The organism is Streptococcus sp. NPS 308 (assembly GCF_002355895.1).
Classification (GTDB): domain Bacteria; phylum Bacillota; class Bacilli; order Lactobacillales; family Streptococcaceae; genus Streptococcus.
Genome location: NZ_AP017652.1, coordinates 405001 through 461016 on the forward strand (window position 1 = coordinate 405001; position 56016 = coordinate 461016).

Annotated in this window: 54 protein-coding genes, 19 tRNA genes, 2 rRNA genes, 1 pseudogene, 1 riboswitch and 2 other annotated features (2 of these 79 cut by a window edge); of the genes and pseudogenes, 55 read left to right on the forward strand and 21 right to left on the reverse strand. The window is 42.2% G+C overall.

Annotated features, from left to right (window positions below):
• The 19 genes from SNAG_RS02210 to SNAG_RS02300 all read left to right on the forward strand — a co-directional run.
• Positions 1–1941, forward strand: a 23S ribosomal RNA gene (locus SNAG_RS02210); it begins 962 nt to the left of the window's first position.
• A 76-nt stretch (positions 1942–2017) separates the two neighbouring features.
• Positions 2018–2133, forward strand: a 5S ribosomal RNA gene (rrf, locus tag SNAG_RS02215).
• A 5-nt stretch (positions 2134–2138) separates the two neighbouring features.
• Positions 2139–2211: transfer RNA gene (locus tag SNAG_RS02220), tRNA-Val, on the forward strand.
• 2 nt (positions 2212–2213) lie between these two features.
• A tRNA-Asp gene (locus SNAG_RS02225) sits at positions 2214–2286 on the forward strand.
• A 24-nt stretch (positions 2287–2310) separates the two neighbouring features.
• A tRNA-Lys gene (locus SNAG_RS02230) sits at positions 2311–2383 on the forward strand.
• A 5-nt stretch (positions 2384–2388) separates the two neighbouring features.
• Positions 2389–2470 (forward strand) — tRNA-Leu (locus SNAG_RS02235).
• Positions 2471–2482: 12 nt separating this feature from the next.
• A tRNA-Thr gene (locus SNAG_RS02240) sits at positions 2483–2555 on the forward strand.
• A gap of 22 nt (positions 2556–2577) precedes the next feature.
• Positions 2578–2649 (forward strand) — tRNA-Gly (locus SNAG_RS02245).
• A 7-nt stretch (positions 2650–2656) separates the two neighbouring features.
• Positions 2657–2742 (forward strand) — tRNA-Leu (locus SNAG_RS02250).
• 11 nt (positions 2743–2753) lie between these two features.
• Positions 2754–2827: transfer RNA gene (locus SNAG_RS02255), tRNA-Arg, on the forward strand.
• A gap of 16 nt (positions 2828–2843) precedes the next feature.
• Positions 2844–2917 (forward strand) — tRNA-Pro (locus SNAG_RS02260).
• Positions 2918–2922: 5 nt separating this feature from the next.
• Positions 2923–2996, forward strand: a tRNA-Met gene (locus tag SNAG_RS02265).
• Positions 2997–3009: 13 nt separating this feature from the next.
• Positions 3010–3083, forward strand: a tRNA-Ile gene (locus SNAG_RS02270).
• Between the two features lie 10 nt (positions 3084–3093).
• Positions 3094–3183 (forward strand) — tRNA-Ser (locus tag SNAG_RS02275).
• 10 nt (positions 3184–3193) lie between these two features.
• Positions 3194–3267: transfer RNA gene (locus SNAG_RS02280), tRNA-Met, on the forward strand.
• Positions 3268–3271: 4 nt separating this feature from the next.
• Positions 3272–3344, forward strand: a tRNA-Phe gene (locus SNAG_RS02285).
• Positions 3345–3359: 15 nt separating this feature from the next.
• Positions 3360–3430: transfer RNA gene (locus tag SNAG_RS02290), tRNA-Gly, on the forward strand.
• 33 nt (positions 3431–3463) lie between these two features.
• Positions 3464–3537: transfer RNA gene (locus SNAG_RS02295), tRNA-Ile, on the forward strand.
• A 6-nt stretch (positions 3538–3543) separates the two neighbouring features.
• A tRNA-Ser gene (locus SNAG_RS02300) sits at positions 3544–3631 on the forward strand.
• Between the two features lie 82 nt (positions 3632–3713).
• On the opposite strand, the gene birA is transcribed toward SNAG_RS02300, so the two are convergent.
• On the reverse strand, positions 3714–4649 hold the full coding sequence (gene birA / locus SNAG_RS02305) for a bifunctional biotin--[acetyl-CoA-carboxylase] ligase/biotin operon repressor BirA (protein WP_096406150.1): 936 nt from the start codon (positions 4647–4649) through the stop codon (positions 3714–3716).
• Positions 4650–4926: 277 nt separating this feature from the next.
• Here birA and SNAG_RS02310 point away from each other — a divergent pair, with 277 nt between their 5' ends.
• The 4 genes from SNAG_RS02310 (at position 4927) to SNAG_RS02325 (ending at position 9021) form a co-directional block, all read left to right on the forward strand.
• On the forward strand, positions 4927–6120 hold the full coding sequence (locus SNAG_RS02310; protein WP_096408808.1) for an O-antigen ligase family protein: 1194 nt from the start codon (positions 4927–4929) through the stop codon (positions 6118–6120).
• Positions 6121–6263: 143 nt separating this feature from the next.
• On the forward strand, positions 6264–6707 hold the full coding sequence (locus SNAG_RS02315) for a MarR family winged helix-turn-helix transcriptional regulator (protein WP_096406153.1): 444 nt from the start codon (positions 6264–6266) through the stop codon (positions 6705–6707).
• 72 nt (positions 6708–6779) lie between these two features.
• Positions 6780–7508, forward strand: a complete 729-nt coding sequence (locus SNAG_RS02320; RefSeq protein ID WP_096406155.1) for an ATP-binding cassette domain-containing protein — start codon at positions 6780–6782, stop codon at positions 7506–7508.
• Positions 7501–9021 (forward strand): ABC transporter permease/substrate-binding protein, encoded by a 1521-nt coding sequence (locus tag SNAG_RS02325; protein WP_096406158.1) that lies wholly within the window; start codon positions 7501–7503, stop codon positions 9019–9021. The genes SNAG_RS02320 and SNAG_RS02325 overlap by 8 nt, the downstream gene beginning before the upstream one ends.
• Positions 9022–9106: 85 nt before the next feature.
• On the opposite strand, the gene SNAG_RS02330 is transcribed toward SNAG_RS02325, so the two are convergent.
• Together SNAG_RS02330 and SNAG_RS02335 are read right to left on the reverse strand one after the other, a co-directional pair.
• Positions 9107–9439 (reverse strand): glucuronide permease, encoded by a 333-nt coding sequence (locus SNAG_RS02330; protein WP_096406161.1) that lies wholly within the window; start codon positions 9437–9439, stop codon positions 9107–9109.
• Between the two features lie 26 nt (positions 9440–9465).
• The gene (locus SNAG_RS02335; RefSeq protein WP_096408811.1) at positions 9466–10020 is read right to left on the reverse strand and encodes a TetR/AcrR family transcriptional regulator; all 555 of its coding nucleotides are present in this window, start codon (positions 10018–10020) and stop codon (positions 9466–9468) included.
• 130 nt (positions 10021–10150) lie between these two features.
• Between SNAG_RS02335 and SNAG_RS02340 the strand changes: the two genes are divergently transcribed.
• Positions 10151–11041, forward strand: coding sequence for a cation diffusion facilitator family transporter (locus SNAG_RS02340; protein WP_096406163.1), 891 nt, complete (start codon positions 10151–10153; stop codon positions 11039–11041).
• Positions 11042–11076: 35 nt separating this feature from the next.
• On the opposite strand, the gene galR is transcribed toward SNAG_RS02340, so the two are convergent.
• Positions 11077–12081, reverse strand: a complete 1005-nt coding sequence (gene galR / locus SNAG_RS02345) for a DNA-binding transcriptional regulator GalR (protein ID WP_096406166.1) — start codon at positions 12079–12081, stop codon at positions 11077–11079.
• A gap of 164 nt (positions 12082–12245) precedes the next feature.
• Between galR and SNAG_RS02350 the strand changes: the two genes are divergently transcribed.
• The 3 genes from SNAG_RS02350 (at position 12246) to SNAG_RS02360 (ending at position 15398) form a co-directional block, all read left to right on the forward strand.
• Positions 12246–13424, forward strand: coding sequence for a galactokinase (locus tag SNAG_RS02350; protein ID WP_096406169.1), 1179 nt, complete (start codon positions 12246–12248; stop codon positions 13422–13424).
• 18 nt (positions 13425–13442) lie between these two features.
• Complete coding sequence (locus tag SNAG_RS02355; protein ID WP_096406171.1) at positions 13443–14924, forward strand: UDP-glucose--hexose-1-phosphate uridylyltransferase; 1482 nt, start codon at positions 13443–13445, stop codon at positions 14922–14924.
• 69 nt (positions 14925–14993) lie between these two features.
• On the forward strand, positions 14994–15398 hold the full coding sequence (locus SNAG_RS02360) for a PaaI family thioesterase (protein WP_096406174.1): 405 nt from the start codon (positions 14994–14996) through the stop codon (positions 15396–15398).
• Positions 15399–15423: 25 nt separating this feature from the next.
• Here the strand turns inward: SNAG_RS02360 and SNAG_RS02365 are convergent, their stop codons facing one another.
• The 4 genes from SNAG_RS02365 to SNAG_RS02380 form a co-directional block, all read right to left on the reverse strand.
• Positions 15424–16686, reverse strand: coding sequence for a nucleobase:cation symporter-2 family protein (locus SNAG_RS02365; RefSeq protein ID WP_096406177.1), 1263 nt, complete (start codon positions 16684–16686; stop codon positions 15424–15426).
• Positions 16686–17267 carry a xanthine phosphoribosyltransferase gene (locus tag SNAG_RS02370; RefSeq protein ID WP_000770432.1) on the reverse strand — a complete coding sequence of 194 codons (582 nt, stop codon included), beginning with the start codon at positions 17265–17267 and terminating at the stop codon, positions 16686–16688. The genes SNAG_RS02365 and SNAG_RS02370 overlap by 1 nt, the downstream gene beginning before the upstream one ends.
• A 124-nt stretch (positions 17268–17391) precedes the next feature.
• A riboswitch (purine riboswitch) is annotated at positions 17392–17487 on the reverse strand.
• Positions 17488–17620: 133 nt separating this feature from the next.
• Positions 17621–18007 (reverse strand): bleomycin resistance protein, encoded by a 387-nt coding sequence (locus SNAG_RS02375; RefSeq protein ID WP_096406179.1) that lies wholly within the window; start codon positions 18005–18007, stop codon positions 17621–17623.
• Between the two features lie 11 nt (positions 18008–18018).
• Positions 18019–18846: an exodeoxyribonuclease III gene (locus SNAG_RS02380; protein WP_096406182.1), complete on the reverse strand. Its 828-nt coding sequence runs from the start codon at positions 18844–18846 to the stop codon at positions 18019–18021.
• Positions 18847–18979: 133 nt separating this feature from the next.
• On the opposite strand from SNAG_RS02380, the gene SNAG_RS02385 reads away from it, so the two are divergent.
• The 14 genes from SNAG_RS02385 (at position 18980) to trpA (ending at position 33827) form a co-directional block, all read left to right on the forward strand.
• A complete protein-coding gene (locus SNAG_RS02385) occupies positions 18980–19435 on the forward strand; it encodes a DUF3290 family protein (RefSeq protein ID WP_096406184.1) in 456 nt (151 codons plus the stop codon).
• Positions 19432–20067 (forward strand): DUF421 domain-containing protein, encoded by a 636-nt coding sequence (locus tag SNAG_RS02390; protein ID WP_096406186.1) that lies wholly within the window; start codon positions 19432–19434, stop codon positions 20065–20067. Before SNAG_RS02385 ends, SNAG_RS02390 begins: the two co-directional genes overlap by 4 nt.
• Before the next feature lie 54 nt (positions 20068–20121).
• Complete coding sequence (locus tag SNAG_RS02395) at positions 20122–21867, forward strand: ABC transporter ATP-binding protein (protein WP_096406189.1); 1746 nt, start codon at positions 20122–20124, stop codon at positions 21865–21867.
• Positions 21857–23599, forward strand: coding sequence for an ABC transporter ATP-binding protein (locus SNAG_RS02400; protein WP_096406192.1), 1743 nt, complete (start codon positions 21857–21859; stop codon positions 23597–23599). Before SNAG_RS02395 ends, SNAG_RS02400 begins: the two co-directional genes overlap by 11 nt.
• A 104-nt stretch (positions 23600–23703) precedes the next feature.
• Complete coding sequence (locus tag SNAG_RS02405; protein WP_096406194.1) at positions 23704–24396, forward strand: sugar transferase; 693 nt, start codon at positions 23704–23706, stop codon at positions 24394–24396.
• A gap of 42 nt (positions 24397–24438) precedes the next feature.
• Positions 24439–25665, forward strand: a complete 1227-nt coding sequence (locus SNAG_RS02410) for a DegT/DnrJ/EryC1/StrS family aminotransferase (RefSeq protein WP_172842378.1) — start codon at positions 24439–24441, stop codon at positions 25663–25665.
• A 42-nt stretch (positions 25666–25707) separates the two neighbouring features.
• Positions 25708–25933 (forward strand) — a binding site (T-box leader).
• A gap of 162 nt (positions 25934–26095) precedes the next feature.
• Positions 26096–27274: a tryptophan synthase subunit beta gene (trpB, locus tag SNAG_RS02415; protein ID WP_096406200.1), complete on the forward strand. Its 1179-nt coding sequence runs from the start codon at positions 26096–26098 to the stop codon at positions 27272–27274.
• Positions 27271–27496: a binding site (T-box leader), on the forward strand. It overlaps the preceding gene by 4 nt.
• A gap of 71 nt (positions 27497–27567) precedes the next feature.
• Complete coding sequence (trpE, locus tag SNAG_RS02420) at positions 27568–28929, forward strand: anthranilate synthase component I (protein WP_096406202.1); 1362 nt, start codon at positions 27568–27570, stop codon at positions 28927–28929.
• Positions 28926–29492, forward strand: a complete 567-nt coding sequence (locus SNAG_RS02425) for an aminodeoxychorismate/anthranilate synthase component II (RefSeq protein ID WP_096406205.1) — start codon at positions 28926–28928, stop codon at positions 29490–29492. The genes trpE and SNAG_RS02425 overlap by 4 nt, the downstream gene beginning before the upstream one ends.
• 10 nt (positions 29493–29502) lie before the next feature.
• Positions 29503–30507, forward strand: coding sequence for an anthranilate phosphoribosyltransferase (gene trpD, locus SNAG_RS02430; protein WP_096406207.1), 1005 nt, complete (start codon positions 29503–29505; stop codon positions 30505–30507).
• Entirely contained in the window at positions 30504–31271 is a 768-nt protein-coding gene (trpC, locus tag SNAG_RS02435; protein WP_096406210.1) for an indole-3-glycerol phosphate synthase TrpC, read from the forward strand. Before trpD ends, trpC begins: the two co-directional genes overlap by 4 nt.
• Positions 31258–31857 (forward strand): phosphoribosylanthranilate isomerase, encoded by a 600-nt coding sequence (locus SNAG_RS02440; protein WP_172842379.1) that lies wholly within the window; start codon positions 31258–31260, stop codon positions 31855–31857. Before trpC ends, SNAG_RS02440 begins: the two co-directional genes overlap by 14 nt.
• Positions 31835–33058 (forward strand): tryptophan synthase subunit beta, encoded by a 1224-nt coding sequence (trpB, locus tag SNAG_RS02445; protein ID WP_096406215.1) that lies wholly within the window; start codon positions 31835–31837, stop codon positions 33056–33058. The genes SNAG_RS02440 and trpB (SNAG_RS02445) overlap by 23 nt, the downstream gene beginning before the upstream one ends.
• Entirely contained in the window at positions 33051–33827 is a 777-nt protein-coding gene (gene trpA / locus SNAG_RS02450; RefSeq protein WP_096406217.1) for a tryptophan synthase subunit alpha, read from the forward strand. The genes trpB (SNAG_RS02445) and trpA overlap by 8 nt, the downstream gene beginning before the upstream one ends.
• On the opposite strand, the gene SNAG_RS02455 is transcribed toward trpA, so the two are convergent.
• The gene (locus SNAG_RS02455; RefSeq protein WP_096406220.1) at positions 33799–34458 is read right to left on the reverse strand and encodes a prepilin peptidase; all 660 of its coding nucleotides are present in this window, start codon (positions 34456–34458) and stop codon (positions 33799–33801) included. The genes trpA and SNAG_RS02455 overlap by 29 nt on opposite strands.
• Positions 34459–34527: 69 nt before the next feature.
• Here SNAG_RS02455 and SNAG_RS02460 point away from each other — a divergent pair, with 69 nt between their 5' ends.
• From SNAG_RS02460 to SNAG_RS02475, 3 genes and pseudogenes are all read left to right on the forward strand, one after another.
• Entirely contained in the window at positions 34528–34983 is a 456-nt protein-coding gene (locus SNAG_RS02460; protein WP_096406222.1) for a GNAT family N-acetyltransferase, read from the forward strand.
• 102 nt (positions 34984–35085) lie between these two features.
• Positions 35086–35608 (forward strand): annotated as a pseudogene (locus SNAG_RS10000) (thiol-disulfide isomerase).
• Positions 35609–35804: 196 nt separating this feature from the next.
• Positions 35805–36200 carry a hypothetical protein gene (locus tag SNAG_RS02475; protein WP_231906652.1) on the forward strand — a complete coding sequence of 132 codons (396 nt, stop codon included), beginning with the start codon at positions 35805–35807 and terminating at the stop codon, positions 36198–36200.
• A 218-nt stretch (positions 36201–36418) separates the two neighbouring features.
• Here the strand turns inward: SNAG_RS02475 and SNAG_RS02480 are convergent, their stop codons facing one another.
• From SNAG_RS02480 to SNAG_RS02500, 5 genes are all read right to left on the reverse strand, one after another.
• Entirely contained in the window at positions 36419–36622 is a 204-nt protein-coding gene (locus tag SNAG_RS02480; protein WP_000102421.1) for a CsbD family protein, read from the reverse strand.
• Between the two features lie 41 nt (positions 36623–36663).
• Positions 36664–37248: an Asp23/Gls24 family envelope stress response protein gene (locus tag SNAG_RS02485; RefSeq protein ID WP_070696162.1), complete on the reverse strand. Its 585-nt coding sequence runs from the start codon at positions 37246–37248 to the stop codon at positions 36664–36666.
• 11 nt (positions 37249–37259) lie between these two features.
• Entirely contained in the window at positions 37260–37430 is a 171-nt protein-coding gene (locus SNAG_RS02490; protein ID WP_000454669.1) for a DUF2273 domain-containing protein, read from the reverse strand.
• Positions 37431–37440: 10 nt separating this feature from the next.
• The gene (gene amaP / locus SNAG_RS02495) at positions 37441–38004 is read right to left on the reverse strand and encodes an alkaline shock response membrane anchor protein AmaP (protein ID WP_025168468.1); all 564 of its coding nucleotides are present in this window, start codon (positions 38002–38004) and stop codon (positions 37441–37443) included.
• Between the two features lie 99 nt (positions 38005–38103).
• Positions 38104–38340: a GlsB/YeaQ/YmgE family stress response membrane protein gene (locus SNAG_RS02500; RefSeq protein ID WP_000964741.1), complete on the reverse strand. Its 237-nt coding sequence runs from the start codon at positions 38338–38340 to the stop codon at positions 38104–38106.
• Between the two features lie 296 nt (positions 38341–38636).
• On the opposite strand from SNAG_RS02500, the gene SNAG_RS02505 reads away from it, so the two are divergent.
• Entirely contained in the window at positions 38637–40115 is a 1479-nt protein-coding gene (locus SNAG_RS02505; protein ID WP_096406227.1) for a M protein trans-acting positive regulator PRD domain-containing protein, read from the forward strand.
• 233 nt (positions 40116–40348) lie between these two features.
• Here the strand turns inward: SNAG_RS02505 and SNAG_RS02510 are convergent, their stop codons facing one another.
• The 3 genes from SNAG_RS02510 to SNAG_RS02525 form a co-directional block, all read right to left on the reverse strand.
• Entirely contained in the window at positions 40349–40567 is a 219-nt protein-coding gene (locus SNAG_RS02510; RefSeq protein WP_096406230.1) for a hypothetical protein, read from the reverse strand.
• 54 nt (positions 40568–40621) lie between these two features.
• A complete protein-coding gene (locus SNAG_RS02520) occupies positions 40622–41626 on the reverse strand; it encodes an NADP-dependent oxidoreductase (RefSeq protein WP_024056548.1) in 1005 nt (334 codons plus the stop codon).
• Between the two features lie 90 nt (positions 41627–41716).
• A complete protein-coding gene (locus SNAG_RS02525; RefSeq protein ID WP_000379854.1) occupies positions 41717–42148 on the reverse strand; it encodes an Rrf2 family transcriptional regulator in 432 nt (143 codons plus the stop codon).
• A 980-nt stretch (positions 42149–43128) separates the two neighbouring features.
• On the opposite strand from SNAG_RS02525, the gene SNAG_RS02530 reads away from it, so the two are divergent.
• Entirely contained in the window at positions 43129–44418 is a 1290-nt protein-coding gene (locus SNAG_RS02530) for a hypothetical protein (RefSeq protein ID WP_096406232.1), read from the forward strand.
• A 9-nt stretch (positions 44419–44427) separates the two neighbouring features.
• Complete coding sequence (locus tag SNAG_RS02535; RefSeq protein ID WP_004256071.1) at positions 44428–45516, forward strand: AI-2E family transporter; 1089 nt, start codon at positions 44428–44430, stop codon at positions 45514–45516.
• Between the two features lie 140 nt (positions 45517–45656).
• Here the strand turns inward: SNAG_RS02535 and SNAG_RS02540 are convergent.
• From SNAG_RS02540 to SNAG_RS02555, 4 genes are all read right to left on the reverse strand, one after another.
• Positions 45657–45729: transfer RNA gene (locus tag SNAG_RS02540), tRNA-Lys, on the reverse strand.
• Positions 45730–45791: 62 nt separating this feature from the next.
• Entirely contained in the window at positions 45792–46307 is a 516-nt protein-coding gene (locus tag SNAG_RS02545) for a DUF308 domain-containing protein (protein WP_000672739.1), read from the reverse strand.
• 356 nt (positions 46308–46663) lie between these two features.
• Positions 46664–46736: transfer RNA gene (locus SNAG_RS02550), tRNA-Lys, on the reverse strand.
• A gap of 263 nt (positions 46737–46999) precedes the next feature.
• Positions 47000–48271 (reverse strand): replication-associated recombination protein A, encoded by a 1272-nt coding sequence (locus SNAG_RS02555; protein ID WP_096406235.1) that lies wholly within the window; start codon positions 48269–48271, stop codon positions 47000–47002.
• Positions 48272–48386: 115 nt separating this feature from the next.
• Here SNAG_RS02555 and SNAG_RS02560 point away from each other — a divergent pair, with 115 nt between their 5' ends.
• The 8 genes from SNAG_RS02560 to SNAG_RS09950 form a co-directional block, all read left to right on the forward strand.
• On the forward strand, positions 48387–48857 hold the full coding sequence (locus SNAG_RS02560) for a DUF3013 family protein (protein ID WP_096406238.1): 471 nt from the start codon (positions 48387–48389) through the stop codon (positions 48855–48857).
• 18 nt (positions 48858–48875) lie between these two features.
• The gene (locus SNAG_RS02565) at positions 48876–49943 is read left to right on the forward strand and encodes a M50 family metallopeptidase (protein ID WP_096406240.1); all 1068 of its coding nucleotides are present in this window, start codon (positions 48876–48878) and stop codon (positions 49941–49943) included.
• 1 nt (position 49944) lies between these two features.
• On the forward strand, positions 49945–50376 hold the full coding sequence (locus SNAG_RS02570; RefSeq protein WP_096406243.1) for an NUDIX hydrolase: 432 nt from the start codon (positions 49945–49947) through the stop codon (positions 50374–50376).
• Complete coding sequence (locus SNAG_RS02575; protein ID WP_096406245.1) at positions 50369–50842, forward strand: GNAT family N-acetyltransferase; 474 nt, start codon at positions 50369–50371, stop codon at positions 50840–50842. The genes SNAG_RS02570 and SNAG_RS02575 overlap by 8 nt, the downstream gene beginning before the upstream one ends.
• A 136-nt stretch (positions 50843–50978) precedes the next feature.
• Entirely contained in the window at positions 50979–51929 is a 951-nt protein-coding gene (gene prmA, locus SNAG_RS02580) for a 50S ribosomal protein L11 methyltransferase (RefSeq protein ID WP_096406248.1), read from the forward strand.
• A gap of 1 nt (position 51930) precedes the next feature.
• Complete coding sequence (locus SNAG_RS02585) at positions 51931–52674, forward strand: 16S rRNA (uracil(1498)-N(3))-methyltransferase (RefSeq protein WP_096406251.1); 744 nt, start codon at positions 51931–51933, stop codon at positions 52672–52674.
• Between the two features lie 10 nt (positions 52675–52684).
• Complete coding sequence (gene pepF / locus SNAG_RS02590) at positions 52685–54481, forward strand: oligoendopeptidase F (RefSeq protein ID WP_096406253.1); 1797 nt, start codon at positions 52685–52687, stop codon at positions 54479–54481.
• A gap of 333 nt (positions 54482–54814) precedes the next feature.
• A protein-coding gene (locus tag SNAG_RS09950; protein ID WP_269456850.1) for a hypothetical protein crosses the window boundary here: on the forward strand, positions 54815–56016 show its start. The gene runs 1357 nt beyond the window's last position; the window shows 1202 of its 2559 coding nt (coding positions 1–1202); the start codon lies at positions 54815–54817; its stop codon lies off the right edge, out of view.

Below are 56016 nucleotides of genomic sequence, written 5' to 3' on the forward strand. Positions count from 1 at the left end.
TATGGTCGGCAGTCAGACTGCGAGTGCTAAGATCCGTAGTCGAAAGGGAAACAGCCCAGACCACCAGCTAAGGTCCCAAAATAATTGTTAAGTGGAAAAGGATGTGGGGTTGCACAGACAACTAGGATGTTAGCTTAGAAGCAGCTATTCATTCAAAGAGTGCGTAATAGCTCACTAGTCGAGTGACCCTGCGCCGAAAATGTACCGGGGCTAAAACAATTTACCGAAGCTGTGGATACCTTTATAGGTATGGTAGGAGAGCGTTCTATGTGTGATGAAGGTATACCGTGAGGAGTGCTGGAACGCATAGAAGTGAGAATGCCGGTATGAGTAGCGAAAGACAGGTGAGAATCCTGTCCACCGTAAGACTAAGGTTTCCAGGGGAAGGCTCGTCCGCCCTGGGTTAGTCGGGACCTAAGGAGAGACCGAAAGGTGTATCCGATGGACAACAGGTTGATATTCCTGTACTAGAGTATGTAGTGATGGAGGGACGCAGTAGGCTAACTAAAGCAGACGAATGGAAGTGTCTGTCTAAGCAGTGAGGTGTGATATGAGTCAAATGCTTATATCTGTAACATTGAGCTGTGATGGGGAGCGAAGTTTAGTAGCGAAGTTAGTGACGTCACACTGCCAAGAAAAGCTTCTAGCGTTTAAACATACTCTACCCGTACCGCAAACCGACACAGGTAGTCGAGGCGAGTAGCCTCAGGTGAGCGAGAGAACTCTCGTTAAGGAACTCGGCAAAATGACCCCGTAACTTCGGGAGAAGGGGTGCTGACTTTATGTCAGCCGCAGTGAATAGGCCCAAGCAACTGTTTATCAAAAACACAGCTCTCTGCTAAATCGTAAGATGATGTATAGGGGGTGACGCCTGCCCGGTGCTGGAAGGTTAAGAGGAGTGCTTAGGAGTAATCCGAAGGTATGAATTGAAGCCCCAGTAAACGGCGGCCGTAACTATAACGGTCCTAAGGTAGCGAAATTCCTTGTCGGGTAAGTTCCGACCCGCACGAAAGGCGTAATGATTTGGGCACTGTCTCAACGAGAGACTCGGTGAAATTTTAGTACCTGTGAAGATGCAGGTTACCCGCGACAGGACGGAAAGACCCCATGGAGCTTTACTGCAGTTTGATATTGAGTGTCTGTACCACATGTACAGGATAGGTAGGAGTCTACGAGATCGGGACGCCAGTTTCGAAGGAGACGATGTTGGGATACTACCCTTGTGTTATGGCCACTCTAACCCGGATAGGTTATCCCTATCGGAGACAGTGTCTGACGGGCAGTTTGACTGGGGCGGTCGCCTCCTAAAAGGTAACGGAGGCGCCCAAAGGTTCCCTCAGAATGGTTGGAAATCATTCGCAGAGTGTAAAGGTATAAGGGAGCTTGACTGCGAGAGCTACAACTCGAGCAGGGACGAAAGTCGGGCTTAGTGATCCGGTGGTTCCGTATGGAAGGGCCATCGCTCAACGGATAAAAGCTACCCTGGGGATAACAGGCTTATCTCCCCCAAGAGTTCACATCGACGGGGAGGTTTGGCACCTCGATGTCGGCTCGTCGCATCCTGGGGCTGTAGTCGGTCCCAAGGGTTGGGCTGTTCGCCCATTAAAGCGGCACGCGAGCTGGGTTCAGAACGTCGTGAGACAGTTCGGTCCCTATCCGTCGCGGGCGTAGGAAATTTGAGAGGATCTGCTCCTAGTACGAGAGGACCAGAGTGGACTTACCGCTGGTGTACCAGTTGTCTTGCCAAAGGCATCGCTGGGTAGCTATGTAGGGACGGGATAAACGCTGAAAGCATCTAAGTGTGAAACCTACCTCAAGATGAGATTTCCCATGATTTTATATCAGTAAGAGCCCTGAGAGATGATCAGGTAGATAGGTTAGAAGTGGAAGTGTGGCGACACATGTAGCGGACTAATACTAATAGCTCGAGGACTTATCCAAAGTAACTGAGGATACGAAGCGCGAGGTTTACTTGTGATTTGATAGATATTCAATTTTGAGTAGGTATTACTCAGAGTTAAGTGACGATAGCCTAGGAGATACACCTGTACCCATGCCGAACACAGCAGTTAAGCCCTAGAACGCCGGAAGTAGTTGGGGGTTGCCCCCTGTGAGATATGGAAGTCGCTTAGCTCTTTGGGAGTTTAGCTCAGCTGGGAGAGCATCTGCCTTACAAGCAGAGGGTCAGCGGTTCGATCCCGTTAACTCCCATAGGTCCCGTAGTGTAGCGGTTATCACGTCGCCCTGTCACGGCGAAGATCGCGGGTTCGATTCCCGTCGGGACCGTTTAAGATAACGGAAGTTATTTTAGACTCGTTAGCTCAGTTGGTAGAGCAATTGACTTTTAATCAATGGGTCACTGGTTCGAGCCCAGTACGGGTCATCTTTGCGGGTTTGGCGGAATTGGCAGACGCACCAGATTTAGGATCTGGCGCTTAACGGCGTGGGGGTTCAAGTCCCTTAACCCGCATAATAGAAATCAGCCGGCTTAGCTCAGTTGGTAGAGCATCTGATTTGTAATCAGAGGGTCGCGTGTTCAAGTCATGTAGCCGGCATTTTTTTATATAAGAGGTCGATGCGAACGTAGTTCAGTGGTAGAACACCACCTTGCCAAGGTGGGGGTCGCGGGTTCGAATCCCGTCGTTCGCTTAGAGAGGCCGGGGTGGCGGAACTGGCAGACGCACAGGACTTAAAATCCTGCGATTGGTAACGATCGTACCGGTTCGATTCCGGTCCTCGGCATATATTGATGGGCACCCTTAGCTCAACTGGATAGAGTACCTGACTACGAATCAGGCGGTTAGAGGTTCGACTCCTCTAGGGTGCATTTTTTCTATTTAACTCGGGAAGTAGCTCAGCTTGGTAGAGTACTTGGTTTGGGACCAAGGTGTCGCAGGTTCGAATCCTGTCTTCCCGATTGATGGCGGTGTAGCTCAGCTGGCTAGAGCGTCCGGTTCATACCCGGGAGGTCGGGGGTTCGATCCCCTTCGCCGCTATAATGATCTTGTTGGACCTTTAGCTCAGCTGGTTAGAGCTCTCGGCTCATAACCGAGTGGTCGTAGGTTCAAGTCCTACAAGGTCCATTGAAAAAATGGAGGATTACCCAAGTCCGGCTGAAGGGAACGGTCTTGAAAACCGTCAGGCGTGTAAAAGCGTGCGTGGGTTCGAATCCCACATCCTCCTTTCATATTAACGCGGGATGGAGCAGCTCGGTAGCTCGTCGGGCTCATAACCCGAAGGTCGTAGGTTCAAATCCTGCTCCCGCAATTTTGGCTCGGTAGCTCAGTTGGTAGAGCAATGGATTGAAGCTCCATGTGTCGGCGGTTCGATTCCGTCTCGCGCCATATTTAATCTTCTATGCGGGTGTAGTTTAGTGGTAAAACTACAGCCTTCCAAGCTGTTGTCGCGAGTTCGATTCTCGTCACCCGCTTTGAACTTTGTTCAAATACCAAGTTTTTAACTTGGGCGCGTAGCTCAGGTGGTTAGAGCGCACGCCTGATAAGCGTGAGGTCGGTGGTTCGAGTCCACTCGTGCCCATTAATAGGAGAATTACTCAAGAGGCTGAAGAGGACGGTTTGCTAAATCGTTAGGTCGGGTAACTGGCGCGGGGGTTCGAATCCCCCATTCTCCGTAATTTAAGAGTGATAACTCTTTTTTTGTTGCCTTTGTAAGATAAATTATCCCCTCTTAGTTTATAAGAGGGGGATTTTTAATTACCAACTTGTTAGGGAAACCTCTCCACTATTTAGCCAAATGTTTTTTTTGTCTTCTAGTTCGACTTGAAGTTGACCGGTGTTTGAGATGTCTTTTGCAATTCCCTTTTCATTTTGTCCATTTCGCTGGAAGGTGATTTCCTTTCCCAGTACGATTGATCTCTCTTTATAGAAATAGAATAGCTCGTCTGGATCCGTATTGTAGAAACAATTCCATATTTCGCTGATGAGCTCATTACGACTAATTGGTGCAGGTGGCATAAATAGGCTACCTGCTTTTTCTTTTAGTTCTTCTGGAAAGTCTTCTATAGAAAAATTTATACCAAGTCCGATAATGACATCTGTAACTAAGCCTGTCTCAACTGATGTCATTGCTTCGGTAAGAATACCTGCCATTTTTTTATTTTTAAAGTAGATGTCATTTACCCATTTGATATATACTTCTATCATAGTTAGATTTTTAATGGCTTTGTAGACTGCAGCAGCTACAAGGAGGGTATAGGAAGGGAGTTTTTCATAGGGAAGATTGGGTTGAATATGCAGGGACATATAGATCCCCCCCTGAGATGGAGAATAGTAGGGACGCTGAAAGCGGCCACGACCTGCTGTTTGACAGGTTGAAAGATAGAGTGTATTTCCTTTGTTTCCAGCTTCAATCCCTTCTTTTGCATCTGTTTGTGTTGATTTGGTCTCAGGTTTGTAGCGAATGGTTAAGTTGCTTTTCTCCTGAATCAAATCAGGCAATATCAGATCGCCTTGAATAAGCTTGTATCCTCTATTTTTGATACTGTCAATTTCTAGCCCTTCTTGTTGGAGGCGTTGGATTGCTTTCCATATGGATGTCCGACTTAGATTCAGTTCTTCGCCAATTTTTTCTCCGCTGACATAGTCGTTTTCTCTGGTTAGTATTTGGTAGACTAGTTGGTGTGATTTCATAGATTTTTCCTTTTTAACTGTCGTTCATATAGTAGTTATTTTCAACTTTATTATATTCTACCATAGCTTTTCCTTTTTTAGAAGTTTCCTTCTTTTTCTCTAGCAACTACTGGACTGGAATGTCTTTGAATATAACAGAGTATACTTTGATACTTCCGTAAAAGTTTTTTCTTTTTGATAGCGTGTTCATTGTTCCCAAATGACGGAAAAAATGGTAGAATATAAAGATAGTTTAGCATTTATCTTCTGGAGAAATCCAGAACAGAAAGGATCCGTTTTGAAATCAATTGGATTACTGGATAAGATAAGAGGGCTTTCAAAAAAAGATTTCTTTTTGTATTTGATGATCATGAGTATCTTTTTACCTTTTTATTTGTTCTTAGCACTCTTTGCTTTATATTTGATAGGTTTACTTGTTACTGGGGAGATGAAGGGAATTATCAAAGGATTAGCCAAACATCCTGTACTTCTCTTTTTTATTGCCTACAGTAGTATCATTTCCATCGTCGCCAAGAACTGGCTTGGTCTAGCAGCATCTTTCCTGATGCTCCTATTTCTTATTTTCTTTAGTTTTTACCAGAAGCGTCTGACGCATGCTTTCTTTCGACTGATACTCCAGACGGTTTTGTTTGGTAGTGTTGTCTCTGCCGCTTTTGCTACTTTGGAGCATTTCCAAATTGTAAAGAAATTTAACTATGCCTTTCTTTCACCAAATATGCAAGTATGGCACCAAAACCGTGCAGAGGTGACCTTCTTCAATCCTAACTACTATGGGATTATCTGTTGCTTCTGTATCATGATAGCTTTTTACCTCTTTACGACGACAAAGCTAAGATGGTTAAAAATTTTTTGTGTGATAGCAGGTTTTGTAAATCTTTTTGGTTTAAATTTCACGCAAAATCGAACAGCCTTCCCTGCTATTATAGCGGGTGCCATCATTTATCTCTTTACAACCATTAAAAACTGGCGCGCCTTCTGGCTCAGTATTGGAGTTTTTGGGATTGGCCTTTGTTTCCTCTTCTCAAGCGATTTGGGTGTCCGTATGGGAACGCTAGATTCTTCAATGGAGGAGCGAGTTTCGATATGGAATGCGGGTATGGCTTTGTTTAAACAAAATCCGATTTGGGGTGAAGGTCCATTGACCTATATGAATTCTTATCCTAGAATCCATGCTCCTTATCACGAACACGCGCATAGTCTTTACATCGATACTATTTTAAGTTATGGATTGATTGGAACCATTCTCCTATCCATTTCTTCGGTTATCCCAGTTCACATGATGATGGATATGAGTCAGGAGTCTGGTAAACGACCAATTATCGGTCTTTATCTCTCCTTCCTGACAGTAGTCGCTGTACATGGGATTTTTGACTTGGCTCTCTTCTGGGTACAGTCAGGATTCATCTTCTTGTTGGTTATGTGCAGTCTACCACTGGAACATCGAACCTTGGTGTCCGAAATGACAGATTAAGTTACTCAAGAACGGAGATCTTCTACTCTAGGTAGGAGGTCTTTTTTGTTGACAAAAATTATTTCTAAGTCGAAATAGTTGACAGATAGAACAACAGGTGTTACAATAAAAACAATTCGATATAGAAATAAATTGGAGAAGTCATGAAAGATAGTCATTTGGTAGCCCATCATATTCGTTTGTTGAATGGGCGGATTTTTCAAAAGTTACTGAGTCAAGATCCTGAGGCTCTTTATCGGAGTGAACAGGGTAAGATTCTCACGGTGTTATGGAAGAGTGAAACGGGTTGCGCTACGGCGACAGATATTGCACTTGCGACAGGATTGACCAATAATACGCTGACAAGCATGATTAAGAAACTTGAGGAGCAAAATCTGGTCATCATTAGCCCATGTGGAATAGATAAGCGAAAGAAATATGTCAAGTTGACAGAGCAAGGTTGGTCCCAGAAAGAAGTTGGCCGTCGTGTCAGTAAAAAATTTGATGCTATTTTTTATAAAGGTTTCTCTGAGGAAGAAATTCGCCAGTTTGAAGTCTTTCAAGAAAGAATTTTGGCTAATCTGAAAGAGAAGGGAAATGAGGTTTAGAATGGGGTAAATTAGTTATTAAAAGTTTGGTAACTTGACAAACCGAGGAAAATTATAAATTGAGGACAAAGAATGATTGAATATAAAAATGTAGCGCTAGGCTACACAGAAAAAGATGTTTTGAGAGATGTCAATTTACGGATTGAGAATGGGGAGTTCATGGTTTTAGTTGGACCTTCTGGGTCCGGTAAGACGACCATGATCAAGATGATTAACCGTCTCTTGGAACCAACTGATGGAAATATTTATATGGATGGCAAGCGCATCAAAGACTATGATGAGCGTGAACTTCGTCTTTCTACTGGTTATGTTTTACAGGCCATTGCTCTGTTTCCTAATCTAACGGTTGCGGAAAATATTGCTCTCATTCCTGAGATGAAGGGGTGGACTAAGGAAGAGATTGCTCAGAAAACAGAAGAGCTTTTAGCTAAGGTTGGTTTACCAGTAGCTGAGTATGGGCATCGACTTCCAAGTGAACTATCTGGTGGAGAACAGCAACGGGTTGGTATTGTCCGTGCTATGATTGGTCAGCCTAAGATTCTCCTCATGGATGAGCCCTTTTCAGCCTTGGATGCTATTTCGAGAAAACAGTTGCAGGTTTTGACGAAAGAATTGCATAAAGAGTTTGGGATGACAACGATTTTTGTGACCCATGATACGGATGAAGCTTTGAAATTGGCGGACCGTATTGCTGTTTTGCAGGATGGAGAGATTCGCCAGGTGGCGAATCCTGAGACGATTTTAAAAGCGCCTGCAACAGACTTTGTAGCAGACTTGTTTGGAGGTAGTGTTCATGACTAATTTGATATCAACTTTTCAGGATCGTTTTGGTGATTGGGTAACAGCTCTATCTCAACATTTGCAGTTGTCACTTTTGACCCTGTTACTGGCTATTTTGCTTGCAGTCCCCTTAGCGGTATTTCTTCGTTATCATGAAAAGATGGCGGATTGGATCTTGCAGATTGCAGGGATTTTCCAGACCATCCCGTCTCTGGCTTTATTGGGGCTCTTCATCCCCTTGATGGGAATTGGGACCTTGCCTGCTTTGACAGCTCTAGTGATTTATGCTATTTTTCCGATTTTGCAAAATACCATCACTGGGCTAAAGGGAATTGATCCGAGTCTGCAAGAGGCTGGGATTGCCTTTGGGATGACCAGATGGGAGCGTCTCAAGAAGTTTGAAATTCCACTTGCTATGCCTGTTATTATGTCTGGGATTCGGACGGCAGCGGTCTTGATCATCGGTACGGCGACCTTGGCTGCCTTGATTGGTGCAGGGGGACTGGGTTCCTTTATCCTTTTGGGAATTGACCGCAATAATACTAGTCTGATTTTGATTGGAGCCCTTTCTTCTGCAGTGCTGGCCATTGCCTTTAACTTCCTACTAAAAGTGATGGAAAAAGAAAAATTGCGGACGATTTTCTCTGGTTTTGCCTTGGTGACCATATTACTCGGTCTGTCTTATAGTCCAGCTCTTTTGACTCAAAAAGAGAAAGAAAACTTGGTTATTGCTGGGAAATTGGGGCCTGAACCAGAAATCTTGGCAAATATGTATAAACTCTTGATTGAAGAAAATACTAGTATGACTGCGACTGTTAAACCGAATTTTGGGAAAACAAGCTTCCTCTATGAAGCTCTGAAAAAAGGGGATATTGATATCTATCCTGAATTTACTGGTACGGTGACTGAAAGTTTACTTCAGCCATCACCGAAAGTGGGTCATGAGCCAGAGCAGGTTTATCAGGTAGCGCGTGATGGTATTGCCAAACAGGATCATCTAGCTTATCTCAAACCAATGTCTTATCAAAATACCTATGCTGTAGCTGTTCCGAAAAAGATTGCTCAAGAATATGGCTTGAAGACCATTTCGGACTTGAAAAAAGTGGAAGGGCAGTTGAAGGCAGGCTTTACACTTGAGTTTAATGACCGTGAAGATGGAAATAAAGGCTTGCAGTCAATGTATGGTCTCAATCTCAATGTGGCGACCATGGAGCCAGCCCTTCGCTATCAGGCAATTCAGTCAGGTGATATTCAAATCACGGATGCCTATTCGACCGATGCAGAGTTGGCGCGTTATGATTTGCAGGTCTTGGAGGATGACAAACAACTCTTCCCACCTTATCAAGGGGCTCCACTAATGAAAGAAGCTCTTCTCAAGAAACATCCTGAGTTGGAGACGGTTCTCAATAAATTGGCTGGTAAAATTACTGAAAGCCAGATGAGCCAGCTCAACTACCAAGTCGGTGTTGAAGGCAAACCAGCAGAACAAGTAGCCAAGGAGTTTCTACAAGAACAAGGTTTGTTGAAGAAATAAAAGGAAAGTCAGTGGTAGCCACTAGCACCCTTCTTTAGCAGACAAAATCCCATCTCGTCTATAATTCGAAATGGGATTTTTAATGTTAGAGTAAGATAAAGAGGAGCGTAATTAAAATTGCTAGTGCTACCCTCACAATATGATGCGATATGTTGTGAGAGCCTTTTTGGCGACCATTCCAGTAAGCGCCGTAGCAGATGATGCTAGAGCCCACTATCCATAAGATGACAGTTGCCAGCGGGACAAAGAAAAAGATAGCAAGAGCTAGTGAGGTGAGACAGCTTCCCACCAAGATACACATATTTCCTCGACAGTAGTTTTTTTCTTTTATGGCTGCGAAAGCAGCTGCGAGATGGAGAAGTGAAAAACCGAGAGCTAGTACAATCGTTAGTATTCCTAGAATCATCGAAGTTAACATAGTTGGTTCCTTTCTGAGTTACAGGCTTAGTTATCAAGTGGAGTTGTAGAAGTCATCTCAATCACATCTAAGTAAAATCTCACTACTTGGTCTTCTGTATAAGATTTTCCTTTTTTTAGCCACCAGGTCAGTGTTTCGATAAAATTAGTTACTACAAAATGTTTGAGGTAGGAAGCCGGAATGTTTGGATAGGCCTCTTGCAAATCCTCCGCTACCATGGGGTAAACATGGTGTTCGAGTTCCTTGTGTAGTTGGCGGAGAAAGTAGTCGTTTTTTGAAAAAAGAAGACTAGTGACATGGTCCTGGTTTTTTTGAAAATGTAAAAAGATATGTGCGAGGTAGTCTTCTGTAGTCAAGTGTTCTTCCCTTTCAAAGAGATGATGAAAGAGGTAGCGACAGAGTTCATCTAAAAGCAGTTCCTTGCTCTCGTAGTGACAGTAAAAAGTCGAGCGACCAACATCTGCCAAGTCAATGATATCTTGGACAGTAGTAGCATCATAGCCCTTGTTGTTCAAAAGTTGTAAAAAAGCTTGATAGATGGCTTTTTTAGTCTTGCTGACTCGACGGTCTCTTTTTGGCATATAGACACTTGAGACAAACTGTTCAGAACTGAACAAGACTGACAGTTTGCTTCTATCCTTTCTTTGGATTTTATTAGATAATACAAATGAAAGAAGTATATATACCTATTATACCAAAGGAGGGAGAGAAATGAGTTCTAAAACATCTATCTGGCTAGCCTTTTTCTTGAATCTATCATTTTCTGTTGTCGAATTTATTTTTGGGGGCATCTTCAATTCAAGTGCTGTATTAGCAGATGCGGTTCATGATTTGGGCGATGCTCTTGCCATAGGTTTATCAGCTTGTTTGGAAACTATTTCCAATCGTCAGGAAGACAAACGTTATACTCTTGGTTATAAACGCTTCAGTCTGCTAGGCGCCATGCTGACTGCCTTGATCCTTTTGACAGGATCTGTCATGATGCTCTTGGAGAATATTCCTCGCCTCCTATCGCCACAGCCTGTCAACTACCAAGGGATGCTGTGGTTGGGAGTTATTGCGATTCTTATCAATCTCTTGGCTAGTCTGATTGTTCGTAAGGGGCGGACCAAGAACGAAGCTATCCTGACCTTGCATTTTTTAGAGGATATTCTTGGTTGGCTAGCGGTCATTCTGGTTGCTTGTGTTTTGTATGTCACTGACTGGTACTTTCTTGATCCGCTTTTATCGCTCTTGATTTCTTGCTTTATTCTCTGGAAAGCCATTCCTCGCTTTTGGTCTACCCTTAAGATTTTCTTAGATGCTGTGCCTGAAGGTATCGAGACTGCTAAGCTAGAGAAAGAGTTAGTAAGGCTAACTAATGTTAAAAGTGTTAATCAACTCAGTATTTGGTCCATGGACGGTCTAGAAAATGACGCCATTGTTCACCTTTGTATCGAGAACTGGGAGCAGATGATGGAAACTAAAGAAGCAGTTCGTCAATTTTTAGAAGAAAGAGGCGTGCAGAATATCACTATCGAAGTGGATGCTAGTCAAAGCAACCATGCGCAACATAAGCGGAGGGTAACAGCCTTAGAGCAGAACCATGGGCATCATCATTAGAAAAGACGACCTCAATAAGAGATCGTTTTGATATCCTATTCATTCCGTGTACTTTCTCTCAGAGTCAGTCTAGTTCCCAACATAGTCAGACTAGGAATTTTCCGACCGTGGAGAACCTCCTTATTAAGAATATCCATACCTGCTCGGCCCATTTCTTCGGTATAGACGGTAATGCTAGAAAGAGGAGGATAGACCTGCTTGGTCAGGCTAGTATCGTTAAAAGAAATGAGATTTACACGGTCTGGCAAGCTAATTCCAGCTTCTTGAAGGGCACGGAGGGCACCGATGGCTAAACTATCGCTGGATGCGAAAAAGGCTGGTGGGAGTTGTTCTCCTAGCTTGTGAATGGCCTCCTTCATCAAGTCATAGCCAGACTGGGCAGTAAAGTTACCTTGAAAGACCAGTTTGTCATTGTAGATACCTTTTGATAGAGAGTAGTTTTTAAAATGTTCAAGACGTTTATCCTGAATGATTTCTTCTTGGTCGGTTGTTTCTTCAAGGCCGGTGAGAATTCCGATACGGTCAAGCCCTTGGCTGAGGAAGTGATCGACAACTTGTTTTACAGCAGTGTAAAAGTCAGTGATAATACAGGTATGGCCTAGTGAGAGGGTATCGCTGTCTATAAAGACTAAAGGTTTTTGGTATTCTTCAAAGGCAGAAATCTGAGCTCGGCTGAACTTTCCAATACAGAGTATCCCGATTACTTCCTCGCTCAGTGTAAAAGGATGGTCGTTAAAATAGCGCAAGATATCATAGTCCAACTCTTGGGCTCTTTTTTCAATACCGAGACGAATCTGGTAGTAGTAGAGGTCGTCTAGTTCCCCCTGCTCGCTGACCCATTGGATAATGGCAATTTTCTGCTTGGGCTTGTGGGATTCGCCTGTCTTGAGGTGCTTGGTATAGCCCAGCTCTTCAGCGACAGTTAAAATACGGTGTCTGGTTTCTTCTGTGACAGATAGGCTCTGGTCGCGATTGAGGACACGAGATACGGTCGCGATAGATACAGAGGCTAGCTGTGCAATGTCTTTTAAGGTAGCCATAAATCCTCCTCCTTTTAGGTTAGTATATCATATTTTTCTTCTTTTTACTGATTGTTTAGTAAAACTTTAGTAAAAAGGATTGACCTTGGAAAAAGCCTTGGATACAATAGAAGAAAACGATTACACGTTAAGACGACTTAACGAACAGTAAAAGGAGAATTCATATGACACAACATCTTACTGCTGAAGCCCTTCGCAAAGACTTTCTTGCCGTTTTTGGTCAAGAAGCAGACCAAACTTTCTTTTCACCAGGCCGTATCAATTTGATTGGTGAACACACGGATTACAATGGTGGACATGTTTTCCCAGCAGCTATTTCCTTGGGAACTTATGGGGCGGCTCGCAAACGTGACGACCAAGTTTTGCGTTTCTACTCAGCCAACTTTGAGGACAAGGGTATTATCGAAGTTCCTCTTGCTGACCTCAAGTTTGAAAAAGAGCACAACTGGACTAACTATCCAAAAGGTGTCCTTCATTTCTTGCAAGAAGCAGGCCATGTCATTGACAAAGGTTTTGATTTCTATGTCTTTGGGAATATCCCAAATGGTTCTGGCTTGTCTTCATCAGCATCCTTGGAACTCTTGACAGGAGTCGTGGCAGAGTATCTCTTTGATTTAAAACTAGACCGTTTGGATTTGGTCAAAATTGGAAAACAAACAGAAAACAACTTTATCGGAGTCAACTCAGGCATCATGGACCAATTTGCTATTGGTATGGGAGCAGACCAACGTGCTATTTACCTAGATACCAATACGTTAGAATACGACTTGGTGCCACTTGATTTGAAAGACAATGTTGTTGTCATCATGAACACTAACAAACGCCGTGAACTGGCGGAGTCTAAATACAATGAACGCCGTGCTGAGTGTGAAAAAGCTGTGGAAGAATTGCAAGCTGCCTTAGATATTCAAACCTTGGGTGAATTGGACGAGTGGGCATTTGATCAATACAGCTACCTGATTAAAGACGAAAATCGTTTAAAACGTGCTCGTCATGCTGTTCTTGAAAACCAACGTACTCTTAAAGCTCAAACAGCTCTTCAAGCAGGTGATTTGGAAACATTTGGTCGCTTGATGAATGCGTCACACGTTTCCCTAGAGCATGACTATGAAGTGACTGGATTGGAATTGGATACTCTTGTTCACACAGCTTGGGCACAAGAAGGAGTTCTCGGTGCTCGTATGACAGGGGCAGGTTTTGGCGGATGTGCCATTGCCTTGGTGCAAAAAGATGCTGTTGATGCCTTTAAGGAAGCTGTAGGCAAGCACTATGAGGAAATCGTTGGATACGCTCCAAGCTTCTATATCGCTGAAGTTGCAGGTGGCACTCGCGTCCTTGACTAGTTAAAAGGAGGCTCTATAGTGACCTTAGTAGATAAATTTGTAACACACGTCATTTCTGAAAGTTCATTTGAGGAAATGGATCGCATCTACCTGACTAATCGTGTCTTGGCACTAGTGGGCGATGGTGTTTTGGAAATTGAGACGGATTTGGATAAAGTGATTGATCTCAAGGACCAGCTGGTCGAGGAAGCCGTTCGATTAGAGACGATTGAGGATAGTCAGACTGCGCGTGAAATCCTTGGTTCTGAATTGATGGACTTGGTGACCCCTTGTCCAAGTCAGGTCAATCGTGACTTTTGGACAACCTATGCCCACTCTCCTGAGCAAGCGATAGCGGACTTCTACCAACTTAGCCAAAAAAATGACTACATCAAACTCAAGGCCATTGCTAAAAATATTGCCTATCGTGTGCCGTCTGATTACGGAGAACTGGAGATCACGATTAATCTCTCTAAGCCTGAAAAGGATCCTAAGGAGATTGCGGCAGCCAAGTTGGTGCAAGCTAGCAATTATCCTCAGTGTCAACTCTGTCTAGAGAATGAGGGCTACCATGGTCGAGTTAACCATCCAGCCCGTAGCAACCACCGGATTATCCGTTTTGAAATGGCGGGTCAGGAATGGGGATTCCAGTATTCGCCCTATGCTTACTTTAATGAGCACTGTATTTTCTTAGATGGTCAGCATCGACCTATGGTCATTAGTCGTCATAGCTTTGAGCGTCTGCTGGCGATCGTAGAGCAGTTTCCAGGCTATTTTGCAGGGTCTAATGCAGACCTACCGATAGTGGGGGGGTCTATTCTAACCCATGATCACTATCAGGGAGGACGGCATGTTTTTCCTATGGAATTGGCTCCCTTGCAAAAGGCCTTCCGATTTGCTGGATTTGAGCAGGTCAAGGCTGGGATTGTCAAGTGGCCAATGTCAGTGCTCCGTTTGAACTCGGATTCTAAAGAGGATTTGATCAACTTGGCGGACAAGATTTTGCAGGAATGGCGTCAGTATTCAGATCCTGAAGTGCAGATTTTAGCAGAAACAGATGGGACAACGCACCACACTATCACACCGATTGCGCGTAAGCGAGATGGACAGTTTGAGTTGGATTTGGTCTTGCGGGACAATCAGACATCCCCAGAGCATCCTGATGGCATCTATCATCCCCACAAGGATGTCCAACATATCAAGAAGGAAAATATCGGCTTGATTGAGGTCATGGGCTTGGCTATTCTTCCACCTCGTTTGAAGGCAGAAGTGGAGCAAGTTGCCAGCTACCTCGTGGGAGAAGGGGTTACAGTTGCCGAATATCATCAGGAATGGGCAGACCAGCTCAAAGCCCAACATCTGGACCTAGCAGATAAAGAAAAAGCCCTTGAAATCGTTAAGAACTCTGTGGGTGCTATCTTTGCTCGTGTACTTGAGGATGCAGGAGTCTACAAGCAAACGGAACAGGGACAAGCAGCCTTTATGCGCTTTGTAGAACAAGTCGGAATTTTACCAGACTAGTGAATAATTCTTGCCTAGTCTTGTAAAAAGTAGTAGTATGATATAGTGTTTAAAATTTAGGAGGAAAATATGAAAGATTTTCATTTTGACGCTATATCAGCTTTTGAAAATTATGAAATTAAAGAGATGAAAGATGGCCACGTTGAGGTGACGACCAAAGTAGTGGACTCGTCGCTCAACTACTATGGCAATGCCCATGGTGGCTATCTCTTTACCCTCTGTGATCAGATTAGTGGATTGGTACTCATCTCGCTAGGACTAGACGTAGTGACGCTCCAATCCTCCATCAACTACCTCAAGGCAGGGAAACGCGATGATGTGTTGACCATAAAAGGAGAATGTGTCCATCAAGGCCGTACAACCTGTGTGGTGGATGTTGCTATCACCAATCAGGAAGGTAGAAATGTCTGCAAAGCAACCTTTACCATGTTTGTCACAGGCCAGCGTTCAGATGAGAGACAGGTGAGGATATAGAAAAAAAGAGGTCTACACCTCTTTTTTATTTCTTTTTCCGATTTAATACGGCATTGAGTACAATGGCGAGTAGGCTGGCTACGACGATTCCATTTGAAAAGAACATTTGGAAGGCTGTTGGCATGCTGACAAAGAGATTACTGTTATTTAGACCTACACCAGCGGCGATTGATACAGCTGCGATAAGGAAGTTGTGTTCATTGTTAGCAAAGTCAACGCGGGCTAGGATTTGCATCCCTTGAAGGGAAACAAAACCAAACATCACCAGCATAGCACCACCAAGGACAGGACTTGGAATGATTTGGGCAAGGGCACCAAACTTAGGTAGGAGTCCAAGGAGGACTAGGAAACCAGCTGCATAATAGATTGGCAGGCGAGTCTTGATACCTGACAATTTAACCAAACCAACGTTTTGTGAAAATCCTGTATAAGGGAAGGTGTTAAAAATTCCTCCGAGAAGTACGGCTAAACCTTCTGCACGGTAACCGTTGCGAAGGCGCGTGCTGTCGATTGGGTCATTGGTGATATCAGACAAGGCTAGGTAAACACCAGTCGATTCAACCATAGACACCGTTGCGATGATACACATCATGACAATAGATGAGATTTCAAAGGTTGGCATTCCAAAGTAGAGTGGAGTTGGGACATGGACAAGCGGTGCTGCTGCAACAGGGGAGAAATCAACCAAGCCCATGGCAGCAGCAATGGCAGTTCCAACAACCAGACCAATCAAAATAGAGATAGACTTGATAAATCCTTTGGTAAAGATGTTGATCAAGAGGATGATTAGAACAGTGATGGCTGCAAGCAAGAGACTTTGACCAGTTGGCTCTGGAACGTTATTTCCCATATTTCCAATAGCGACAGGAATCAAGGTTAAACCAATCGTGGTAATGACAGAGCCTGTTACGATAGAAGGGAAAAGATTAGCTACTTTTGAGAAGATGCCTGAAATCAGAACTACATAAATCCCTGAAACGATAAGAGCACCAAACATAGCACCGCTACCGTGGCTTTGCCCAATCATAATCAAGGGAGCGACTGACTGGAAGGCCACTCCGAGAACGACTGGTAGTCCAATCCCAAAGTATTTGTTGAGTTGGAGTTGGAGGAAGGTTGCCACACCACACATGAAGATATCTGTAGAAATCAGATAGGTCAACTGCTCAGCTGAATAGCCAAGAGCTGTCGCAATCATGATAGGAACTAGGATAGATCCTGAGTACATAGCTAGTAAGTGCTGAAGTCCTAGAACCGCGGCTTGCGAGTGTTTTTCTTGAGTTTGCATTAGAGATCTGCCTCCTTAAATACGACTTGACCGTTTTCAAAACGTTCCAAACGAGCCAGTGATAGAACTGGGTAGCCTGCTTTTTCAAGTAAATCACGACCATCTTGGAAGGATTTTTCGATAACAATACCGATGGCTTCGACTTTAGCTCCGGCCTGTTCGATGATGTGGATCAAGCCTTTGGCAGCTTGTCCATTTGCTAGGAAATCATCGATAATCAAGACCTTGTCCTCAGGTGAGAGGAATTTTCCAGCGATGGAAACGGTGCTGGTCACCTGCTTGGTAAAGGAGTAAACCTCAGCAGTTAAGATGCCTTCGTTCATGGTGATATTTTTAGCTTTCTTTGCGAAAATCATGGGAACGTCTAAGGCTTCAGCTGTAAAAACAGCTGGGGCGATCCCTGAAGCTTCAATCGTTACAACCTTGGTAATGCCAGCAGATGCGAATTTTTCCGCAAAAACCTTACCAATCTCCCGCATCAAACGATAGTCAACTTGGTGGGTTAAAAAGGAATCTACCTTGAGGATGTTGTCACCCAAGATATGCCCATCCTGAAGGATGCGCTCTTCTAATAATTTCATAAGACCTCCTAAAGTCTAAACTCTTTTGTGTTTTTCTATCGCCTTTATCATCTCAAAAAGGGCTAGAAAAAAGGACCTACTTAACAGATAAGCAAGCCCTCAAAATAGGTATGTCTAAAAACATACCCTCAACAGACTTACTCATTGTTAGGTGTTCCGGCACCTTGTAGAAACGTCGTGCCAATTCACGACATAAACAAGTAAAATGGTACTATTATCAAACACAATAGCGTTAATGTCATTATTTTACACTAAATAGCTTTAGAAATCAAATATTTTGTTAGTATTTTAATGAAAAAAACGAACAAAAAAGAAACCTACAACGAAATACAGTATTGTAGGGTTCTATTATTCTATTCACTAAATCTTAAAAAATAGCCATCTGGATCCAAGACTGCAAATTCGTGAGGATAGATATAGTGATCCCCAACACGAAATGTTCTCTTGGTCAAAGGACGATAAATAGGGTAGTCAGCTTCCAGCAGTTTTTGGTGGAGCTGAGGGACATTCTCGATGCCAAAAGAAATATTGACACCGCGCCCGAAAGGATAGGTTAGTTGGGCTAATTCTTCTGTGCTGCCTTCTTCTAGCATAAGTTGGCAGTCTTCAAGCGAGAGGAAGAGAAATTTCTCCTCTGGACGCTCGTATTCGACAGAAAATCCCAGCAAGTCGCAGTAGAAGTGGCGTGACTTTTCGAGGTCAGATACTACAAATTCGGGAATGACAGCTTGATAGTCCATTAGCTTTCTCCTTAGAGCTCAATTTCCAATACAATCGGCGTATGGTCTTGACGCGCACCCGAGTCAATCATGTCAGACTTGGTCACCTTGTCAGCCATGCGGTTGCTAGTGAGCCAGTAGTCGATTCTCCAGCCTGTATTGTTGATTTTAGAAGTCTTGCTGCGTTGCGCCCACCAAGTATAGCGCTCTGGGACATCGCCATGAATGTGGCGGAAGGTGTCAGTAAATCCAGTTGCTAAGAGGTTGGTAAACCCAGCACGTTCCTCGTCTGTAAAACCAGGTGAGCGGCGGTTGCTGGCAGGATTTGCAAGGTCGATTTCCTTGTGAGCTACGTTGTAGTCTCCAGTCGCAAGGACTGGTTTTTCTTTGTCTAGTTGCGCCAAATACTCAGCATATTTGACATCCCAGAGTTGGCGTTCTTCCAAGCGTTTGAGCCCGTCGCCAGCGTTTGGAGTGTAAACTTGGGTCACGAAAAATGTATCAAATTCCAAGGTGATGATACGGCCTTCTAAGTCCATGGTAGAAGGAGCCCCGATTTCTGGGAAGCTAATCGTTGGTGTGAGTTCTTTCTTATAAAGGAACATGGTTCCAGCGTAGCCTTTGCGGGCAGGCTCTTGAGAGGAACGCCAAGTGTTTTCATAACCTGGGAAGAGTTCTTCTAAAATATCCAAGTGTTTTTTTGTAGGCCCTTTTGCAGAAAGCTTGGTTTCCTGAATAGCGATAATATCAGCATTTTCGGCTACCAAGGTTTGTAGGACTTCTTGGGACAATTTTGCACGAGCTGAGTCGCTCGTTAGGGCTGCATTGAGGGAATCAATATTCCATGAGATGAGTTTCATAAAGTTACCTTTTTCATTCAGATTACAGACTATATTATACCAAAAAAAGGCGCATTTCCCCAACGTATGGTTTGAAAAATCACCCTCTTTCGTTTATAATTAAGAATGATTTTATGAAAGGGAGTGAAAACACATGAAATTCTATTCTTATGACTATGTCCTCAGCCAAATTGGTCAGCAAAATGGCATCATGCTTGGTTTAGGGATTGTCCTATTAGCTGTGACAGGATTTTTAGCTTTCAAGGCTTATCATGATAAAAAGGGGACCAAATTTCGTGAGTTGGTCATGATTTCAGCCTTAACCTTATTAGCTCTCCTTTTGGTCAGCATCACGACTTATCAAAACAATCAAGTTTCTAACAATAAATTTCAAGCTTCACTTCATTTCATCGAGCTTGTTTCCAAAGATTTGGGAGTTGACAAGTCGGAAGTTTATGTCAATACTTCTGCAGACACGGATGGAGCACTCCTCAAGGTGGGAGATCGCTATTATCGTGCCCTAAACGGAAGTGAGCCAGACAAGTATCTCTTAGAGAAAGTCGAATTGTATAAAACAGATGCAATTGAACTGGTGGAGGTGAACAAATGACACTCAATTATATCGAAATTTTAATCAAACTAGCCTTGGGACTCTTTTCTCTGGTTTTCGTGATTAATGTGACAGGAAAGGGCAACCTAGCGCCTAACTCAGCAATAGACCAAATTCAGAACTATGTACTTGGGGGGATTATCGGCGGGGTGATTTACAATAGCGCCATCAGTATCCTTCAGTATGCAGTTATCCTGATTATGTGGACCATTCTGGTCTTGACTCTCAAATGGCTCAACAATAATGTTTACTTTGTGAAACGTTTGATTGATGGGAAGCCAACCCTGCTCATCAAAAATGGGAAGATTGATCCAGAAGCCTGCCGTTCGGTTGGTTTATCAGCAGCGGATGTAGCTCTTAAGCTTCGTAGCCAGGGAATTTTCCAAATGAAACAAGTCAAACGCGCTGTGCAGGAGCAAAATGGCCAACTCATCGTAGTCCAAATGGGAGATGAAAATCCCAAGTATCCTGTTGTCACAGATGGCGTCGTCCAAGTAGAAATTTTGGAGTCCATTGGTCGGAGCGAAGAATGGCTGCTTGATAACCTCAGCAAACAAGGATATGACAATGTGGCCAATATCTTTATCGCTGAGTATGACAAGGGTGTCGTCTCAGTCGTAACCTATGAATAAGAAAAACCTGAGGTCCTTGCCTCAGGTTTCCATTTGCAATCAGAAAGGGAGTTTATGTCCATTATTCAAAAACTCTGGTGGTTTTTCAAATTAGAAAAGCGCCGTTATCTAGTCGGAATTGTGGCCCTGGTCTTGGTTTCCGTCCTTAATCTTATTCCCCCCATGGTTATGGGGCGGGTGATTGACGCCATCACTGGGGGACAATTAAGCCAGCAGAACCTGCTTTTGAACCTCCTTTATCTGCTTCTTGCAGCTTTGGGTATGTACTATCTACGCTATGTTTGGCGCATGTATATCCTTGGCACCTCCTACCGTCTGGGGCAGATTATGCGATCTCGCTTGTTTGAGCATTTCACAAAAATGTCGCCAGCCTTTTATCAGACCTATCGGACGGGGGATCTGATGGCACATGCCACCAATGATATCAACGCCTTAACCCGTTTAGCAGGTGGTGGTGTTATGTCTGCGGTGGATGCTTCCATCACGGCACTGGTGACTTTGCTGACCATGCTTTTTAGCATCTCATGGCAGATGACCTTGGTTGCCATTCTGCCCCTGCCTTTCATGGCTTATGCGACCAGTCGTCTAGGGAGAAAGACCCACAAGGCTTTTGGCGAATCACAGGCTGCTTTCTCTGAACTCAATAACAAGGTGCAGGAGTCTGTATCAGGTATTAAAGTGACCAAGTCTTTCGGTTATCAGGCGGATGAGCTTGAGTCCTTTCAAGCAGTCAATGAATTGACCTTCCAAAAGAATCTCCAAACCATGAAATACGATAGTCTCTTTGACCCCATGGTTCTCTTGTTTGTTGGCTCGTCCTATGTCTTAACTCTTTTGGTCGGCTCTTTGATGGTTCAGAAAGGGCAAATCACCGTTGGGAATCTGGTTACCTTTATCAGCTACTTAGATATGTTGGTTTGGCCTCTTATGGCCATTGGCTTTCTCTTTAATATTACTCAGCGAGGGAAGGTTTCTTACCAACGGATTGAGGATCTTTTGTCTCAGGAATCACCTGTAAAAGACCCTGAGTTTCCTTTAGATGGTATTGAAAATGGGCGCTTGGAGTATGCCATTGACAGCTTTGCCTTTGAAAATGAGGAGACACTGACGGATATTCACTTTAGTTTAGAAAAAGGGCAAACTCTGGGCTTGGTTGGACAGACAGGCTCTGGGAAAACGTCCTTGATTAAGCTCCTCTTGCGTGAATACGATGTGGATAAGGGAGCTATTTATCTAAACGGTCACGATATTCGGGACTATCGTCTGACAGACCTTCGTGGTCTCATGGGCTATGTCCCTCAGGACCAGTTCCTCTTTGCGACCTCTATCTTAGACAATATCCGCTTCGGCAATCCTAATTTGCCCCTTTCAGCGGTCGAGGAAGCGACAAAGCTAGCTCAAGTTTACCAAGATATTGTAGACATGCCTCAGGGATTTGATACGCTGATAGGTGAAAAAGGAGTCAGTCTCTCAGGTGGTCAAAAGCAACGTCTGGCAATGAGTCGGGCTATGATTTTAGACCCTGATATTTTGATTTTAGATGATTCCTTGTCCGCCGTGGATGCCAAGACGGAGTATGCAATCATCGACAATCTCAAGGAGACGCGGAAGGATAAGACAACCATTATCACAGCCCATCGCCTCAGTGCAGTTGTACATGCAGATCTGATTTTGGTTCTGCAAAATGGCCAAATCATAGAACGCGGTACACACGAAGACCTGCTAGCTCTAGATGGCTGGTATGCCCAAACCTACCAGTCTCAGCAGTTGGAAATGAAAGGAGAAGAAGATGCAGAATAAGAAAGAACAATGGGCTGTATTGAAGCGCTTGATGTCCTATCTCAAGCCCTATGGCCTCCTGACCTTTTTGGCACTCAGTTTTCTCCTTGCGACTACGGTCATTAAAAGTGTCATTCCCCTTGTGGCTTCCCACTTTATTGACCAGTACCTCAGCAATCTTAATCAACTGGCCGTGACCGTTTTGCTGGCCTACTATGGCCTCTATATCCTACAAACTCTGGTCCAGTATGTCGGAAATCTTCTCTTTGCGCGGGTGTCCTACAGTATTGTCAGAGATATTCGTCGCGATGCCTTTGCCAATATGGAGAAACTCGGCATGTCTTATTTTGACAAGACGCCAGCAGGCTCCATCGTTTCTCGTTTGACCAATGATACCGAGACCATCAGTGATATGTTTTCAGGGATTTTATCCAGCTTTATTTCAGCAGTTTTCATCTTTCTGACAACTCTGTATACCATGTTGGTGCTGGATTTTCGTTTGACAGCTTTAGTCTTGCTCTTTCTACCCTTGATTTTTCTGTTGGTCAATCTCTACCGGAAAAAGTCAGTGAAAATCATCGAGAAAACCAGAAGTCTCTTGTCAGATATCAATAGTAAGCTGGCAGAGAATATCGAGGGAATCAGGATTATCCAGGCCTTTAATCAAGAGAAGCGCCTGCAGGCAGAATTTGATGAAATCAACCAAGAACACTTGGTCTATGCCAACCGTTCTGTGGCCTTGGATGCCCTCTTTTTGAGACCTGCCATGAGTTTGCTGAAACTGCTAGGCTACGCCGTTTTGATGGCTTACTTTGGTTACCGTGGTTTTTCTATCGGGATAACGGCCGGAACTATGTATGCCTTTATCCAGTACATCAACCGTCTCTTTGATCCCTTAATTGAGGTGACGCAAAACTTTTCAACCCTTCAAACATCCATGGTATCTGCAGGCCGTGTCTTTGCCTTGATTGATGAGAGGACCTATGAGCCTCTTCAAAAAGATGGGCAAGCTAAAGTCAAAGAAGGCAATATCCGTTTTGAACATGTGTGTTTCTCATATGACGGGAAACATCCGATCCTGGATGACATTTCCTTTTCAGTTAACAAGGGTGAAACCATTGCCTTTGTAGGACATACAGGTTCTGGGAAATCTTCCATTATCAATGTCCTCATGCGTTTTTATGAATTTCAGTCAGGCCGCGTTCTTTTGGATGATGTGAATATTAGAGACTACAGTCAGGAAGAGCTGAGAAAAAACATCGGTTTGGTCTTGCAGGATCCCTTCCTCTATCACGGGACTATCAAGTCCAATATCGCCATGTACCAAGATCTTAGTGATGAAGAGGTACAGGCTGCGGCTGCCTTTGTCGATGCAGATTCCTTTATTCAGGACCTTCCACAGGGTTATGATGCACCTGTGTCTGAGCGTGGCTCGAGTTTTTCTACTGGCCAGCGCCAGCTTCTTGCCTTTGCCAGAACTGTCGCCAGTCAGCCTAAAGTCCTGATTTTGGATGAAGCGACAGCCAATATTGACTCTGAAACAGAAAGTTTGGTTCAAGATTCCCTAGCCAAGATGAGACAGGGGCGGACAACTATTGCTATTGCTCATCGCCTTTCGACCATCCAGGACGCCAACTGCATCTACGTCTTGGACAAGGGGCGTATCATCGAGAGTGGAACCCATGAGGAACTCTTGGCTTTGGGAGGAACCTATCACAAGATGTATAGCTTGCAGGCAGGGGCTCTTACCTAAAGAAGAATTCCTTTAAATTACAGATTTCTTGCACCGCCTTTTCCATTTTGTGGTATAATGAAAAATGTTGACAAATAGTATAATAAAAACAAAGGAGAAACAGCATGCTGAAATGGGAAGACTTGCCCGTGGAGATGCAATCAAGCGAGGTTGAGTCTTACTACCAGCTCGTCTCTAAAAGGAAGGGTTCGCTGATTTTCAAGCGTTTCCTGGATTGGGTTCTGGCCTTGTTTTTGCTAGTTTTGACTTCTCCCATCTTTCTTATCTTGAGCATTTGGATCAAGTTGGATAGCAAGGGACCTGTCATTTACAAGCAAGAGCGCGTGACCCAGTACAACCGTCCGTTCAAGATTTGGAAGTTCCGTACTATGGTGACGGATGCGGATAAAAAAGGAAGTCTGGTGACTTCAGCTAACGACAGTCGCATTACCAAAGTGGGAAATTTCATTCGTCGTGTGCGCTTGGATGAACTGCCTCAGCTGGTCAATGTCCTTAAAGGCGAAATGTCTTTTGTCGGCACGCGACCTGAAGTGCCACGTTACACCGAGCAGTATAGCTCTGAAATGATGGCGACCTTGCTCTTGCCAGCAGGAATCACCTCTCCAGCCAGCATCAACTACAAGGATGAGGATACTATCATCAGTCAAATGACGGAGAAAGGTCTGTCAGTTGACCAAGCCTATGTAGAGCATGTCCTTCCTGAAAAGATGCGCTATAACCTCGCCTATCTCCGAGAGTTTAGTTTCCTTGGAGACATCAAAATCATGTTTCAAACCGTGTTTGAAGTGCTAAAATAAAGTAGTCATGAGAAAATGAGTACAGATAAAAGGAGCAAATCAATGCCAAATTACAATATTCCATTTTCACCACCCGATATTACCGAAGCTGAAATTGCTGAAGTAGCGGATACCCTTCGTTCTGGTTGGATCACAACAGGTCCTAAGACAAAAGAACTGGAGCGTCGCTTGTCCCAATACACACAGACGCCTAAGACTGTCTGCCTCAACTCTGCGACTGCGGCTCTTGAGTTGATTTTACGTGTTTTGGAAGTGGGACCAGGTGATGAAGTCATCGTTCCAGCTATGACTTATACAGCTTCATGCAGTGTCATCACACACGTAGGAGCGACACCTGTCATGGTGGATATCCAAGAAGATACTTTTGAAATGGACTATGACTTGCTAGAGCAAGCCATTACTGAAAAGACTAAGGTGATTATTCCGGTTGAGCTTGCAGGGATTGTTTGCGACTATGACCGTTTGTTCCAAGTCGTGGAGAAAAAACGGGATCTCTTTACAGCTGCTAGCAAGTGGCAAAAGGCCTTTAACCGTATCGTGATTGTCTCTGATAGTGCTCATGCTTTGGGATCTACTTACAAAGGACAACCAGCTGGATCTATCGCTGACTTTACTTCCTTCTCATTCCATGCCGTTAAGAACTTTACAACTGCTGAGGGAGGAAGTGCGACTTGGAAAGCCAATCCAGCGATTGACGACGAAGAGATGTACAAGGAGTTCCAAATCCTTTCCCTTCACGGTCAAACAAAGGATGCTCTTGCCAAGATGCAATTGGGTTCATGGGAATACGATATCGTCACACCAGCCTACAAGTGCAATATGACCGATATCATGGCTTCGATTGGTTTGGTACAATTGGATCGTTACCCAGCTTTGCTACAACGTCGCAAGGACATCGTGGACCGCTATGATCGTGGTTTTGCAGGTACTCGTATTCACCCACTGGCACACAAGACTGATACTGTCGAATCTTCACGCCACCTCTACATCACCCATGTAGAAGGAGCAAGTTTAGAAGAACGCAACCTTATCATCCAAGAATTGGCCAAAGCAGGAATTGCAAGTAATGTACACTATAAACCGCTTCCTCTCTTGACAGCCTATAAGAATCTTGGTTTCGATATGGCAGATTATCCAAGAGCCTATGCCTTCTTTGAAAATGAAATTACGCTTCCTCTTCATACAAAATTAAGCGATGAGGAAGTTGATTACATCGTTCAGACTTTGGTAAGAATTTCTGAAGAAATCCTCGGTTCTGGAAAAAAATAATAAAAAATCTTGACAAAAAGCGGACAATAGCATATAATATTCTCAACAAATCAGAAAAGTAACTATTTTTGATCTTCAGGGAGCCTGTGGTGATTGTGAACAGGTGGTTGGAAGTAGTGAAAGTGGGCTGATTTTAAAAATGAATTTGAAACAATGAAAATTCGGTGCGCACACCTTACAGTGCAACTTGTTGTTAGACAAGGCAGAGATGTAAAGGGGAATAGTCCCTTTATAATTGAGGTGGCACCGCGTTACCAACGCCCTCACACAGAATCCAATCTGTGTGTGGGCTTTTTTCTTTCGGTCATTTTGTTTATCTTTTATTAGGGCCTTAAGTCGCTTTGATGAATTTGAGTTCTATCTGCAGCTCCTTGCCTACTACTAAAAGCAAACAAAACGGCCGGATTAATATGGAAAGAGGAAAAATTTTATGACAACTAAAGGTTATTTTGGACAATTTGGTGGTAGTTTTGTACCGGAGCCGATTCAGACTCTGTTGGATGAGTTGGAAGTGACATTTGACAAATACAAGGATGATCCAGAATTTTTGGCAGAATTTCACCATTACTTGAAGGATTATTCTGGTCGCGAAACACCGCTTTATTTTGCGGAAAGTTTGACAGACCACCTAGGTGGAGCTAAGATTTATCTCAAGCGCGAAGACCTTAATCACCTTGGTTCTCACAAGCTCAACAATGTTTTAGGACAAATTCTTCTTGCCAAACGTATGGGCAAAAAAAGAGTGATTGCAGAAACAGGAGCTGGTCAGCACGGTGTTGCGACAGCAGCTGCTGCAGCCAAGTTTGGTATGGCCTGTGATGTCTACATGGGGGCAGAAGATGTGGAGCGTCAACGTCTCAATGTTTTCCGTATGGAGATGATGGGAGCGACCGTTCACGCAGTTGAAACGGGGACACGAACTCTCAAGGATGCGGTCGATGCAGCCTTTGGAGCATGGATGAATGACCTTGAAGCCTTCTACGTTTTGGGATCTGCTGTAGGCCCTCATCCTTATCCTACCATTGTTCATGAATTCCAAAAGGTCATCAGTGAAGAATCTCGCCGTCAAATCTTGGAAAAAGAAGGCCGTTTACCAGACTACGTCATTGCTTGTGTGGGTGGTGGTTCGAATGCCATTGGAGCTTTTTCACAGTATGTGACTGATGAAGAAGTCAAATTGGTAGGAGTAGAAGCTGCCGGTCACGGACTGGATACAGACAAGCATGCAGCCACTATGACAAAGGGTAGTGTCGGAATTGTCGATGGTATGAAGACCTATGCAGTCTTTAAGGAAGATGGAGAGCTGGCTCCAGTTTACTCTATCTCAGCTGGTTTGGACTATCCAGGGGTTGGCCCAGAACACGCCTACTTTAAAGATTCAGGCCGCGTAGAATACGTAGCAGCGACAGATGAAGAAGCTGTTCAAGCCTTGCTCCTTCTCAGCAAGACAGAAGGGATTATCCCAGCGATCGAAAGTTCGCACGCTATCGCAGAAGCGGTTAAACGTGCACCGAAACTAAGTAAGGATGAGATTATCATCATCAATGTCTCTGGTCGTGGAGACAAGGACGTAGCTGCGATTGCAGACTACCTGGAAGCTAAAAAATAAGAGATGGAAAAATTACAGTCTTTTCTCTCACAGAGAGCTTGTGGTTGCTGGAAACAAGCAGAGAAAGCTGTAAGGTTGGGTCCATCTGAAACGAGAGAAGAAAACATAATTCTCAGGGGAGTGCCCTTTATCGCACAGCCTGTTATAGGAAAGTTCTGAGACAGGAATGAGAGATAGGAGAAATCCTATAATTGAGGTGGCACCGCGAATTTCGTCCTCACGCAAGTTATTTTGCGTGGGGATTTTTCATACAGTCGCCACGGACTAGAATTAGAACTGAAAGGGAAATTACAATGGAACGAATCATTCATGGAGATGTCTTATCACCAATCTTGGCTTATATGCGCCTAAAGGGACAACACAAGGTTATCTTAGAAAGTATTCCGAGAGACAAGGAAACCGCTCGTTTTTCTATCCTAGCCTATAATCCGGTTTTTGAGATTAAGTTTGAAAATGGAGTCCTTTCTCAAAATGGCCAAGTGATTGATCGGGATCCCTTGGATTACCTTTATGAAGTAACTCATAAGAGCCAGCATCATTCAGACCTACCTTTTGGTGGGGGAGCTATTGGCTTTGTCGGTTACGATATGATTTCGCTCTATGAAGAAATTGGTCAAATCCCTGAGGATACAATTGGAACGCCAGATATGCATTTCTTTGTCTATGAGAGCTACATGGTTTTTGACCACAAGAAGGAAAAAATCCATGTCATCGAAGATGCTCTTTACAGCGAGCGCAGTCAAGAAGACTTGGAAAAAGCCTTGAAGCAAGTGCTTGAGGAATTACGCATTCCTGCTCCAAATGAATTTGAAGATTTGGATCTATCTCCGCTGAACTTCAAACCCCATATCGCTCCTCAGAAGTTTGAGGAAATGGTCGAAACAACTCGCGACTTGATTCGTAATGGAGACATGTTCCAATGCGTGCTCAGTCAACGCTTCTCAGCAGAAGTTACTGGAAATCCATTTGACTTCTACAGAAATCTCCGCGTGACCAATCCTTCTAATTACCTCTATTTCTATGATTTTGGGGATTATCAAATCATCGGTGCCAGTCCTGAAAGTTTGGTTTCTGTCAAAAATGGCATCGTGACAACCAATCCGATTGCAGGTACGCGACCAAGAGGAGCTACGGATGAAGAGGACAAGGCCTTGGCGACAGACCTCCTGTCTGATGAGAAGGAAACAGCAGAACATCGGATGTTGGTAGACTTGGGACGTAATGATATTGGTCGTATCTCTGAAACGGCAAGTGTCCAAGTCACCAAGTATATGGAAGTGGAGCTTTTCCGCTATGTCATGCATTTGACCAGCGTGGTCAAGGGACGTTTGCTTCCAGACCTCACTGCCATGGATGCCTTGAAAGCTACACTTCCAGCTGGAACAGTTTCAGGAGCACCAAAGATTCGGGCCATGAGACGCATCTATGAACTGGAGACGGAAAAACGAGGCGTATACGCAGGAGCAATCGGCTACTTGTCTGCGACGGGTGATATGGATTTGGCCATCGCCATCCGAACAATGATTCTCAAAAATCAAACAGCCTATGTGCAGGCTGGGGCAGGGATTGTCTATGACTCTATCGCCCAAAACGAATACCAAGAAACCATTAATAAGGCTAAATCTATGACTAGAATTGGAGAACTAAGACCATGATTTTATTGATTGATAACTATGATTCCTTTACCTATAACTTGGCCCAATACATCGGGAATTTTGCAGAAGTGCAGGTTTTGAGAAATGATGATCCCAAGCTGTATGAAGAAGCTGAAAAAGCAAATGGTCTGGTCTTTTCTCCCGGTCCTGGTTGGCCAGTGGATGCTGGAAAGATGGAAGGCATGATTCGAGACTTTGCAGGTAGGAAGCCGATTCTAGGGATTTGTTTGGGGCATCAAGCCATTGCAGAAGTCTTTGGTGGTAAGCTAGGTTTGGCTCCCAAAGTCATGCATGGGAAACAAAGCCATATCAGCTTTGAAGCGCCTTCTGTTCTCTATCAAGGTATTGAGGATGGTCGTCCAGTCATGCGTTACCACAGTATTTTGATTGAAGAAATGCCTGAAGACTTTGAAGTGACAGCTCGTTCGACTGATGACCAAGCCATCATGGGGATTCAACATAAAAACCTACCGATTTATGGTTTCCAGTACCATCCAGAGAGCATTGGAACGCCAGATGGATTGTCTTCTATTCGGAATTTTATCGAGAAGATTGTAAAGTGAGGAAACTAGGATGAAAGAGATTATTGAAAAACTAGCAAAATTTGAAAATTTATCAGGTGTGGAAATGACGGATGTCATTGAGCGTATCGTAACTGGGCGTGTAACTGAAGCACAGATTGCTTCTCTCCTATTGGCCCTTAAGATGAAGGGAGAAACTCCTGAAGAACGCACAGCCATTGCCCAAGTCATGAGAGGGCATGCCCAACATATTCCAACTGAAATTCATGACGCCATGGACAACTGTGGTACAGGAGGCGACAAGTCTTTCAGCTTTAACATCTCCACAACTGCAGCCTTTGTCTTGGCTGGTGGTGGTGTTCACATGGCAAAACACGGTAACCGTTCGATTTCTTCTAAATCGGGTTCGGCAGATGTCCTTCAAGCCTTGGGCATCAACCTAGACCTCAAACCAGCTGAACTAGGTAAGGTATTTGATAAAACTGGAATCGTCTTTCTCTTTGCTAAAAATATGCACCCAGCTATGAAATACATCATGCCAGCTCGTTTGGAGTTGGGAATTCCAACGATTATGAACTTTACTGGTCCCCTGATTCATCCAATGGCCTTGGAAACACAGTTGCTAGGCATTAGTCGTCCAGAGCTGCTAGAAAGTACAGCTCAGGTATTGAAAAATATGGGTCGCAAACGTGCCATCGTGGTTGCTGGACCAGAAGGGCTTGATGAAGCTGGCTTGAATGGAACAACCAAGATTGCTCTTCTTGAAAATGGCGAAATCACCTTGTCAAGCTTCACTCCAGAGGATTTGGGAATGGAAGGCTACGCTATCGAAGACATTCGAGGAGGAAATGCTCAGGAAAATGCAGAGATTTTGCTTAGCGTTCTTCAAAACGAACCAAGTCCATTTTTGGAAACGACAGTCTTGAATGCTGGTCTTGGTTTCTATGCTAATGGTAAGGTAGCTAGTATCAAGGAAGGAGTTGCCTTGGCTCGTCAAGTGATTGCTAGTGGCAAGGCCCTTGAAAAACTCAGACTGTTACAGGAGTACCAAAAATGAGTCAGGAATTTTTAGCACGAATTTTAGAGCAGAAGGCGCATGAAGTCGAGCAGATGGAGCTGGAGGAAGTCCAGCCCTTGCGCCAGACCTATCGCTTAGCAGAATTTTTGAAGAATCACCGTGACCGTTTGCAGGTAATCGCTGAAGTCAAGAAAGCTAGCCCTAGTCTGGGAGATATCAATCTCGATGTGGATATTGTGCAACAGGCCCAGACTTATGAAGCAAACGGCGCAGTGATGATTTCGGTTTTGACAGATGAAGTTTTCTTTAAAGGGCATTTGGATTATCTACGAGAGATCTCCAGTCAGGTAAACATTCCAACGCTCAACAAGGACTTTATCATCGATGAAAAGCAAATCATCCGTGCTCGCAATGCCGGCGCGACAGTTATCTTGCTTATTGTCGCTGCCTTGTCAGAAGAACGTCTCAAGGGACTTTACGACTACGCGACAGAGCTTGGTCTGGAAGTCTTGGTGGAAACCCACAATATAGCTGAACTGGAAGTGGCCCACAGACTTGGTGCTGAGATTATTGGGGTCAATAACCGCAACTTGACCACCTTTGAAGTCGACTTGCAGACTAGTGTAGACTTGGCCCAACACTTTAAGGAAGATCGTTATTACATTTCTGAATCTGCTATTTTCACAAGGCAGGATGCGGAACGAGTAGCACCATACTTTAACGGAATTTTAGTTGGGACAGCTCTCATGCAGGCGGAAGATGTGGCCCAGAGAATCAAGGAGTTACAGATTGACAAAGGTTAAGATTTGTGGGCTATCGACCAAAGAAGCGGTAGAGACAGCCGTTTCAGCAGGGGCAGACTACATCGGTTTTGTCTTTGCACCTAGTAAAAGACAGGTGACCTTGGATCAGGCTGCTGAGCTGGCAAAGCTCATTCCTTCAGACGTTAAAAAGGTTGGTGTATTTGTTTCACCAAGTCGGGCAGAACTGCTAGAAGCGATTGACAAAGTTGGCTTGGACTTGGTACAAGTTCATGGTCAGGTAGGGGATGATTTGTTTGAGGATTTACCTTGTGCCAGCATTCAGGCCGTGCAGGTGGATGGAGAGGGGCATGTACCCAATTCTCAGGCAGACTATCTACTCTTTGATGCCCCTGTGGCAGGGAGTGGTCAGACCTTTGACTGGGGGAAATTGGATACGACAGGACTAGCTCAGCCCTTCTTTATCGCAGGTGGCCTTAATGAAGATAATGTAGTAAAAGCAATTCAACACTTTACTCCCTATGCAGTAGATGTATCGAGTGGAGTGGAGACAGATGGACAAAAAGATTATGAAAAGATTAGAAGATTTATAGAGAGGGTAAAGCATGGCATATCAAGAACCAAATAAAGATGGATTTTACGGAAAATTCGGCGGACGTTTCGTCCCAGAAACACTGATGACAGCAGTTTTGGAGTTGGAGAAGGCCTACCGTGAAAGTCAGGCGGACCCAAGTTTCCAAGAGGAATTAAACCAGCTCTTACGCCAGTATGTAGGACGTGAAACACCTCTTTACTACGCAAAAAACTTGACCCAGCATATTGGTGGAGCCAAGATTTATCTCAAACGGGAAGACCTCAACCATACAGGTGCACACAAGATTAACAATGCCTTGGGACAAGTTCTTCTCGCTAAACGCATGGGCAAAAAGAAAATTATCGCTGAAACAGGTGCTGGTCAGCACGGTGTGGCAACTGCAACAGCTGCAGCCCTCTTTAACATGGAATGTACTATCTACATGGGTGAGGAAGATGTTAAACGCCAAGCCCTTAATGTCTTCCGTATGGAGCTTTTGGGAGCCAAGGTCGAGGCCGTGACAGATGGTTCGCGCGTGCTCAAGGATGCAGTTAATGCAGCCCTTCGTTCATGGGTGGCAAATATCGATGATACCCACTATATCCTTGGTTCTGCCTTGGGACCTCATCCTTTCCCAGAAATCGTTCGTGACTTCCAAAGTGTCATCGGGCGAGAGGCTAAACAACAGTACCGTGACTTGATAGGTCAAGATTTGCCAGATGCACTAGTAGCCTGTGTTGGTGGTGGTTCTAATGCTATCGGACTCTTCCAACCCTTTGTAGAAGATGAGTCAGTAGCCATGTATGGGGCTGAAGCAGCTGGACTTGGTGTAGATACAGAGCATCACGCAGCGACCTTGACCAAGGGACGTCCAGGTGTTCTCCATGGTTCTCTTATGGATGTGCTCCAAGATGCCAATGGTCAAATTCTTGAAGCCTTCTCTATATCAGCAGGTTTGGACTATCCTGGTATCGGTCCAGAACACTCTCACTATCATGATATCAAACGTGCCAGCTATGTTCCTGTGACTGACGAGGAAGCCTTGGAAGGATTCCAACTCTTGTCTCGTGTGGAAGGGATTATCCCAGCCTTGGAATCGAGTCATGCTATCGCTTTTGCAGTGAAATTGGCCAAAGAACTTGGACCAGACAAATCCATGATTGTCTGTCTATCAGGTCGTGGGGACAAGGATGTAGTTCAAGTCAAAGACCGCTTGGAAGCTGAAGCAGCAAAGAAGGGAGAAGGTCATGCCTAAGACTCTAACAGAAAAATTGAATGCTATAAAAGCAGCTGGAAAAGGAATTTTCGTTCCTTATATTATGGCTGGAGACCATGAGAAAGGTTTGGATGGACTAGGAGAAACAATCCACTTTTTAGAAGATTTGGGTGTCTCTGCCATTGAAGTGGGCATTCCCTTTTCAGACCCTGTTGCAGATGGACCTGTTATCGAAGAAGCTGGCTTGCGCAGTCTAGCCCACGGGACCTCTACCCAGGCTTTAGTTGAAACCTTGAAAACCATTGAAACAGAGGTTCCACTTGTCATCATGACCTACTTTAACCCCCTCTTTCAGTATGGTGTGGAGAATTTTGTCAAAGATTTGGCTGATACAGCGGTTAAGGGCTTGATTATCCCAGATCTGCCTCATGAGCATGCCAACTTTGTAGAACCATTTTTGGCAGATACAGACATTGTTTTGATTCCTTTAGTAAGTTTGACCACAGGGATTGAGCGTCAGAAAGAGTTGATTGAAAGGGCGGAAGGCTTCGTCTATGCAGTTGCCATCAATGGGGTGACAGGGAAATCTGGCAATTACCGCGCAGACTTGGACAAGCACTTGGCGCAACTTCATCAAGTGGCCGATATCCCAGTCTTGACAGGTTTTGGTGTATCTAGTCAAGCCGATGTAGAACGTTTCAATGCAGTGTCTGATGGCGTTATCGTCGGTTCAAAAATCGTAAAAGCTCTCCACCAAGGAGAGCCGATTGAGGACTTTATCAAACAAGCAGTAGCTTACCAAAAATAATCATACAAGCAGCTAGCAAGAGGAAAGGCACAAAAGGAAGTCTTTCCTTTTTCTTTTGGAGGAGAAAGGCTAGGATCCCCGTCGCAGAAGCAAACTGAATCAAGATCAGCAACTCTATCACACTAAAGACGAGAGCACAAGAAGCCAGAAATAGAAAATCCCCTGCTCCCATGCGGATATCGATAAAATGGGCTATGATTCCAAGGGCAAGGAAGAAAATCATAACCAGATTCCAGTCAGAGCAGGCCATTAGGACTAGATGGAAAGTCATCCAGACCAGTAAGGGATACTCCTGATGGCGAAAGTCATAGATACCCAAGGTCAAGCCAGCAGTGATCAGGATGACTTGACCCAAGGAAAGCCAGCCCCAAGACCAAGCTAGAAAGAGGATTCCTAAGCCTAGTTCAAAGAGGGCATACCAGACAGGATAGCGAACCTTGCAGTAGCGACAGCGAAAGCGACCAATCAATTGAGAGATAATCGGAATCAAATCTAAGGGACGCAAGCGAGTCTGACAGGAATCGCAGTGGCTAGCTGGTCGAATAATGGATTGCTCAGGGAAACGGTCAATGACCAAACCGAGAAAGGAAGCGAGAATGCTCCCGACAAGAAAAAAATAAAGATCAATCATACTTATCTATTCGTAAAAAATAGGAGAAGTAGTATAATGGAGAAACATAGATAAGATGGTGAGGAAAATATGACAATGCGTTTTGAAGAAAAGGTAAGCGTAGAAAATGCTCAGCTCGTATGCCAATGGTCCAACTCCCTTGGCAAATCCTTTCAAGAACAATGGATGGGACCAATGATTCCTTTTCCCTTAACCATTCAAGTCTTGCAAGATTTAGAAGGAATCTTTTCAATCTTTGATGGACAAGAGTTTGTGGGGCTTATCCAGAAAATCAGGCTAGAAGACAGGAATCTTCATATCGGGAGATTTTTTATCAATCCCCAGAAACAGGGACAAGGCTTAGGTAGCCAGGCTTTAAGGAAGTTTGTTAGTTTGGCATTTGAAAATGAAGACATAGATACTATTTCTCTAAATGTCTACGAGGCAAATCAAAAAGCTTACAATCTTTACCAAAAAGAAGGATTTGAAATCGTTCAAATGGTTGAAACACCTATACGAAAATACATCATGAAAAAGGGTAGATAGCAGTCACTTGAGTTAGAGTCCCAAGGATATCCAAGGATAAGGAAGTTGCCTTTTAAAATTGGAAACAAGATTTCTACGATTTCTTAGATAGAGGAGATAAACATGTCGAGATGTAGAAAAATACGAATCTTGCTCGCTTCTGTAATTGCCTTAGTTGTTGGTATCAATCTTTATTTTCTGTATCAAAACCACCAAAACAGTTCCAACTAAAGGCTTCCTTTGAAGAAAAGGATAATATAGCAGTCTTACAACATTTAATGGATTCAGGAAAATATGCGTCTGACATGCGAAAAGCTGGCTATATTGTTCCTTCCGATAGAGCTATTCGCTTGGATGGAGGGATTGACTCCATAGGGATAAAAGGAGACATCGATTTGAAAATGTTGAATCCTGGCAGGGATAAGTCTCTGTTTTATTTGAAACAATGGTAAATGAGGAAAAAATAAATGCCTACTATATTTTAGATCATCAATTAACCCTAAAACGTAGTTACTATTCTTATATTAGGAATCAAAATAAAGAAAGTGCGACGATATCTCAAGCCGAAGAAGAACGCTTGTTAAAGATTGTTCAAAAAGAGTTGAAATCTTTTCTAGATAAGATGTATCAGACTTTGTATGCTTGATGTTACTAGTGAGAAATGGATGCGAGACTCTGTTCAGGATGTCAATGATTGTGAGAAAGGAGGGACAAGAATGTTTACAGAATTGCTCTTTATTGTCTCTTTTGTGTTACTTTTACGTTTGTTTAAAAGTAGGCGCTCACGAATCTTTATAGGAGTCTTGTATAGTTTGCTGCTAGTCTAGTTTGTCTTTTCAGTTTTGAACTATGGCAAATACACTCTTCAACCAGGTCAATCCGTCAACTTAAGAGTAAATCACAGAACACAAGATTTGGAATACTATTCAATCTTCATCTTGAAGAAAAATGATTCAAGCAGAATTAAATTAACTGGCTCAAGTGTTTGGAGTGAGAGAACTGGTGATGTTTACTCTGAAGTAGAGGGACAAAAAATTATAAAAAGCCATGGTTTGGACGAGGAGGATGAAGAACTTCCAAACACCCAACCAGATATTTATTTAGTAAAAGATGGAGTTGTTGTGAATTACCAAGGTGAAAAAGTGTTTGATGCCACCAATAACAAGCCCTACACGATAAGCATTACCAATGTAGACAACCAACCAGCCCAATTTGAAGCACAGGTGGTGGATAAGTAAGTCAGTCTATTAGTGTGTAACCTTTTAAATGTTGTATCTTTAAAAGGAGCCATATTATTTTAAACAAGCAAAAAGCCTTGATTCCAAGGCTCTTCCTGTTGACAATTCCTTTTAACGAAAATTGGGAAACGTGTTTAGAATCCGATCTACGAAAAAAGAGGACATTTGCGGTCCTCTTTTTGACTACTATAGATGAAAAGGTCAGCTAACTTTTAGTCTTATTTTTCGTCTTTGTGAAGCATGTTTTTAACACCTTCAATAGCGCCTTCGACTGCGTCTTTAGCATCTTCGGCAACTTCTTTTACTTTAGAAACAACTTTTTCAGCTGTTCCTTCTTTTTCCATTTTTTCATCGCCAATCATTTTGCCGACACCTTCTTTAATGGAACCTTTTGCTTGATTTAATTTTTCTTCTGTTGACATGATTCTGCCTCCTTTAAATTGATTGATTTAGACCAGATGAATTAGTGTACGCGAGCTTTTTCATTTGTTTCGCCTTTAACGGCTTCAACACCTTCGCCTACTTTTTCTTGAACAGCAGCAACACCTGAACCGATACCAGATTTCACTTTTTCAAATTGTTCTGAAGCAAATTCTCCTGTTGAAGAAGCCACGTCAGTTACTCGGTCTTGAAGGCTTACTGAATCTGCTTCATGCTGTTCCTTCGTTTTGATATCAACAACATTCACATTGACTTCAACAACTTCTAGATCCGTCATTTTTGTAACTTGTGATACGACAACATCTTTGATTTCCTTGTACAAAGCAGGAACATTCTTTTGGTATTCAACAACAATGTTCAAGTCAACTGCAACTTGTTCTTTCCCAACTTCAACATTGACACCATGAGTGACATTATCTGTATTGATAATTTTTTCTGTTAGATTAGAGAAGAATCCTCCATCCACATCCAAAAGTCCAGGTACTTTTTCAAGTGAAAGACCAATGATTTTTTGGATGACTTTGTCTTCATAAGTGAGTTCCCCTTTAACATCTTGAGAAACAACAGCAACATCTTTTTTTTCTACATTTTTATCTACGTTTGACATACGAGACTCCTTTATTTATTTAAATATTTTTCCTTAACATAGTATCCAGCAAATGCTCCTAGGGCTCCACAAATTAGTACAAATAGTGTTTTGAAAAAGCCAAAGGATAGGATAAAGCAAGCGAGAATGACACCTACTAAACCTGCAATGATTGGATACTGATATTTTTTAAACCATTCCATTTTTACTTCCTTACTTTACACGACTAACAGTCTTTTTGGTCGTTTTTCGAGGTTCAAATTCTTTTACTTTAACTTCAAGTTTTACCTCACGTTCAATACCAAAGAACTGCTTTAATCCATGAGTTATTTCATTCTGAATGACTAGACATCGATTTGAGATGTTGTCTGAAGGAAGAATTTTCCCTTCTACAGTAACGAAACATTTATTTTTGCGGCTATTTACATGGACCGTTGGTTCTTTCATCAACTGATGATCAATAACCAAACATCGAACAAAGCCTTCGATAGCTGAATTTTTTAGTTTTAATGTATCTTCTTGAGTTTCTAATTGAATCTCTAGATATTGTTTAGGATAAAAGAGTATCACTAACATTGAAATTAAAACTAAAACAGATAGGACAAGTGTCCCCCAAAAGACATATCTAGCAATCAGGAATTCAGCGTAGAGTTCTCTCCAACTGAATAAGTGGATCCCTAAATCACTGACCTGATGATAATCTATGAGAATAGGAAGGAAAATAGTCAAGATTAAGATACAGAAAATAAGTAACAATATTTTCTTTGATTTTGACATATTAAATCCTTTCAATTGAAAAGCTTTAAACCATAATTTTACCCGTCTACAGTATTCAAAATTATGGCTTATCACTTTTAATTTCTTATTAGGTAATGCTTATTTTTTACCAAATAGAAATGAAACGACTGCAACAACAATCACAGCACCAACGATTGACGGAATAATAGCCATTCCAGCCAATGAAGGTCCCCAGCTTCCTAGAAGTGATTGCCCTACAGACGAACCGATAAGACCTGCAAAGATATTTGCAATCAATCCCATTGAACCACCTTTTTTAGTGATTGCACCTGCGATGAGACCAATAAGACCTCCTACAATAATGGACCACAACATAGTGTATCCTCCTTTTCTATTTCTAAATCAAAGAGTCAATTTCTTTGATTGAACTAATTATATAGTATTTCAACTTGGAAACATAATAGTTCGTCTTAAAAACCGTACTGTAAACATGTACTTTAGATACAAATAAATAAGAAAATCTTGAAGCTACTGGGTTTCTAAGGGATTAGACTAGTCTTTTTATGACAAGCAAAAGTCGTTGTAAGAGGATAAATACACTCCATGTGGTATAATTGCATGAAGATTGAAAGACAATCCTTCAGTTTATTATAAAGAAAGAAAAGCTATCCATGAGAGATTTATTATCGAAAAAAAGTCACAGACAATTAGAATTATTAGAATTACTATTTGAAAACAAACGCTGGTTTCATATTTCAGAACTAGCAGAATTATTGCACTGTACAGAACGTTCTGTAAAAGATGACTTGTCCCATGTCAGGTCTTCTTTTCCTGACTTGATATTTCATTCCTCAACAAACGGCATCCGTATCATTAATACTGATGATAGTGATATTGAGATGGTCTATCATCATTTTTTTAAGCATTCAACCCACTTTTCAATTTTAGAATTTATCTTTTTTAATGAAGGATGTGATACTGATAGTATTTGCAAAGAGTTTTATATCAGTTCTTCCTCTCTTTACCGTATCATCAGTCATATTAATAAAATTATTAAGAAACAATATCGTTTTGAAATTAACCTTAATCCAGTTCGAATCACAGGAAATGAGATTGATATCCGTTACTTTTTTGCTCAGTATTTTTCAGAGAAATATTATTTCTTTGAATGGCCTTTTGAAGATTTTTCAGTAGAACCTTTGTGTAAGCTGTTAGCACTGGTCTATAAAGAAACAGCATTTCCTGTCAATTTCGCAACTCAAAGAATGCTAAAGTTGCTCCTCGTTACGAATTTATATCGAATAAAGTTTAGTCATTTCTTGGAAGTTGAGAAAAATTCTTTTAACAATGAATTGTTAGAATCTTTCATGCAGGCAGAAGGAATCGAAGACATTGTAGCGAGCTTTGACTCTGAATATCATATCTCTCTGAATAAAGAAGTGATAGGTCAACTGTTTGTATCCTATTTTCAAAAAATGTTTTTCATAGATGAAGAAGTATTTCTGAGCTATGCCAAAACAGACAGTTATGTAAAAAAATCATATCGATTATTGGGAGAGTTAGTTGATCAGGTATCAAGAGAGTATAATCTTCAAATAGACAATAAGGACAATCTTATCTGGCATCTACATAATACGGCACATCTGCATCGTCAGGAATTATCTACAGAGTTTATCCTGTTTGATCAAAAAGGCAATACAATCAAGAACTTTCAAAATATTTTTCCTCGATTTGTTTCAGAGGTGAAGGAAGGAATTGAACATTATCTAGAGGGTTTGGATATGGATTGCAATTCGATGAAAGTCAATCATTTATCCTATACTTTTATCACCCATAGCAAACACTTAGTTCTAAATCTTTTACAAAATCAACCCAAATTAAAGGTTTTAGTCATGAGCAATTTTGATCAGTATCATGCAAAATCAGTAGCGGAAACACTTTCTTATTATTGCAGCAACAATTTTGAACTGGAAGTTTGGAGTGAATTAGAGTTATCACTTGAGTCCCTAAAAGATTCACCTTACGATATCATTATTTCTAATTTTATTATTCCTCCTATTGAAAATAAGAGACTAATCTATTCCAATAATGTCAATACAGTCGCTCTCATCTCTTTGCTTAACGCAATGATGTTTATTCGATTAGATTAGTGAGTGAAAGAAGACTCCATCCATCTCTAGGGTAGATTTCCTTTAGATAGGTGGAGTCTTTTTGAATATTAAAAAATTTCATATCTATCATTAGCAGAGATCCTTGTTACATTCATTTTGGGATCTGTTTTAAATAGTATATGCCCAGAGGTAAGTATAAAAAGAAAGACCTTTTAATCTTGTATCAAAAAACTTGAAACGGGATGTATCATAGATTGAATCGAAACCCTATCCTATGATTTGTTGGCTATTCGAACACGGGTTACAAAACCATATGGATCACTAAATTCTAACTCTCTTGAGTTTAGCCATGTGATTGGTGCCTCAACTTCACGTGTATGCTGGTCAATGATAAGGAGTTCCTCTTTACTTGTAACTTCAATGAGATAGTAGGCTAGGCCTGGCAAGCTTTGCTGACGTTTGGTTAGACCTTTTCCGAACCACTTATCCATTGCCAAGTGATGTATTGATTTTTAGTTGTAAGATATGACATTGTGTTTTCCTTTTTATTTCTTAAAGCTGAGGACTGTTTTTCCACGTGAGCGACCATTAGCGACCTTGTCTAATGCGCTATTTACCTCTTCAAATGGATAAACTGTATCGATAGAGGGTTTGATTTCTAATTTACTAAAGAGGTCAGCTACCTCTTGTAATTGAGCGCCATTGCTTTCTACAAAGATAAAATGATAGTGGACGCCATATTTTTCCGCCATCTTATCAAATTTGCGACCTGCTAAGCCAAGAATCATCTGTTTCCATTTTGGTAGATTCATGCGTTTGGCAAAGGCACCGTTTGGCATGGCACGAAGGGAAACAAGATGACCACCTTTTTTCATGATAGACATTTGTTTTTCAGTTTCAGCCCCACCAAGTGTATCGAGGACATAATCAACCTGGCTAACAGTTTTTGTATAATCCTCTGTTTTGTAATCGATAAATCTATCTGCTCCTAGTTTCAGAACACGCTCAGCACTATCTCCAGCTCCATTGGTGATGACCTTCAAACCTTTGGCCTTGGCAATTGGAATGGCCATTCCACCGACACCACCAGTCCCACCAGAAATAAAGATCGTTTTCCCAGCTTGAGCGCCCATGAGTTCAAGAGCCTGTATAATGGTCAAGGCAGTAAGAGGAACAGAAGCAGCCTCCTCGTCTGATAGATAGTCTGGAACCTTGGCTAAGGCTTGGCTATCGACAGCTACGTATTCTGCAAAGGCGCCGATATGATCAAGTGGCAGACGGCCAAAGACACGGTCTCCTATCTGAAAGTTGTCAACTTGCTTGCCAATGCTTTCAACGATCCCACCGACCTCGTTACCTGCAGTTTGAGGAAGTTTGTAAGGAACAATCATCTTGACCTCACCACGAGAGATCATGTTATCGAGAGGATTAACACCGGCTGCGGTGACTTTCACCAATACTTGTTTGTCTGTAATACTTGGTTTAGCGATTTCTGTGATGTTCAGTGTGATATTGTTTTTGTTATAAGTAGTGTGTTGTGCGGCTTTCATGTGATTTCTCTTTTCTTTTTCTATATGATTTTATACCTGTATCTGATACAAGTATATGTTATTTCCAGTAAAAACTGACTTGTTATCAAATCAGTTTCGGACTTGTTTAGCTTGTTTATATAGATTGTCAATGACATCTTCTAAAGTTTGATTTGCTAATTCCTTCTCTAATTGAGATTCGGCACTAGCGAAAAGCGGTGAAACTGCTCCTTGGATATGTTTTCCAACAGGGCAATCAGGATTGCTATTTTGATGAACAGGGAATAAACTAATGTGATTGATTTCTTGAGTAGCATAGTAGATCTCTAGTAAAGTCATTTTCTTTGGAGACTTACTGAGTTGATAACCTGTTTTTCCTTGCTGGGAATGAATCAAATCTGCATTTTTCAATAAGGCAATCACTTTTCGAATGTAACTAGCGTTAGTCCCAACACTAATAGCTAGTGCTTGAGAACTTAAGGTTTCCTTGCTTTCACTAATCATTGTTAAGATATGCAAAGCAACTGAGAATTTTGTATCCATATGAATCCCTCTCTTAATAAACTTGTATCAGATACAAGAACAAGTATAACATAAATTAAAAGAAAAGCAAGTCTTTTGTTTTAAATTTTAAAAAATTTTGAGTGCAATCAGATTAGAGCTGTCTGGGAAGGGTGTTCATAAAATTATACCGTTGATATCCATTAGTTGACCAAAAGTAGAACAGATACACAAAAAAGCCTTGTAAATCAAGGCTTTTTCCTGTTGTATTTAGATGCCCCCTACAGGGATTTGGAAAGGACTTTCATATTGAGAGCAATTAAAAATATTGAAATATAAGTGATTTTAGGTATTTTCAATGTCATGATTTAAAAATGGGACAAAAGTGGGGCAAATCAGTTATAGACAAGCAAAAAAGCCTTGTAAATCAAGGCTTTTTCCTGTTGATTTAGATGCCCCCTACAGGGATTTGGAAAGGACTTTCATATTGAGAGCAATTAAAAATATTGAAATATAAGTGATTTTAGGTATTTTCAATGTCATGATTTAAAAATGGGACAAAAGTGGGGCAAAAACCATACAGATTCTAAACTGTATGGTTCTTTTTTTATCTAACCAAGAAAGGTTAAAACTTATTAAAACAAATGCAATCAACTGTTGAAAACTTTTTAGTCCGTGTAATATAAAAACAAGTAAAAGTTGAACTATAGGGAATATTGTGTCATAATAGGTAATAGATGAATAATTAATAGATTGGAAATAATGCTTTCTTACCTTAACAAGTTGAATTGGTTATACATTTTTTCGTCTCAATTGTACTTATCTCTCAAGTTTAGTTAATTTTTATTAGCTTTGTTTTCGAATCAATAAAACAAATTTTAGAAGTGCATAAGACAAGATGGTGACATTACTACAGTCATTTCTAGTCACCATATGTTGCTGGCACAGGCTGTTTGTAGTGTTGGCTATTTACTAGTCAGTTTAATCGGAGTGTTTAATTTTTATTGTTGAAAGGTTTTTATATGGCGAAAATTCTATCTTTAGGTCTGACAGGTAAGAAATTACTTGCTCAGGGGTTCTTGTTTGTTCTGCTAGGTCTCATCTTGATGGTCACGGGGACTTGGTTGCCAGTAACAGTTATTCGCCTGGTTCTGTTTTTAGCTTGGATAGCAACGGTCGTAGATTTGCTATTAAGAGTTTTCAAAAAAAGCCAGTCAACGGATACCTTGGGAGTTGCACTGGTTAAATTGTTAGTGCTGGGATATTTGCTAGGTTCTAATCTTGCGACGGATGTGCCGATTTATATTTTGGCTCTTGTGATTGGAGTTTATCAGATTTTTCATGCTAGTATTAACCTTGTCACCTATGTTCTCTACCGCAAAAACAAAATTCGACCTCGTTTTCGTCTCTTACTAGATGGACTCGTACTAGTTTTTCTTGGTGGGACTAGTCTTTTGTCCTCTACAGGAAATTCTGTCTTTCAACTCTTTGTATTAGGGGCTTATTTTTTCCTTTATGGTGTGTCCAATATCCGTGATGGTTTCTTGTTTGAGGAGGAAATTGGGAAAAACCATCTCAAACGTCGCATTAGAATTAGCTTACCTATTGTCCTAGCCGCTCTCATCCCTGCAAGAACTTTAGCAAAAATCAACAAATTCATGCAGGAAAATGCTGATGAGAGAGAGGATATCCATCTTGGAATGGTGAAGTCTGGTAAGACAGCGGAGCTTGAAATTTTTGTTCATACAGCTGAGACCTCTCTGTTTTCGGCAATTGGTCATGTGGATATCTGCTATCAAGGCCGTGTTATTTCTTATGGCAACTATGATCCGTCTTCTGAGACCTTATTTGGCATGGTAGGAGATGGTGTCTTATATTTCTGTGATCGTGACAAGTACATTGACCTATGTAAACGTGAGAGTCAAAAAACGCTTTTTGGTTATGGGATAGATTTGACGCCTGAAATGGAAAAAGCAGTTCAGAAAAAGTTGGCTGAATTGAAACAACTGACGATTCCATGGGAGCCAAGTGCAGATAAAATCATGACAGGTGATGGTAAGGAAGACTACACCTACGCTTATAAAATCAGACATGAGACAGATGGGGAACTTTATAAATTTATCAAATCTAAGTTTAAATCCTACTTTGTCTTATCTACAAACTGTGTGCTCTTGGCTGATACCATAGTCGGTCAGGCTGGCACCGATATCCTCTCACCCAAAGGATTTATCGCTCCAGGAACTTACCAAGCCTACCTTAATCGAGAGTTTGAAAAACCAAATAGTATAGTCGTATCTAAACATGTTTATTAAGGAGAATTTATGAACTTAGTAAAAAAATACACCCCGTTAATACTTTTTATAGGGCTGGTTGCTCTTGTAATTCTGAATGCATCGAGCTTTATATCAGGAGCAATCTCTCTCTTTGATGTAATATCAACCTTGATTTATGGTGCTGTTATTGCTTTTGTGCTTAATGTTCCTATGAAAAAAATTGAACAGTACTTAGTTAAATTGAAGGTAAAGGCAGAGTTGCGTCGTCCGATTGCCATGGTACTTGTTTTCCTAGCTCTTATCTTAATCGTGATTGCTCTTTTGGTTTTGGTGCTGCCAACCCTAGCCCAGACTATTAGTCAGCTGGGAACAGTCCTTTCAACAGTCCTTACTCAACTTGGGAAATTGCTAGGCAGCTCGGAATTTGTAACCAAAGACATGTTGTCAACTATCGTATCAGGAATTCAGGGACAGTCAAGCTCTATTAGCCAAGCTTTGATAGGTTTTTTATCAGGTCTGACTAGTAATATCGGCAATATTTTTTCAAGTTTGATGAATGCCTTTTTGATTATAGTCTTCACCTTTTTATTTTTATCCAGTAAGGAACATTTGGCAGCGATGACGAGTCGACTTCTAAAAGTTTTTCTTCCAGAGAAGGTGGTGATAAAGTTGACTTACATTGGACAAGTAGCACTAGAGACTTATGACCAATTTTTGATGAGTCAGCTGATTGAAGCAGTTATCATAGGAGTTATGATAGCGGTTGGTTACAGCGTGTTTGGGATACCCTATGGAGTAATGACAGGTATCTTTGCAGGAGTGCTATCGTTCATTCCTTATGTAGGGCCTATGATTGCTTGTGTTGTGGGAGCGATTTTTATCTTCACAGTGAGTCCTACTCAAGCCTTACTTTCTCTTCTTCTATATCAAGTTATACAGCTGATTGAAGGAAACCTTATTTATCCTAGAGTTGTAGGTCAGTCTATTGGTTTGCCAGCTATTTTCACGCTTGCGGCTGCTAGTATTGGAGGCAATCTCTTTGGCTTACTTGGGATGATATTCTTTACACCGATATTTGCTGTTATCTATCGATTGGTTAAGGAATTTGTCGTTGCAAAGGAAAATCAGCTAGATTAAGAAAAACTAAATTTAATAAGATATACTGAGAAGAGAGTGAGAGATTCTCTTCTCTTTTATTTTTAAATACTTTTCTACAAAAAGCTATTAGACGTTAAAAAAAGCCTTGGTTTCAAGGCTTATTTCTGTTGATTTAGATGTGCCCCCTGCAGGGCTCGAACCTGCGCCCCATAGCTTAAGAGTCTACTGCTCTACCAACTGAGCTAAGGAGGCAACAGAAAAAGCTGAGAATGTAACTTCCCAGCTATTTTAATATGCCCAAAATGGCAGCTAGATTATTTACGAAAGGCATCAAGGATATAGGTGAAACCAACAATTAAAAATGCAAAGGCAACGACATAAACGACAAAGACACTTGTAGCTACTGGATTGAACAAAATCACTAGACCTAGTAAAAATGCAAGCAACGCTATCCACATGATATGGTTGCCAATAATAGGGAAAATCAATCCCAGACGATTGCCTTTAAAGAAAGCTATAATGGCTTCTACAATTAACCAAATTCCTAAAATAGTTGGAATGACAACTGGCAGCGTCACAAAGCCATAGGCAACGAGGTAAAGAGCTAAGAGAAGATTAACAATCCCTTGGAAAAGATGAGCTGGTGAGCGAAGCTCTTTTGGTACAGAGAAATAGCCTAAAATAGCTGCTATAGAAGAAACCAGTAAACCAAATGCAATCCACCAGCTGTAAGCAACAAGATTAGCTACTGGGTTTGTAAATAGGAAAAGTCCTAAAAGGACAAAAACAACTCCTGCAAGGAATAGCAGTAAACGATTAGAAAATTTCATTTCAATACCCCCTATCCTATATAGTATAGTATAGTTTAATAATAAAAATATTATACACCTTTTTAGAGGAAATATCAATAAACAAAATGGAAAATTTGGAAGTTTCAGTCTGATTTATGAAAAGAAAATCAGTTTTTATTATTTTGAAAATAAAAAGAGAAGATAAAATTTGTCTTCTCTACATGAAAATATTGTATGGCATCAAAGCAAAAGTAACTGGCTTTACACTATTTGTTAAGATGTAATTTGGTTCAAAAAGAAAAGATAGATTTAAAAGTGGGGCAAATGATGAGGCAAATCAGTTATAGATAAGCAAAAAAGCCTTGGTTATCAAGGCTTTTCCTGTTGTATTTAGATGCCCCCTACAGGGATCGAACCTGTGACCCACGGATTAAGAGTCCGCTGCTCTGCCAGCTGAGCTAAGGAGGCAAAGAAAAAAGCTGTATTGGTGCCGAAACTTCACGGTTTGTATTGAACCCGCGCAATTAAGCAGGTGGGCAACTCGCTCTAACTGAAGCTGTTTCCGTGTGAGACGGCCTACATGCTGTTAGAAGACTTTTGTTTCCCTAATAATACAAAAAATAGTCGGTCAACACTTAAGTGTGAAGTCGTACACCACAGCGTTTCTATGTTTATATAATACCACTTTTTCAAAAAAAATCAAGGGAAAATTAAAAATTTTGAAAAGGATTTCACGAGTTTCGTAATTTATCAATGGTTTCCTTGCGTTGCGCCAAGGCTCGTTCGTATTTTCCACTATCTTCTGGAGAAAAGTAGTGATGATCACGGATTTTTTCTGGTAGGTATTCTTGCTTGACCCAGTGTCCAGGATAGTTATGGGGGTAGAGATAGTTTTGAGCATTTCCCAGTTCCTTGCTCCCGCTATAATGCCCATCACGCAGGTGTCGCGGAATAGGCAAGTGCCCTGATGTTTTGAGGTCGGCAAGCGCCTTATCCATAGCTACATAGGCTGAGTTGGATTTTGGAGAAAGGGCCAAATCAATCACGACATTGGCAATGAGAATGCGGGCTTCTGGGAAACCAATCCTTTGTGCAGCATCCAGAGCAGTCACGGTGTGAATCTGAGCTTCAGGATTGGCCAAACCGATATCTTCATAAGCGATAACAGTCAAACGACGAGCGAGACTAGGAAGATCCCCAGCCTCAATCAAGCGGGCCACGTAGTGGAGACTGGCATCGACATCCGAGCCACGGATAGACTTTTGCAGGGCTGAGAGGACATCGTAGTGCCCATCCCCGTCCTTGTCCATAGTAATATAGCTTCGCTGGAGGCTATTTTCCATAATATCAAGCGTGATATGGCGAATGCCCTTGTCATTTTCGGGAGTAGAGAGAACAGCCAAATCTAGTGAATTAAAGGCAGAACGGAGGTCTCCATTGGTAGAGGTTGCGATGAAATCCAGCGCATCCTCATCTAGCTCAACTGGGAAATCAAAACCACGCTCAGGGTCAGTTAGAGCGATCTGAATCGCCTCTTTGACGTCTTGATTGGACAAGGGTTCTAATTCAAAAATCTGAACACGGCTACGGATGGCAGGAGTGACAGAAAAGAAGGGATTTTCAGTCGTCGCACCAATCATGATGACCAGACCACTTTCCAAGAGGGGAAGTAGAAAGTCTTGCTTGGTTTTATCTAGTCGGTGAATCTCGTCCAGTAGTAGGACCAATCCACCGGAGAATTTAGCTTCTTCCGCGATTTCTTGCAGTCGCTTTTTACTATCCACTGTCGCATTAAAGGTCCGAAAGGCATACTTGGTCGTTCCAGCGATGGCAGAGGCGATACTGGTTTTTCCGATACCCGGAGGTCCGTAGAGAATCATGGATGACAGGCGGTTAGCCTCCACCATGCGACGGATGATTTTTCCTGGGCCGACCAGATGTTCCTGACCGATGACCTGGTCGATGGTTTTAGGGCGCATGCGAAGCGCGAGATTGTCTGGCATAGCAGTCCTTTCTAACATGGATTTTCTGATGTATATGTGGTAAGATGGTAGTATCTATTTTAGCATAATTCCGAGTAATCGGGGCGATTTAAGAGTCGCATAGAAAGAGGACAAAATGGCAACATACGGATTTTTAGATGTTTTAGAGGAAGAATTGGACAAGAACTTCCCCTTTGACTTTGAGATTAGCTGGGACAAGCGCAACCACGCGGTTGAAGTGAGTTTTCTATTAGAGGCACAAAATGCTGCAGGGGTGGAGATGTTAGATGAAGACGGAGAGGTTTCGTCAGACGATATCCTATTTGAAGAAGCGGTACTCTTTTACAATCCTGCTAAGTCAACTGTCAATGAGGAAGACTATTTGACAGTTATCCCTTATCTGCCAAAGAAAGGATTTTCTCGTGAATTTTTAAACTATTTTGCTCTATTCCTCAAAGACACTGCAGAGGTTGGGCTGGATGCGCTCATGGACTTTTTGGAAGACCCAGAAGCAGAGGAGTTTGTCATGGAATGGAACCAAGAAGTCTTTGAAGAGGGAAAGGTTGGCTTGGAAGAGGGAGAATTTTATCCTTATCCGAGATACTAGGAGTTTGGAGAAGGTAGTATGAAAAAATTTGGGACGTATTTGGTTTATGTGCTAGCTTTTGCCTTTATTATGCTAGCTTTTGCTTGTGGCACTATCGCATTTGCAGAGTTGGGGTATTCTGCAGTTTTAGCCTTTACTTTTGGTTATTCCTTTGCTCTTCTAAGCATGTATTTAATCTTTATTCTTCATGAGCTGGGTCATGCTTTTTGTGGCTACTTGACAGGCTATCGGCTGGTGGCTTTTGGATTAGGACATTTTCTTTTGACCAAAAAGTCAGGCAGGTTTTATCTTAGTCGAACAGCCGTTCTGAAAAATGTTGGTGCTCAGTACATTGGATTGAAAGAAGATGAAAGTGATCAAAGAATCATCCTGATGCTTTCAGGAGGCTTGATGGTCCATCTCAGCTTGATATTATTGGCGATATTGTTTGGAGTTTTGACAAGAAGCTGGTATTTTGCTGGTACTTGGATTTTTCTGAATTTATCTTTCTTCCTAAACAACGCTTTGCCAGTCGGCATCACCGATGGAGCGAAAATCTGGGAATTGCTACAACACCCTGAAAATACCAAATACGCCTACCTAGTGTTGAGGCATTCTGCCCAGACCTTGCTAGCTCCTCAAGAATATGATTTGAAAGACTTTACCATGCCTGTTGATGAGGATGCGAGAGGGAGTTTTGCAGAAAGTGTTCAGACTCTTCAGGGCTTGGTATTCATATTGGATGATAATATAGAACTTGCAAAGCAACAGTTTCAGTCTTTGCTAGAGAAAACAGATAATCCAATGTCTAAAACGATTTCTCAATTATACCTTCTTCAAATAGCCTTGCTAGAAGGAGATCATGAAAAAGCGGAGGAGTATGCAAGTAATCGAGGAGTTAAATCCTTTTTGTCTCTAAAAATGGCAGACATGCAGATCATTCAAGCCTGGTATCAATTTAAGGCAAGGAAAGACATGGCTCAAACTCGCAAGGCTATGAAGATTGCTAGACAGAAAATGAATACTAGTCGCATGTTGCGAGATGAGAAAGGCTACTATGCAAACTGGTTAGAGGAGCTGGAGAAGGCATTAGCTGAAGGAGTTTGATATGGAAATAGAAATTTCTGATTTTACAGGTTGCAAAATTGCCCTCTTTTGTGGTGATAAGCTCTTAACTATCTTACGTGATGACAAATTAAACATTCCATACCCTAATACCTGGGAATTGCCAGGTGGCGGACGAGAGGGTGATGAAAGTCCTTTTGAGTGCGCGGCGCGTGAAGTTTTTGAAGAACTGGGAATTCATTTGACTGAAGATTGCCTGCTTTGGAGTAAGGTTTATCCAAGTATGCTTTTTGAGGGGAAGGAATCCGTCTTTCTAGTTGGTAAGTTAAGGCAGGAACAGTTTGATAGTATCGTCTTTGGTGATGAAGGACAGGGCTATAAACTGATGGGCATTGAGGAGTTTCTTGGCTCAGATAAGGTTGTCCCCCAGTTGCAGGACAGGGTGAGGGATTATATGGAGAGTAACTATGATTAGACTAGAACGAGCAGGAGCAGAGGATTTAGAAACCGTAATTGCAATTCAAAGAGCTAGCTTTAAGGCTGTCTATGAGAAATATCAAGATGAGTATGATCCTTATCTGGAGGACCGTGAACGAATCAAGTGGAAATTGGTTGAGCGTCCTAATAGCTATTACTACTTTGTGAAAGAAAAAGACGAAAATATCGGATTTTTACGAGTTCAGACCAATGAAGAGTTGACGGAGGCTTGGTTGGGAACGGCAGCGATTTTGCCTCAGCATCAAGGAAAAGGTTATGGTTCTGAGGGATTGAGATTGCTGGAAAAGGAATTTCAAACGATTAAACAGTGGGATTTGTGTACAGTATTACAGGATGCGGGGATGGTTGCCTTTTATGAGAAAAATGGCTACCGTCAAACTCATATCGAGCCTGAAAAAGAAGGTATGGATATGGTCTACATGAAAAAATTGATTGACAAATAGAAAGGATGGTTCGGTTAAATTTCTAAACTGAACCCGCCCTAAACACTGTGCCAAAAAGATAAACTTCTCTTAGACAAAAGCGTCTTCAGAGAATTTCCTATTTGGCTTTGTGTATGACGGGCTTGGTATCTTAATTATGGAAACATGGCAAGAGTTAAAAGTTACAGTGAAGCGTGAGGGAGAGGAGCTGGTCTCCAATCTCTTGATCGAGTTAGGAGCGCAGGGCGTTGCGATTGAAGACAGCATGGACTATGTGGGGAATGTCGACCGTTTTGGTGAGATTTTCCCAGAGGTCGAGCAACAGGAAGAAATCGTGGTGACTGCCTATTATCCCGAAACGGTTGATGTAGCGGCAGTTGAGGCAGACTTGCAGGCTCGTCTGGCAGAATTGGCAGATTTTATGGACTTAGGAGAAGTCAAGATGGGGACGACTGCCTTAGCTGAGGAAGACTGGGCAGACAACTGGAAGAAATATTACGAGCCAGCTCGCATCACTTATGACCTGACTATCGTACCGTCATGGACAGACTATGACGCGACTGCGGGAGAAAAGATTATCAAGCTAGATCCTGGTATGGCCTTCGGGACAGGAACCCATCCAACCACTAAGATGAGCCTATTTGCCTTGGAGCAGGTTCTTCGTGGTGGCGAAACGGTGCTGGATGTGGGGACAGGTTCAGGTGTCCTCTCCATTGCTAGCTCGCTTCTGGGCGCCAAGGAAATTTTCGCCTATGACCTGGATGATGTGGCAGTTCGTGTGGCTCAGGAAAATATCGAGCTCAATCCAGGTATGGAAAACATCCACGTTGCTGCTGGAGATTTGCTCAAGGGTGTGGAGATTGAGGCAGATGTCATTGTGGCAAATATATTAGCGGATATTCTCATTCATCTGACAGAGGATGCTTATCGCTTGGTCAAGGATGAAGGCTACCTGATCATGAGTGGCATTATCAAGGACAAGTGGGACATGGTGCGCGAGTCGGCTGAGTCGGCTGGATTTTTCCTTGAAACCCACATGATGCAAGGGGAATGGAATGCCTGTGTCTTTAAGAAAACCAAGGATATTTCAGGTGTGATTGGAGGCTAGCATGCAGCAATATTTTGTCAAAGGAAGTGCTATCTCTCCTATCACCATCGAGGACAAGGACACCAGCAAGCATATGTTTCAGGTTATGCGGCTGAAAGAAGATGATGAAGTTACCTTGGTTTTTGATGATGGCATCAAGCGATTAGCGCGCGTGCTAAATGTGGAAGCCCGTCAGTTTGAATTGCTCGAAGAATTAGCTGATAATGTAGAACTACCTGTCCAAGTGACCATCGCATCCGGCTTTCCCAAGGGAGATAAGCTGGAATTCATCACTCAAAAAGTGACCGAACTGGGTGCTAGCCAAATCTGGGCCTTTCCTGCTGATTGGTCGGTCGCCAAGTGGGATGGCAAGAAATTGGGCAAAAAGGTTGAAAAACTAGAAAAAATCGCCCTTGGAGCAGCCGAGCAAAGCAAACGAAATCTGGTGCCGAGTGTCAAACTTTTTGAGAAAAAAGCAGATTTTCTAGCCCAGCTGGACCAGTTTGACTCAATTGTGGTGGCTTATGAAGAATCAGCAAAAGAGGGAGAAGCCGCTGCGCTTCTGCAAGCAGTCACTGGTCTTGAAAAAGGAGCCAAATTGCTCTTTATCTTTGGTCCAGAAGGCGGTCTTTCACCTGCAGAAATTGAGAGTTTTGAAGCCAAAGGAGCCGTCTTGGCAGGACTTGGTCCTCGCATTTTACGAGCAGAAACAGCCCCACTTTATGCCTTATCAGCCATTAGTGTATTATTAGAACTAGAGAAATAAGAGGAAGAAAATGGAACAAAAACACCGTTCAGAATTTCCTGAAAAGGAACTTTGGGATTTAACCGCCCTTTACCAAGACCGTGAGGATTTCTTGCGAGCAATCGAAAAGACTCGCGAAGATATTAACCAATTTAGCCGTGATTACAAGGGAAATCTTCATACTTTTGAAGATTTCGAGAAGGCCTTTGCGGAATTGGAACAAATCTACATTCAGATGAGTCATATTGGTAATTACGCCTTTATGCCTCAGACGACAGACTATAGCAATGAAGATTTTGCCAACATTGCCCAAGCTGGGATGGAATTTGAAACAGATGCCAGTGTAGCCTTGACCTTCTTTGACGATGCCTTGGTGGAAGCTGAAGAGGAAGTTTTGGATCGTTTGGGTGAATTACCACATTTAACAGCTGCCATTCGTCAGGCAAAAATCAAAAAAGCCCACTATCTTGGGGCAGATGTAGAAAAGGCCTTGACCAATCTGGGCGAAGTTTTCTACAGTCCACAGGATATTTACACCAAGATGCGTGCTGGGGATTTTGAAATGGCTGACTTTGAAGCTCATGGCAAGACCTACAAAAACAGCTTTGTAACTTATGAGAATTTCTACCAAAACCACGAGGACGCGGAGGTTCGTGAAAAATCCTTCCGTTCCTTCTCAGAAGGACTCCGTAAGCACCAGAATACAGCAGCTGCAGCCTATCTAGCTCAAGTCAAGTCTGAAAAACTCTTGGCAGATATGAAAGGCTATGCCTCAGTTTTTGACTATCTTCTAGCTGAGCAGGAAGTAGACCGTGACATGTTTGATCGTCAGATTGACCTCATTATGCAGGAATTTGCGCCAGTCGCTCAGAGATACCTCAAGCATGTTGCCAAGGTCAATGGTCTTGAAAAGATGACCTTCGCAGACTGGAAATTGGACTTGGATAGCGCCCTTAATCCTGAAGTGAGCATTGATGATGCCTACGATTTGGTCATGAAGTCAGTCGCACCATTGGGTCAAGAATACACCCAAGAAATTGCCCGCTACCAAGAAGAGCGCTGGGTGGACTTCGCTGCCAATAGTGGCAAGGATTCTGGCGGTTATGCAACGGATCCATATCGTGTGCACCCTTATGTCCTTATGAGCTGGACAGGTCGTTTGAGTGATGTCTATACCTTGATTCATGAAATCGGGCATTCTGGTCAATTCATCTTTTCAGATAATCACCAAAGTTACTTCAACGCTCATATGTCTACCTACTATGTCGAAGCACCATCAACCTTCAATGAATTGCTTTTAAGTGATTATTTGGAACACCAGTCTGACGACCCTCGTCAAAAACGCTTTGCCCTTGCCCACCGTTTGACAGATACCTACTTCCATAACTTTATTACCCACCTCTTGGAAGCAGCCTTCCAACGTAAGGTTTATACATTGATTGAAGAAGGGGAGACTTTTGGAGCAAGCAAACTTAACAGCATTATGAAGGAAGTCTTGACGGATTTCTGGGGAGATGCCATTGAAATTGACGACGATGCGGCTTTGACTTGGATGCGTCAAGCTCACTACTATATGGGCTTGTATAGTTACACCTACTCAGCCGGACTTGTCATCTCGACTGCTGGTTTCCTTCATCTGAAGAACTCTGAGAATGGAGCTGAAGACTGGCTAAATCTCCTTAAGTCTGGCGGTAGCAAAACACCACTTGAGTCAGCCATGATTATCGGAGCCAATATTTCAACAGACAAACCACTCCGTGATACCATCCAGTTCTTGTCAGACACAGTTGATCAGATTATGACCTACAGTGCGGAGTTGGGAGAGTAAGGGAATAGAGAGGTCGTTCTAGAATGATGCTAATGGGACTTTTGCTTTATTTGTAGTGATTGTCAAGAAAATTGTTGAGGGTCGTAATTGCAAAGCAGAATTAATAACGGAATCGGTATTACTAATCATCCTTTTTATTTTCTATATGATTGAATTTAGTTAAGAAATTGATGAGGAACTATGTACTACAATTTATAGTTAAGTTGTTTTATGTAATTATAGATGCAAGGTATAGATTTATAAACAATTTCTAAGAATATCGTAATTCTTTAAAAATATAGAAATATATGATAAAATATAAAATGTAAACGCTTAAAAAGAAAGGTTGGATTAATGAAAAAGGAACAAGTATTGCTTGGTTTGGGCCTGGCAACAGCAATGGCAACTGGTTTTACTAATCACGTAAAAGCAGATGAATTAATAAACGAGAAATCTAGCAAAGTTAATGCTACTCAAGTTGAAACAAAAAAGGCAGAAGTGACGGAATCGGACGTTAAAAATGCAGAAGTCAAACTAAACAAAGCAATTGATGAAGAAAAAAATGCTCAGAAGATTGTTGATAAAACGCAACAAGAGTATGCATCTGCTGTAACAAATAAGAACAAAGCAGATGACGCTTTAAAACAAGCTCAAGAATTTGCTGAACAAGCTACTACTGAAAAAATTAAAAATGCTGAAAAGGATCTTGTTGCTAAACAGACAACACTTCGGAAGTCAGAAGAAAGATTGTCAGAAGTAAAACAAGGTGAGAAACAAGCTCAGACAAGTGTCGAGAACCAACAAACAGTTGTTAATAAGGCAAAAACTCAGGTTGATCAAAGAGCAGCAGACGTAAAAAAGGCACAAGACAAAGTAAGGGTAGCAGAGAAAGCTTTTGATTGGAATACACTACGCGAGCTTCAACAAGCAACTGAGAAATTAGATGTGAAGGTGAAAGCTGACCAAGCTAAAGTGAGTTCTTTAACTAGTGAGTTCTCAAAAGCTCAACAAGAAAGAAAAGCACTTGTGGAAAGAGGAAATAAGAACCGTTCTACTCTTGAAAAGAATTTAAAATCAGCTGGGAATGAGTTTTTAACAGTTACGGTCCCTCACGAGATTCAATCAAATTCTGTTAGCGAGAGTGATTCCAAGACTCCTCCACTTGAGGAAAAAACTTTCGTAGGAAGTGATGGGAAGACATACTATGTTGCTGCAAATGAAGATGTGAATTTTAGCGGAGAAAGAACAGAAACTATCGTTGTTTCATCTAAAGATTATGTCAGCGATCCTCATGTGGTTGATTATAAAAAGGTTTCTGAAGAAGTTCGTAAATACTTAATTGAATTGCGTAGAATCAATGGTATTGATATTCCAGTGCCAGCTGTGACTGACAAGGCTTTGAGATATGGAAAAGCAAGAGCGGATGAAATGGTGGCAAATAATAAATTGTCACATGATACAAAATTGAAAAATCAAGATTTTGGTTTTAAGGATGCGACTGAAAATGCAACAGCTGGTTCGGTTCCAGAAAAGAGCCTGTTAAGTGAAAAAGAACT

Bases quoted from the DNA above. Each gene is read 5' to 3' on its own strand.
- birA (WP_096406150.1), bottom strand. From the start codon at position 4,649: ATGAAATCACACCAACTAGTCTACCAAATACTAACCAGAGAAAACGAC.
- SNAG_RS02315 (WP_096406153.1), top strand. From the start codon at position 6,264: ATGAAAGATAGTCATTTGGTAGCCCATCATATTCGTTTGTTGAATGGG.
- SNAG_RS02320 (WP_096406155.1), top strand. From the start codon at position 6,780: ATGATTGAATATAAAAATGTAGCGCTAGGCTACACAGAAAAAGATGTT.
- SNAG_RS02325 (WP_096406158.1), top strand. From the start codon at position 7,501: ATGACTAATTTGATATCAACTTTTCAGGATCGTTTTGGTGATTGGGTA.
- SNAG_RS02330 (WP_096406161.1), bottom strand. From the start codon at position 9,439: ATGTTAACTTCGATGATTCTAGGAATACTAACGATTGTACTAGCTCTC.
- SNAG_RS02335 (WP_096408811.1), bottom strand. From the start codon at position 10,020: ATGCCAAAAAGAGACCGTCGAGTCAGCAAGACTAAAAAAGCCATCTAT.
- SNAG_RS02340 (WP_096406163.1), top strand. From the start codon at position 10,151: ATGAGTTCTAAAACATCTATCTGGCTAGCCTTTTTCTTGAATCTATCA.
- galR (WP_096406166.1), bottom strand. From the start codon at position 12,081: ATGGCTACCTTAAAAGACATTGCACAGCTAGCCTCTGTATCTATCGCG.
- SNAG_RS02350 (WP_096406169.1), top strand. From the start codon at position 12,246: ATGACACAACATCTTACTGCTGAAGCCCTTCGCAAAGACTTTCTTGCC.
- SNAG_RS02360 (WP_096406174.1), top strand. From the start codon at position 14,994: ATGAAAGATTTTCATTTTGACGCTATATCAGCTTTTGAAAATTATGAA.
- SNAG_RS02365 (WP_096406177.1), bottom strand. From the start codon at position 16,686: ATGCAAACTCAAGAAAAACACTCGCAAGCCGCGGTTCTAGGACTTCAG.
- SNAG_RS02370 (WP_000770432.1), bottom strand. From the start codon at position 17,267: ATGAAATTATTAGAAGAGCGCATCCTTCAGGATGGGCATATCTTGGGT.
- SNAG_RS02375 (WP_096406179.1), bottom strand. From the start codon at position 18,007: ATGGACTATCAAGCTGTCATTCCCGAATTTGTAGTATCTGACCTCGAA.
- SNAG_RS02380 (WP_096406182.1), bottom strand. From the start codon at position 18,846: ATGAAACTCATCTCATGGAATATTGATTCCCTCAATGCAGCCCTAACG.
- SNAG_RS02385 (WP_096406184.1), top strand. From the start codon at position 18,980: ATGAAATTCTATTCTTATGACTATGTCCTCAGCCAAATTGGTCAGCAA.
- SNAG_RS02390 (WP_096406186.1), top strand. From the start codon at position 19,432: ATGACACTCAATTATATCGAAATTTTAATCAAACTAGCCTTGGGACTC.
- SNAG_RS02395 (WP_096406189.1), top strand. From the start codon at position 20,122: ATGTCCATTATTCAAAAACTCTGGTGGTTTTTCAAATTAGAAAAGCGC.
- SNAG_RS02400 (WP_096406192.1), top strand. From the start codon at position 21,857: ATGCAGAATAAGAAAGAACAATGGGCTGTATTGAAGCGCTTGATGTCC.
- SNAG_RS02405 (WP_096406194.1), top strand. From the start codon at position 23,704: ATGCTGAAATGGGAAGACTTGCCCGTGGAGATGCAATCAAGCGAGGTT.
- SNAG_RS02410 (WP_172842378.1), top strand. From the start codon at position 24,439: ATGCCAAATTACAATATTCCATTTTCACCACCCGATATTACCGAAGCT.
- trpB (WP_096406200.1), top strand. From the start codon at position 26,096: ATGACAACTAAAGGTTATTTTGGACAATTTGGTGGTAGTTTTGTACCG.
- trpE (WP_096406202.1), top strand. From the start codon at position 27,568: ATGGAACGAATCATTCATGGAGATGTCTTATCACCAATCTTGGCTTAT.
- SNAG_RS02425 (WP_096406205.1), top strand. From the start codon at position 28,926: ATGATTTTATTGATTGATAACTATGATTCCTTTACCTATAACTTGGCC.
- trpD (WP_096406207.1), top strand. From the start codon at position 29,503: ATGAAAGAGATTATTGAAAAACTAGCAAAATTTGAAAATTTATCAGGT.
- trpC (WP_096406210.1), top strand. From the start codon at position 30,504: ATGAGTCAGGAATTTTTAGCACGAATTTTAGAGCAGAAGGCGCATGAA.
- trpB (WP_096406215.1), top strand. From the start codon at position 31,835: ATGGCATATCAAGAACCAAATAAAGATGGATTTTACGGAAAATTCGGC.
- trpA (WP_096406217.1), top strand. From the start codon at position 33,051: ATGCCTAAGACTCTAACAGAAAAATTGAATGCTATAAAAGCAGCTGGA.
- SNAG_RS02455 (WP_096406220.1), bottom strand. From the start codon at position 34,458: ATGATTGATCTTTATTTTTTTCTTGTCGGGAGCATTCTCGCTTCCTTT.
- SNAG_RS02460 (WP_096406222.1), top strand. From the start codon at position 34,528: ATGACAATGCGTTTTGAAGAAAAGGTAAGCGTAGAAAATGCTCAGCTC.
- SNAG_RS02480 (WP_000102421.1), bottom strand. From the start codon at position 36,622: ATGTCAACAGAAGAAAAATTAAATCAAGCAAAAGGTTCCATTAAAGAA.
- SNAG_RS02485 (WP_070696162.1), bottom strand. From the start codon at position 37,248: ATGTCAAACGTAGATAAAAATGTAGAAAAAAAAGATGTTGCTGTTGTT.
- SNAG_RS02490 (WP_000454669.1), bottom strand. From the start codon at position 37,430: ATGGAATGGTTTAAAAAATATCAGTATCCAATCATTGCAGGTTTAGTA.
- amaP (WP_025168468.1), bottom strand. From the start codon at position 38,004: ATGTCAAAATCAAAGAAAATATTGTTACTTATTTTCTGTATCTTAATC.
- SNAG_RS02500 (WP_000964741.1), bottom strand. From the start codon at position 38,340: ATGTTGTGGTCCATTATTGTAGGAGGTCTTATTGGTCTCATCGCAGGT.
- SNAG_RS02505 (WP_096406227.1), top strand. From the start codon at position 38,637: ATGAGAGATTTATTATCGAAAAAAAGTCACAGACAATTAGAATTATTA.
- SNAG_RS02510 (WP_096406230.1), bottom strand. From the start codon at position 40,567: ATGGATAAGTGGTTCGGAAAAGGTCTAACCAAACGTCAGCAAAGCTTG.
- SNAG_RS02520 (WP_024056548.1), bottom strand. From the start codon at position 41,626: ATGAAAGCCGCACAACACACTACTTATAACAAAAACAATATCACACTG.
- SNAG_RS02525 (WP_000379854.1), bottom strand. From the start codon at position 42,148: ATGGATACAAAATTCTCAGTTGCTTTGCATATCTTAACAATGATTAGT.
- SNAG_RS02530 (WP_096406232.1), top strand. From the start codon at position 43,129: ATGGCGAAAATTCTATCTTTAGGTCTGACAGGTAAGAAATTACTTGCT.
- SNAG_RS02535 (WP_004256071.1), top strand. From the start codon at position 44,428: ATGAACTTAGTAAAAAAATACACCCCGTTAATACTTTTTATAGGGCTG.
- SNAG_RS02545 (WP_000672739.1), bottom strand. From the start codon at position 46,307: ATGAAATTTTCTAATCGTTTACTGCTATTCCTTGCAGGAGTTGTTTTT.
- SNAG_RS02555 (WP_096406235.1), bottom strand. From the start codon at position 48,271: ATGCCAGACAATCTCGCGCTTCGCATGCGCCCTAAAACCATCGACCAG.
- SNAG_RS02560 (WP_096406238.1), top strand. From the start codon at position 48,387: ATGGCAACATACGGATTTTTAGATGTTTTAGAGGAAGAATTGGACAAG.
- SNAG_RS02565 (WP_096406240.1), top strand. From the start codon at position 48,876: ATGAAAAAATTTGGGACGTATTTGGTTTATGTGCTAGCTTTTGCCTTT.
- SNAG_RS02570 (WP_096406243.1), top strand. From the start codon at position 49,945: ATGGAAATAGAAATTTCTGATTTTACAGGTTGCAAAATTGCCCTCTTT.
- SNAG_RS02575 (WP_096406245.1), top strand. From the start codon at position 50,369: ATGATTAGACTAGAACGAGCAGGAGCAGAGGATTTAGAAACCGTAATT.
- prmA (WP_096406248.1), top strand. From the start codon at position 50,979: ATGGAAACATGGCAAGAGTTAAAAGTTACAGTGAAGCGTGAGGGAGAG.
- SNAG_RS02585 (WP_096406251.1), top strand. From the start codon at position 51,931: ATGCAGCAATATTTTGTCAAAGGAAGTGCTATCTCTCCTATCACCATC.
- pepF (WP_096406253.1), top strand. From the start codon at position 52,685: ATGGAACAAAAACACCGTTCAGAATTTCCTGAAAAGGAACTTTGGGAT.